The 57,421-nt window shown below is 60.4% G+C and carries 51 protein-coding genes, 1 tRNA gene and 3 pseudogenes (2 of these 55 only partly in view); 29 read left to right on the plus strand and 26 right to left on the minus strand.

Features of this window, described 5'->3' with window-relative positions:
- The 6 genes from P3T40_RS01600 to P3T40_RS01625 all read left to right on the plus strand — a co-directional run.
- Positions 1–57, plus strand: the end of a protein-coding gene (locus tag P3T40_RS01600; protein WP_429265922.1) for a hypothetical protein. Its footprint begins 387 nt before the window's first position; only the last 57 of its 444 coding nucleotides appear in the window; its start codon lies beyond the left edge, outside the window; its stop codon occupies positions 55–57.
- Positions 58–275: 218 nt separating this feature from the next.
- The gene (locus P3T40_RS01605) at positions 276–1,748 is read left to right on the plus strand and encodes an SH3 domain-containing protein (RefSeq protein WP_429266121.1); all 1,473 of its coding nucleotides are present in this window, start codon (positions 276–278) and stop codon (positions 1,746–1,748) included.
- A gap of 154 nt (positions 1,749–1,902) precedes the next feature.
- Positions 1,903–2,058: a DUF3309 family protein gene (locus P3T40_RS01610; RefSeq protein WP_429265923.1), complete on the plus strand. Its 156-nt coding sequence runs from the start codon at positions 1,903–1,905 to the stop codon at positions 2,056–2,058.
- Between the two features lie 313 nt (positions 2,059–2,371).
- Positions 2,372–2,752, plus strand: coding sequence for a hypothetical protein (locus tag P3T40_RS01615; protein WP_429265924.1), 381 nt, complete (start codon positions 2,372–2,374; stop codon positions 2,750–2,752).
- 133 nt (positions 2,753–2,885) lie between these two features.
- Positions 2,886–4,442 (plus strand): FAD-dependent oxidoreductase, encoded by a 1,557-nt coding sequence (locus P3T40_RS01620; RefSeq protein WP_429265925.1) that lies wholly within the window; start codon positions 2,886–2,888, stop codon positions 4,440–4,442.
- A gap of 118 nt (positions 4,443–4,560) precedes the next feature.
- Complete coding sequence (locus tag P3T40_RS01625; RefSeq protein WP_429265926.1) at positions 4,561–4,824, plus strand: hypothetical protein; 264 nt, start codon at positions 4,561–4,563, stop codon at positions 4,822–4,824.
- 61 nt (positions 4,825–4,885) lie between these two features.
- On the opposite strand, the gene P3T40_RS01630 is transcribed toward P3T40_RS01625, so the two are convergent.
- Positions 4,886–5,884 carry a glycosyltransferase family 9 protein gene (locus P3T40_RS01630; protein WP_429265927.1) on the minus strand — a complete coding sequence of 333 codons (999 nt, stop codon included), beginning with the start codon at positions 5,882–5,884 and terminating at the stop codon, positions 4,886–4,888.
- A gap of 429 nt (positions 5,885–6,313) precedes the next feature.
- Between P3T40_RS01630 and P3T40_RS01635 the strand changes: the two genes are divergently transcribed.
- On the plus strand, positions 6,314–7,129 hold the full coding sequence (locus P3T40_RS01635; RefSeq protein WP_429265928.1) for a hypothetical protein: 816 nt from the start codon (positions 6,314–6,316) through the stop codon (positions 7,127–7,129).
- Positions 7,130–7,185: 56 nt separating this feature from the next.
- Here P3T40_RS01635 and P3T40_RS01640 read toward each other — a convergent pair whose 3' ends face one another.
- Together P3T40_RS01640 and P3T40_RS01645 are read right to left on the minus strand one after the other, a co-directional pair.
- On the minus strand, positions 7,186–9,027 hold the full coding sequence (locus tag P3T40_RS01640) for an extracellular solute-binding protein (RefSeq protein WP_429265929.1): 1,842 nt from the start codon (positions 9,025–9,027) through the stop codon (positions 7,186–7,188).
- Between the two features lie 137 nt (positions 9,028–9,164).
- Positions 9,165–10,709, minus strand: coding sequence for a rhomboid family intramembrane serine protease (locus P3T40_RS01645; protein WP_429265930.1), 1,545 nt, complete (start codon positions 10,707–10,709; stop codon positions 9,165–9,167).
- A 316-nt stretch (positions 10,710–11,025) separates the two neighbouring features.
- Here P3T40_RS01645 and P3T40_RS01650 point away from each other — a divergent pair, with 316 nt between their 5' ends.
- Positions 11,026–11,442: a MarR family winged helix-turn-helix transcriptional regulator gene (locus P3T40_RS01650; RefSeq protein ID WP_429265931.1), complete on the plus strand. Its 417-nt coding sequence runs from the start codon at positions 11,026–11,028 to the stop codon at positions 11,440–11,442.
- Between the two features lie 68 nt (positions 11,443–11,510).
- Positions 11,511–11,795: a hypothetical protein gene (locus P3T40_RS01655; protein WP_429265932.1), complete on the plus strand. Its 285-nt coding sequence runs from the start codon at positions 11,511–11,513 to the stop codon at positions 11,793–11,795.
- An 11-nt stretch (positions 11,796–11,806) separates the two neighbouring features.
- On the opposite strand, the gene P3T40_RS01660 is transcribed toward P3T40_RS01655, so the two are convergent.
- A complete protein-coding gene (locus P3T40_RS01660) occupies positions 11,807–13,366 on the minus strand; it encodes an MFS transporter (RefSeq protein ID WP_429265933.1) in 1,560 nt (519 codons plus the stop codon).
- Positions 13,367–13,538: 172 nt separating this feature from the next.
- Between P3T40_RS01660 and P3T40_RS01665 the strand changes: the two genes are divergently transcribed.
- Complete coding sequence (locus P3T40_RS01665) at positions 13,539–14,444, plus strand: LysR family transcriptional regulator (protein WP_429265934.1); 906 nt, start codon at positions 13,539–13,541, stop codon at positions 14,442–14,444.
- 11 nt (positions 14,445–14,455) lie between these two features.
- On the opposite strand, the gene dhaL is transcribed toward P3T40_RS01665, so the two are convergent.
- Complete coding sequence (dhaL, locus tag P3T40_RS01670) at positions 14,456–16,156, minus strand: dihydroxyacetone kinase subunit DhaL (RefSeq protein ID WP_429265935.1); 1,701 nt, start codon at positions 16,154–16,156, stop codon at positions 14,456–14,458.
- Between the two features lie 326 nt (positions 16,157–16,482).
- Positions 16,483–16,559: transfer RNA gene (locus tag P3T40_RS01675), tRNA-Val, on the minus strand.
- A 151-nt stretch (positions 16,560–16,710) separates the two neighbouring features.
- On the opposite strand from P3T40_RS01675, the gene P3T40_RS01680 reads away from it, so the two are divergent.
- Entirely contained in the window at positions 16,711–17,439 is a 729-nt protein-coding gene (locus tag P3T40_RS01680; RefSeq protein WP_429265936.1) for a class I SAM-dependent methyltransferase, read from the plus strand.
- A 40-nt stretch (positions 17,440–17,479) separates the two neighbouring features.
- Here the strand turns inward: P3T40_RS01680 and P3T40_RS01685 are convergent, their stop codons facing one another.
- Positions 17,480–18,562 (minus strand): branched-chain amino acid ABC transporter substrate-binding protein, encoded by a 1,083-nt coding sequence (locus P3T40_RS01685; protein ID WP_429266122.1) that lies wholly within the window; start codon positions 18,560–18,562, stop codon positions 17,480–17,482.
- Positions 18,563–18,926: 364 nt separating this feature from the next.
- Between P3T40_RS01685 and P3T40_RS01690 the strand changes: the two genes are divergently transcribed.
- Positions 18,927–20,018: a GlxA family transcriptional regulator gene (locus tag P3T40_RS01690; protein ID WP_429265937.1), complete on the plus strand. Its 1,092-nt coding sequence runs from the start codon at positions 18,927–18,929 to the stop codon at positions 20,016–20,018.
- 194 nt (positions 20,019–20,212) lie between these two features.
- On the plus strand, positions 20,213–21,208 hold the full coding sequence (locus tag P3T40_RS01695) for an asparaginase (protein WP_429265938.1): 996 nt from the start codon (positions 20,213–20,215) through the stop codon (positions 21,206–21,208).
- A 12-nt stretch (positions 21,209–21,220) separates the two neighbouring features.
- Here the strand turns inward: P3T40_RS01695 and P3T40_RS01700 are convergent, their stop codons facing one another.
- A complete protein-coding gene (locus P3T40_RS01700) occupies positions 21,221–21,619 on the minus strand; it encodes an SRPBCC family protein (protein WP_429265939.1) in 399 nt (132 codons plus the stop codon).
- 167 nt (positions 21,620–21,786) lie between these two features.
- Here P3T40_RS01700 and P3T40_RS01705 point away from each other — a divergent pair, with 167 nt between their 5' ends.
- Positions 21,787–22,119: a nucleotide pyrophosphohydrolase gene (locus P3T40_RS01705; protein ID WP_429266123.1), complete on the plus strand. Its 333-nt coding sequence runs from the start codon at positions 21,787–21,789 to the stop codon at positions 22,117–22,119.
- Positions 22,120–22,196: 77 nt separating this feature from the next.
- Positions 22,197–22,298, plus strand: a pseudogene (locus P3T40_RS01710) (LysR family transcriptional regulator); the annotation flags it as partial.
- 83 nt (positions 22,299–22,381) lie between these two features.
- Here P3T40_RS01710 and P3T40_RS01715 read toward each other — a convergent pair.
- Both P3T40_RS01715 and P3T40_RS01720 read right to left on the minus strand, forming a co-directional pair.
- Entirely contained in the window at positions 22,382–22,573 is a 192-nt protein-coding gene (locus tag P3T40_RS01715; protein WP_429265940.1) for a BrnA antitoxin family protein, read from the minus strand.
- A gap of 2 nt (positions 22,574–22,575) precedes the next feature.
- The gene (locus tag P3T40_RS01720; RefSeq protein ID WP_429265941.1) at positions 22,576–22,824 is read right to left on the minus strand and encodes a DUF2442 domain-containing protein; all 249 of its coding nucleotides are present in this window, start codon (positions 22,822–22,824) and stop codon (positions 22,576–22,578) included.
- A 430-nt stretch (positions 22,825–23,254) separates the two neighbouring features.
- Between P3T40_RS01720 and P3T40_RS01725 the strand changes: the two genes are divergently transcribed.
- Entirely contained in the window at positions 23,255–24,406 is a 1,152-nt protein-coding gene (locus tag P3T40_RS01725) for an acyltransferase family protein (protein ID WP_429265942.1), read from the plus strand.
- A gap of 36 nt (positions 24,407–24,442) precedes the next feature.
- Here the strand turns inward: P3T40_RS01725 and P3T40_RS01730 are convergent, their stop codons facing one another.
- Positions 24,443–24,583 carry a hypothetical protein gene (locus tag P3T40_RS01730; RefSeq protein ID WP_429265943.1) on the minus strand — a complete coding sequence of 47 codons (141 nt, stop codon included), beginning with the start codon at positions 24,581–24,583 and terminating at the stop codon, positions 24,443–24,445.
- 236 nt (positions 24,584–24,819) lie between these two features.
- Here P3T40_RS01730 and P3T40_RS01735 point away from each other — a divergent pair, with 236 nt between their 5' ends.
- Positions 24,820–25,908 carry a GAF domain-containing sensor histidine kinase gene (locus P3T40_RS01735; RefSeq protein WP_429265944.1) on the plus strand — a complete coding sequence of 363 codons (1,089 nt, stop codon included), beginning with the start codon at positions 24,820–24,822 and terminating at the stop codon, positions 25,906–25,908.
- 65 nt (positions 25,909–25,973) lie between these two features.
- Here P3T40_RS01735 and P3T40_RS01740 read toward each other — a convergent pair whose 3' ends face one another.
- Positions 25,974–26,294: a pyrimidine/purine nucleoside phosphorylase gene (locus P3T40_RS01740; RefSeq protein ID WP_429265945.1), complete on the minus strand. Its 321-nt coding sequence runs from the start codon at positions 26,292–26,294 to the stop codon at positions 25,974–25,976.
- A 152-nt stretch (positions 26,295–26,446) separates the two neighbouring features.
- On the minus strand, positions 26,447–27,151 hold the full coding sequence (locus P3T40_RS01745) for a hypothetical protein (RefSeq protein WP_429266124.1): 705 nt from the start codon (positions 27,149–27,151) through the stop codon (positions 26,447–26,449).
- A 211-nt stretch (positions 27,152–27,362) separates the two neighbouring features.
- Between P3T40_RS01745 and P3T40_RS01750 the strand changes: the two genes are divergently transcribed.
- Entirely contained in the window at positions 27,363–27,617 is a 255-nt protein-coding gene (locus P3T40_RS01750) for a hypothetical protein (RefSeq protein WP_429265946.1), read from the plus strand.
- Between the two features lie 534 nt (positions 27,618–28,151).
- Here P3T40_RS01750 and P3T40_RS01755 read toward each other — a convergent pair.
- Positions 28,152–28,400: a hypothetical protein gene (locus P3T40_RS01755; protein WP_429265947.1), complete on the minus strand. Its 249-nt coding sequence runs from the start codon at positions 28,398–28,400 to the stop codon at positions 28,152–28,154.
- Positions 28,401–28,910: 510 nt separating this feature from the next.
- Between P3T40_RS01755 and P3T40_RS01760 the strand changes: the two genes are divergently transcribed.
- The 4 genes from P3T40_RS01760 to P3T40_RS01775 are packed head-to-tail and all read left to right on the plus strand — an operon-like array spanning position 28,911 to position 31,959.
- Positions 28,911–29,309: a VOC family protein gene (locus P3T40_RS01760; RefSeq protein WP_429265948.1), complete on the plus strand. Its 399-nt coding sequence runs from the start codon at positions 28,911–28,913 to the stop codon at positions 29,307–29,309.
- 46 nt (positions 29,310–29,355) lie between these two features.
- Complete coding sequence (locus tag P3T40_RS01765; RefSeq protein ID WP_429265949.1) at positions 29,356–29,988, plus strand: twin-arginine translocation signal domain-containing protein; 633 nt, start codon at positions 29,356–29,358, stop codon at positions 29,986–29,988.
- A 15-nt stretch (positions 29,989–30,003) separates the two neighbouring features.
- Complete coding sequence (locus P3T40_RS01770; RefSeq protein WP_429265950.1) at positions 30,004–31,590, plus strand: GMC family oxidoreductase; 1,587 nt, start codon at positions 30,004–30,006, stop codon at positions 31,588–31,590.
- A gap of 21 nt (positions 31,591–31,611) precedes the next feature.
- A complete protein-coding gene (locus P3T40_RS01775) occupies positions 31,612–31,959 on the plus strand; it encodes a ribbon-helix-helix domain-containing protein (protein WP_429265951.1) in 348 nt (115 codons plus the stop codon).
- A 70-nt stretch (positions 31,960–32,029) separates the two neighbouring features.
- On the opposite strand, the pseudogene P3T40_RS01780 reads toward P3T40_RS01775, so the two are convergent.
- Positions 32,030–32,950, minus strand: a pseudogene (locus P3T40_RS01780) (histidine kinase N-terminal 7TM domain-containing protein); the annotation flags it as partial.
- Between the two features lie 540 nt (positions 32,951–33,490).
- Here P3T40_RS01780 and P3T40_RS01785 point away from each other — a divergent pair.
- Positions 33,491–34,210, plus strand: a complete 720-nt coding sequence (locus tag P3T40_RS01785) for an autoinducer binding domain-containing protein (protein ID WP_429265952.1) — start codon at positions 33,491–33,493, stop codon at positions 34,208–34,210.
- Positions 34,211–34,262: 52 nt separating this feature from the next.
- Here P3T40_RS01785 and P3T40_RS01790 read toward each other — a convergent pair whose 3' ends face one another.
- From P3T40_RS01790 to P3T40_RS01835, 10 genes and pseudogenes are all read right to left on the minus strand, one after another.
- Positions 34,263–37,778, minus strand: a complete 3,516-nt coding sequence (locus tag P3T40_RS01790; protein ID WP_429265953.1) for a Dyp-type peroxidase — start codon at positions 37,776–37,778, stop codon at positions 34,263–34,265.
- A 177-nt stretch (positions 37,779–37,955) separates the two neighbouring features.
- A complete protein-coding gene (locus tag P3T40_RS01795) occupies positions 37,956–38,294 on the minus strand; it encodes a hypothetical protein (protein WP_429265954.1) in 339 nt (112 codons plus the stop codon).
- Positions 38,295–39,043: 749 nt separating this feature from the next.
- Positions 39,044–40,611, minus strand: a protein-coding gene (locus P3T40_RS01800; protein WP_429265955.1) for an IS3 family transposase whose coding sequence is annotated in 2 segments (ribosomal slippage) — positions 39,044–40,173 and positions 40,173–40,611 — 1,569 coding nt in all. Because the reading frame shifts where the segments join, the coding sequence is not laid out codon by codon here.
- A 105-nt stretch (positions 40,612–40,716) separates the two neighbouring features.
- Complete coding sequence (locus tag P3T40_RS01805; RefSeq protein ID WP_429265956.1) at positions 40,717–41,229, minus strand: N-acetyltransferase family protein; 513 nt, start codon at positions 41,227–41,229, stop codon at positions 40,717–40,719.
- Positions 41,230–41,352: 123 nt separating this feature from the next.
- The gene (locus tag P3T40_RS01810) at positions 41,353–41,571 is read right to left on the minus strand and encodes a DUF6434 domain-containing protein (RefSeq protein ID WP_429265957.1); all 219 of its coding nucleotides are present in this window, start codon (positions 41,569–41,571) and stop codon (positions 41,353–41,355) included.
- Between the two features lie 82 nt (positions 41,572–41,653).
- Positions 41,654–41,941: pseudogene (locus P3T40_RS01815) on the minus strand (GNAT family N-acetyltransferase); the annotation flags it as partial.
- Between the two features lie 137 nt (positions 41,942–42,078).
- Entirely contained in the window at positions 42,079–42,837 is a 759-nt protein-coding gene (locus tag P3T40_RS01820; RefSeq protein WP_429265958.1) for an SHOCT domain-containing protein, read from the minus strand.
- Positions 42,838–42,925: 88 nt separating this feature from the next.
- Complete coding sequence (locus tag P3T40_RS01825) at positions 42,926–44,197, minus strand: IS4 family transposase (RefSeq protein WP_429265959.1); 1,272 nt, start codon at positions 44,195–44,197, stop codon at positions 42,926–42,928.
- Positions 44,198–44,835: 638 nt separating this feature from the next.
- Entirely contained in the window at positions 44,836–45,009 is a 174-nt protein-coding gene (locus P3T40_RS01830; protein WP_429265960.1) for a hypothetical protein, read from the minus strand.
- Between the two features lie 1,144 nt (positions 45,010–46,153).
- The gene (locus P3T40_RS01835; RefSeq protein ID WP_429265961.1) at positions 46,154–46,846 is read right to left on the minus strand and encodes a M24 family metallopeptidase; all 693 of its coding nucleotides are present in this window, start codon (positions 46,844–46,846) and stop codon (positions 46,154–46,156) included.
- Positions 46,847–47,105: 259 nt separating this feature from the next.
- Between P3T40_RS01835 and P3T40_RS01840 the strand changes: the two genes are divergently transcribed.
- Positions 47,106–47,456 (plus strand): VOC family protein, encoded by a 351-nt coding sequence (locus tag P3T40_RS01840; RefSeq protein WP_429265962.1) that lies wholly within the window; start codon positions 47,106–47,108, stop codon positions 47,454–47,456.
- 418 nt (positions 47,457–47,874) lie between these two features.
- Here P3T40_RS01840 and P3T40_RS01845 read toward each other — a convergent pair whose 3' ends face one another.
- Entirely contained in the window at positions 47,875–48,888 is a 1,014-nt protein-coding gene (locus tag P3T40_RS01845; RefSeq protein WP_429266125.1) for an IS110 family transposase, read from the minus strand.
- Between the two features lie 1,945 nt (positions 48,889–50,833).
- Here P3T40_RS01845 and P3T40_RS01850 point away from each other — a divergent pair.
- From P3T40_RS01850 to P3T40_RS01870, 5 genes are all read left to right on the plus strand, one after another.
- On the plus strand, positions 50,834–52,186 hold the full coding sequence (locus P3T40_RS01850; RefSeq protein WP_429265963.1) for a TIR domain-containing protein: 1,353 nt from the start codon (positions 50,834–50,836) through the stop codon (positions 52,184–52,186).
- Positions 52,187–52,198: 12 nt separating this feature from the next.
- The gene (locus P3T40_RS01855) at positions 52,199–53,182 is read left to right on the plus strand and encodes an AAA family ATPase (RefSeq protein WP_429265964.1); all 984 of its coding nucleotides are present in this window, start codon (positions 52,199–52,201) and stop codon (positions 53,180–53,182) included.
- A 9-nt stretch (positions 53,183–53,191) separates the two neighbouring features.
- Positions 53,192–55,576: a hypothetical protein gene (locus tag P3T40_RS01860; protein WP_429265965.1), complete on the plus strand. Its 2,385-nt coding sequence runs from the start codon at positions 53,192–53,194 to the stop codon at positions 55,574–55,576.
- On the plus strand, positions 55,573–57,054 hold the full coding sequence (locus P3T40_RS01865; protein WP_429265966.1) for a WD40 repeat domain-containing protein: 1,482 nt from the start codon (positions 55,573–55,575) through the stop codon (positions 57,052–57,054). The genes P3T40_RS01860 and P3T40_RS01865 overlap by 4 nt, the downstream gene beginning before the upstream one ends.
- Before the next feature lie 237 nt (positions 57,055–57,291).
- Positions 57,292–57,421, plus strand: partial view of a DUF4231 domain-containing protein gene (locus P3T40_RS01870; protein WP_429265967.1) — the 5' portion only. It continues 299 nt past the right edge of the window; only the first 130 of its 429 coding nucleotides appear in the window; the start codon lies at positions 57,292–57,294; the stop codon falls past the right edge of the window.

Genomic DNA, 57,421 nt, shown 5'->3' on the forward strand with positions numbered 1-57,421 from the left:
CCGCACGGTGACCGGCCGGGTGGCGACACGCCAGCGACACAGATTCAGCCACAATAGTCGAGGCGCTCGAGGCGTTCGACGCGCGAGGTGCAGTTTGTCCGGCGGCACGCGGACCGTCGTATCATCTGCACCTTGGCCACCCACCGTCTAGCACCATGCCGTTTGCCGCGTCACCCCGTAGCGAAGCTCTTCCCGTTTTGCGCCGACCCGGCCAGCCGCTTTCCTGGCGCGCTCGCATCAGCGTCTTACCGCGTCTTTCCACCGCCGCACTATGCATCGCGCTTGCAGCATGCGCCACGCCGCCATCGTCACCCTCGTCGCCTGCGCAGCAGACGCGCATCGATCCGGTCAGCGTGTTCCCGATGGACGCCTACGACCAGAACGTCGATCACTGGATCGACCCGGCCGGCGCGGGCTACGACCAGCCGTTTCTGAGCGCCGCAGACCAGCACACCCATATTGAAGCGCTGCGTGCGCGCTACTTCGGCACCGGCGCGGACGATGCTTCGCCGTGGAACCGCGCCTACGTCGAGACGCGTGTGTACGGCGATGGCGGCGCCGATATCGCCGCGCTGCAGCGCCGCCGTCTGTCCTGGTTCGACAACACCGGCAAGTCCGCCGACGAGATCGGCTATGGCCAGAATTTCCGGCCCCACACACAGGCATGGATCGATGCCATCGCGCAGAACATGGACGTCGGCCAGTTCGAGCGCCCTCCCGGCTATTCCGCCGCGCACCGCGCCATTGCAACGGACAACGTACTGATCCGCGAACTGCCGACCATGGACCCGTCGTTCTACGACCGGCGCCTCGCCGGCCAGGGCTATCCGTTCGACAACCTGCAGGTCTCCGCAGCCCGCCCCGGCACGCCGCTCTATGTGCTGGGCAGCAGCGTCGACGGCGGCTGGTACTACGTGCAGACGCCCGACGTACAAGGCTGGGTACGCAGCGACAAGGTTGCGCTGGTGAGCACCGCGTTCGTCGACATCTGGCGCAGCGCGGCGCGCAATGGACTCGCCGCAGTGATCGTCGCCTCGGCGCCCGTGCGCGACAGCCAGGGCGCATTCCGTTTCGATGCGCCTGCGGGCACCTTGCTGCCGGTCGCGCCTGGAGATAGTGCGGCCCAGCGCGTCGTGATGGTCCCCGCCCGCGACGAAAATGGCAATGCGGTTGCCCGCATCGCGCAACTCGGCGACACGCAAATCGCCAATGCGCCGCTCGCCGCTACCCCGCGTCATCTGGCCATGCTGCTCAAGGCCCTGATCGGACGCCCCTATGGTTGGGGCAATACCGGCTTCTATAACGACTGTTCATCCGAAACGCAAAGCATCTTCGCTACATTCGGCGTATGGCTGCCGCGTCATTCGTCGACCCAGATGAGCGCCGGTCGCATGACCGACCTGTCTGCCGCGACGCCGGACGAGCGCCTCGATTACCTCACAAAACACGGCGTGCCGATGCGAACCCTGATCTATATCGGCGGCCACGTGATGCTGTATCTAGGCAACACCACGCGCGATCATCAGGTCGTGCCGCTGGTCTATCAGGACGTGTGGGGCTTGCGCCCGGCCGACAACAGCCGGCGCGCGGTGATCGGCGGCTCGGTGATTTTCCCGCTGCTCGCGCATATCCCCGAAGACCCGAGTCTGCAGTCGCTCGCGGGAACGCCCATTTTCCAGATCAGCATCATTGGCGCGCCGACTGAAGGCACACCAGTTCAATCCGACGACGACAATCCCGCCGGCTGAGCGCCCGGCTGTAGCGTCCGCGGGAGGCTCGCAGCGGCTTATCGGACTGCCTGACCACGCCGGCAGCCCAGCGGGCATGCGAATTGCAGCATACGTCTCCAAGCGAGGGGCTCCGGCCCCTGTGACTATCAATCACACCTACTCGGAGGCGTTTATGTTGGGAACCATTCTTCTGATCGTCCTGATCCTGCTACTTATCGGCGCCTTTCCTGCATGGCCACACAGCCGTGCCTGGGGCTACGCGCCGACGGGCACCATCGGTATTGTCGTCATCGTAGTGATCGTCCTCGTCGTCATGGGACAGATATAAGCTGAGTCCGCATCATCAAAGATCGCGGAACGCGGACCCGCCAGTTTGACTGTATGTTTTGTAAAACTGGCGGTCTGTTTAACCTTTTGCCGCCTCGCCCTCCCCGTCCCGCCAGCACCCGGCGTTCAGCCCGCACCAGCCACACGCCAGTTCGTCCGCCGGTCCGTCATCTCTGCGACATGTGACGCCACCCGTCTGCCGACACAGTTTGGCGGCGGGGCACGCCGTCGTGAGGCACGCTGCTTGCGGCCGGAATAAGTGAGCAGACGGACATCCGTTTGCATCAAAGACCTTACTTCTGGAGGATCGGAAAATGAACAGCACTACGAAGAAAATCCTGGCTTCTGCGCTCGTAATGGCACTGTCTGGCGGTGTCTACGCCCAAGCCGGTGGCGCGGGTGGAGGCGCGGGCGGCGCAGGCGGCAACGGCGGCGGTATCGGTGCCGGTGGCGGCAATGCTGGCGGGGCAGCGGGGACGGTGTCACCGGGCGTCGGCGGCACTGGCGGCATGAATCGCTCGGGCGATTCGAGCGGTTATGGCTCGCCCGGCACCACGGCCACGGGCGGTGGGATGGGCACAGGTACGGGCTCGACACCCAATTCGGCCACGATGAACCGCTCGAACACCAACAACATGCCTAACCAGATGCCTAACCAGATGGCGCCGAACGGCACGATGCAGAACGGTCAGTAACATGTTGGCGATGTCCGCGGTTGCGAGAGGTGGATGGAGCGGTGGCGTCAGCGCCGCCGCTCCTTTACTTACCGCGCTGCGTTGGAATATTTACAGCTGTATGGTTCACCTGTCCTAACCGCGGAGACCCCCCATGTCAGCAGTTGCCCGGCACGTCATCCAGTTGGCGCAATTACCCGAAGATCATGCGACGCGTGTCGAGGTTGACGGCGAGAAGATCCTGCTCGTCCGCAATGGCGACACGGTGCACGCGTACAGCGCGGACTGCCCGCATGCCGGCGGCCCGCTCGAGGAGGGGGCGCTCTGCAATGGCCATATCATCTGCCCGTGGCACAAAGGCACTTTTGACGCCACGACCGGCGAAGTCCTTGAACCGCCCGCCCTGATGAGCCTCGACCGTTATCCCGTCGAGGTGCGTGACGGCGAAGTGATGGTGACGCCGGAAAAGATCGAAGGGCCCAAGGCCGCGGCGTCGAACGATACGCCCAAATTTGTCGTGATCGGCGCGGGTGCCTCCGGCGCGGCGGCCTGTGCCGCACTGCGCGCGAATGGCTTTACCGGCCACGTCACCCTCATCGGAGAGGAATCCCAGGAACCGTATGATCGAACCGCGCTGAGCAAATTTGTCCCGTCGGGAGAAATGGCTCCCGACGCCGTGCCACCGCTATTGCCTCCGCACTGGCTAGAGCAGGAGCATATAGAACGCGTCCAAGGCACGATCGTCAGTTTAGATGTGCCGAAACGCCAGATTCGCTTCGACGACGGACGAACGCTCGGTTATGACGCCGCGCTGCTGGCGTCGGGAAGCAAACCTACGCTCCCTCCCCTGCCGGGCCGCGATCTCAAGTCCGTGTATCTGCTGCGCACCCTGCACGATGCCGTTGCCTTGTGTAGCGGATTGGAAAGCGCGCAGCGGGTGGTCATCGTCGGCAGCAGCTTTATTGGGCTGGAAGTCGCGTCTGCGCTACACGAACGCGGTGTTCAGATTACCGTGGCCTCGTCCGCACACGTGCCGTTCGAACGTCAGTTCGGGGCACGCATCGGCGCCCTGTTCCAGCGTCTGCACGAAAGCAATGGTGTCACCTTTAAATTGAACGAGAAGCTCGCCGAGTTTGCCGGCGACACGCATGTGCGTGAAGTCGTGCTCGAGAGCGGCGAACGCCTCCCCGCGGATGTCGTGCTCGTTGGCACGGGCGTCTCCCCGGCCACGGGCTTTATCGAAGGATTGCCCCTGCAGAAGGATGGCGGGGTGCTCGTCAACGCGGGCATGCAGGCGGCGCCGGGGCTCTACGCTGCCGGCGATATCGCAGCCTTTCCGTTATACGAGGACCAGGAGCCCGTGCGTATCGAACATTGGCGCCTTGCGCAGCAGCACGCGTTCGTCGCAGCACAGAACATGTGCGGCGCACGCAACCGCTACACGGGCGTGCCGTATTTCTGGACCTATCACTACGGGAAAACCTTCGAATACCTTGGCTACGCCAGCGGCTGGGACGACATCGTGATCGACGGCGACCTCGAGCAATACCGCTTTCTCGCCCTGTACGTGAAAGCCGGGGTAGTGGTTGCCGCATTGGCCTGCGAGCGCGGAGTCGCGGCCGCGCGGTTGGTCGAATCGATGCAGACGGGGCTGTCGCCTTCGGAAGCGCTGCGACTAGCCAGCGAACAGGAAGCCGCGAGCGCAAAGTAAGAACCGGACAGCGGCAGATGAGCGGTAGATAAGCGCCAAATTAGCGCCAGGTGAAAAGTAATAACGCACGGGGGACGCACTGCGCCCAATCGAATAACAAACCACCACGGGAGAAGCAATGAATCACCATGACGTGGAACAAGAACTCCAGCACCTCGAATACGTCTTCGCGCACCTCTCGCCAAAGAGCACCGTCCCGCCGCTTGGTTATTGGCGCGGCCGGCTCAATTCATTGCGTAAGATTCCCATCGTGCCGTCACAGCGAGAACGAATCAACCGGCTGGAGCAGTTGCTAGGCACGCTTGAACTCGCTGTAGCATCAGGCTCGGAATCCACGCCGAAGGAAACCCTCCCGCGTGCCGCGACACGCAGCCGGCGTTAGCTTCCGCGCGGATCCTCTGCGAGCCGCAGGCGATTTACCCGGTACCCTTCGAGCTTCGCCTTTAGCGCTCCAACATCTCGGCCGAGCCAATCTGCGCCGATTGCCCTGTCACACGCGAACGCAGCCCGCCAAACGCGCTCATGACGCGTGCGACCGTAATGCTCTCGCGCCACCAGCGCTCCTTGAAACCCGCCGTCGGCACCCACCATGACGGCAAAACAATGTCCCCAGTCGTGAAGCCAGGACGCCAACGCTCTGCAACACCGCGCCGGCGAAACAGTGTCAACGTGGGGATGCCGAGCGACGACGCCAGGTGTCCTACGCCCGAATCGTTACCAATAAACCAGCCGGATTCGTAAAGCCATTGCGCCAGCAGCGCCGATGACGCGAATGAACGCAGCGGCGGCAGCTCGCCGGACAGTTTCTCCCAGCGGGAACGCTCGCGCGCTTCCACCACGAATTCAACTTGCAGACCGCTTGCTTGCAGACGGAGGGACAGTTCGAGAAAACGCTCCGGCAGCCAGCGTTTGTCGGGTGTACTGGCCTCGGGGTGGATCGCCACGCGCGAAGCATGCTTGCGAAACCGCAAGCCGGCGGGAGGACGCATACCGTTCGATACCACGGCGTCGTAAAGCTCGAATCGCGCCGCAGCAAAGTCGGCGAAGCGCTTTGCCATGCAGTGGGGATTCTTTGCGTACTCCACGTCATGGAGGTCGATAAAACCGGCATGCCAGTCGCCGACTTGCGCGAGCGGTCGATCCCGATGCATCTGGATGACATACGGATAGCTCGTCAACACGCCGCGCGCGTCGTCCGGCGCCAGTGCGGGCGCAATACGCAGATGGGGAAACCAGTCGGCAAGGGCGTGGGCGTGAGCGCCGAACACGTCCACTCGCCAGCCCGCGAGCGAGAGATTGTGCGCAACGATCAGCAGATTCAGGGTATCGCCCAAGGCGGGCGACATGATGAATGCGGCGCTCCGTGGGCTGAGGTGAACGTCAGGTAATTCGCCCCCGAACGAATCGGTGCGATTCGCCTGTTGCGCCTGATCATTCGCCATACATTCAATCCAGCCGAAGTCGATTCGATCGCATGTTGCCACACAATCGATAGATTACGGATTTCGAAGTCTTGCCGCATATTTCTGTTTTCAGACGGGCGCGAGCGACCCGCGCTTACAGATTGCCTGGCAAGCTGGCCGGATTGATTTCGAAGCATTTCTTCGCGGCATCCCGAACGGCCCGTCGAGCCGGGCATGGCGCGTGCCGCAGCGCTAGCGCCCAAGCCACTCTGCCTCATGCGCCCCCTCGCCCGCCGGCTTTTTTCCTGGCGCGGCCTTGAAACTTTCGGTAAGAGTCGTGACAGCGCGTCCGGCCGCGCTTCATGCACTATGCCGAGCAAATTGACCCGATGGCGGACCGCCCCTTCAACCATGCAAGTCGTCGTGTGCCTGACCTCGTTCAATCGTATCGATTGCGCGCGCATCTCCATGGAGATCATCAAGCTGAATTGGGCCAACAAATGGCCCGTGGTCCACGCCTGTTCCGATACGGGCTATACGCGCTATATTGAAGACGTACTGGTGAAACGCGAACCTCGTCCGCTGACCGCCGGCGCCCTCGACCTGCTGGTTGCATCCGTCAACGCAGCGGTCGCCCGCTTCCAGGCGAAGTATGTGATTCATCTCGAAGCCGACACCTGGATCTTCAACCAGCAGGTCATCCAGCGATATCTGGAACAGCTCGCGGAGAATCCCGCTGCGGTCATCGCCGCTTCATCGTGGAGCACGGATTGCGTGCCGGCGTGGAAACGCTCGCCATTGCTGGGAAGGCGGCTACGCGCCAAGCTTGCAGGCGTCCTCAGGCCGTTCGGTTCGAGCTACGGCATTCGCGAGAAAAAGTCGCTCTCCACGCAGTTTTTCATCGCTAAGGCCACGCCCGAGTTTCTGGAGATGCTGTCCGGTATACGCGTGAAAGACGACGATTTTCTGGAGAAAGTCCTGTATGCCGCGGTGGTCGATCGCTTCGGGACGAAAGGCATCGTCAACATGCCCGAGCGCGAGCCGGTCCATCCTCGCTTTCGGCATGCGTGCGAGCCGCTTAGCCTCTTCTGTCAACATTGGCCTAGCGCCGAAGACGCGCCAACCGCCACAACACACCCGGATCTCACGCCGGCAGATCGGCTGCGGGGGAAAAAGGAATGCCTGCAGGCGGTTCCATTGATGCGGCATGGCCCCTACATGCAAAAACTGCTGACCAGCGACGATTTAGCCTATTACAACGGCAACGCTAAACGGTCTGGATAATCGGGGCTATCGCGTGCCGGTATTGGAAGCGGCTGCGAAATCAACGGTGGCCGCTGTCAACTGTGGCCCGCCGTTGCATCCGTATGCGGCTTGACGTACCAGTAATCGATGACCCAGTCGGCATCATGATAGGACTTCGGCAAGGTGGACGGATACGCGAGCGTCGCCTTGTAGGCGATGCGCGAATTCGGTGCGTAGAACTCCGGGACCAGGTAATACGAATTGACCAGGACGCGGTCCAACGCCCGGGTGGCCGCTTCGAGATCGTCGAGCGTATTCGCGGTTAGTGCGGCGTGAATCAGCGCGTCGACCACTTCGGAATGCACACCCACCGTGTTTTCCGATCCCACTTCCGAGGCGGCCGCACTGCCGAAGCGGCGCAGCAGTTCGACGCCTGGCACAGTGACTGGTGGATAGCCGCCAGTGGTCATGTCGAAGTCGAAGCTGTCGAGCCGTTGCTGGTACAACGCGCTGTCGACCTCGCGCAGATGCGCCTCGATGCCCAGTGTGTTGAGCGCCTGCATATACGGCAGCAGCAAGCGGTCCATGCCGGGTTGGTCGTCGAGCACCTCGATGCTCATTGCCGTACCGTTCGCGTCACGTAACGCACCGTCGCGGTAGTGCCAGCCCGCCTGGCCCAACAGGTCGCGCGCCTCGCGCAGATTGCCGCGTAGCGAGTCTGGCGGCAGCGTCGTCGGTTGTTTCAGCATCGGGCCGAACACTCCGGGCGGCAGGCTCGCCCGATACGGTTCGAGCAGCGCCAGCTCCTTCGCGCCAGGCATGCCGGTGGCGCCAAACGAATCCGGATCGAAATAGCTGTTCGACCGCCGGTACTGGTCGTAGAACATCATCCGGTTCATCCAGTCATAGTCGAACGCGAGTGTGAGCGCGTGGCGCACCCTTACGTCCTGAAACATCGGCCTGCGCAGATTCATGAGAAGGCCCCGCATATACGCAGGCCTGTTGGGAAACGTACCTTTCTGCAGCACTCCATTGCGAAAATTCGTGCCTACGTACCGGCGCGCCCATATCGTGGCACTGCCCTCGATGTTGGCGTCGAGATTGCCGGCCCTGAATGCTTCGAGCAGTCCGAAGTTGTCGAGAAAGAGCTGAAAGGAGATGCGCTCGAAGCGAAACATGCCGCGCCGCGAAGGCAGATTTGCGGCCCAATAGGCGGGATTGCGCCGGTACGTAATGTCTTTGTCGTTCTTGCGCCGTTCGATCAGATAGGGACCGCTCGCAATCGGCGGCACATTCGCGATCTGGTCGAATGGTGGACGCTTGCCGTCGGGCTCTTTGCCCCACTTCGGCGAGAACACCGGCAGATCGCCCGCGATCAAGGGCGCGTCGCGTTCCGGGCGTTTAAAGTCGAAACGGATCGTCGACGGATCGATCACGGTTGCCCTTTTGATGACCGAGAACTCAGAGTTAGAGAGCGGCGAGGCTTGCGGGCTCGTGAGTGTATCGAACGAATATTTGACGTCGGCTGCCGTGATACGGTCACCGTTGGAAAAGCGCGCCGCGGGATTGATGTGAAAGGTCGCTGAAGTGAGGTCCGGTTGTACTTCGACGTCGTCGGCGATCAGCGGGTATTCTGAAGCGAGCTCGTCCCAACTGCGTTGCATCAGCGTGTCGAACATCAGGTTGAGGATGTCCGGGGCCGGCGCGCCGCGCAGCAGGAAAGGATTCAGCGAATCGTAGCTTTGCAGTTCGCCGTAGTTGCCGAAGTTCAAGGTGCCGTCGGCGGGTGCGTCCGGGTTGGCATAGTCGAAATGTGTGAAATTGGCGGGGTAATGCGGCTCGCCGAATTGGGCGATCGACGGCGCAGCATGGGCCGTCATCGCGGATAGGGTCAGCACGACCACAGTGCTGTGGAGTACGGTTAGCAGTGAAGGCATGCGTGCGGACCACGGGCGAAGGCGGGTTCGGGGTCCGTCATGATATGCCTGATTGGCATGGGCTTCGTTTCTCTATGCCTGGAACTTGATTGGCAGGCGGGTGGCATGCTCGCATCGGAGAATCCAACACCGCCGGGTCACCCCCGCGCAGCCAATTTTGCCACCATCGCGCGCTGGACCTTCGCATCCGCCAGCAGAGCCTTGACCTTCTGATTCACAACCGGATTTGTATCTTCGCGCGATATACCTTCGTCTGCCAGATCGAGCGAGGCTTGCCTCAAGTCGTCGTAGTAGCGCAGTTGCGCAGCCCGTAGCGGCGCACGCCGTGAGCCTTGCGGCAACACCGTATTATTCAGCCCCTCGTAGAGCGCATTCCATTCGGGCCAAACCGTGGTGCGTATCTTTGCCACGATTGCAGCTCGCTGATTAGGATCATGAATCATTGGCAACATCGCGCCTGTGTCCTTGATCGCCTTTTGTTCTGCAACCGCCTCTTGTTGTTCGAAAGCAGCAAACGCCAGCTCTTGCCGGGCGTCAGGCGTCGAATTTGATCGCACGGCCTGAAAGAACAACGCGGCGATCACAAACGCCGCAAGCGACGTCGATAGCAGGACGGCGTCCCGCGGATCGAGCCGCGATTCGACAGGATCGATCGGCCGCGCGAGCAGCCATCCCATCAGGAAGCCCGAAACCAGACCGCCGAGATGCGCCGCATTGTCGATGCCCTGATGGGTCAGCCCATTAAACAGGCTATAAACGACGATAAACGCGGCAGAGCGAAACCGTTGTGCCTGAATCGTGCGCGGCATGCTGGAGCGATACCGGCTCACATAGGCCAGCAACGCGCCCAACACGCCGAAGATCGCGCCCGATGCACCGGCGCTGTTGAGAAGAGGATGCCAGCACAGGCTGGTGAGACTCGCGGTCAAGCCGGTAAAGAAATACAGCGCGGCAAATCGGGCGTTGCCGAAGAGGCGCTCGGCAATCCGTCCCATCTGCACGAGCACAATCATGTTGAAGGTGATATGCACCAGATTGAAGTGAATGAACATCGCGGCGAATAGCCGCCACCATTCACCATTGAGCGTGTCGGGGCCAAAATTGGACCCGAAAGCGAGCGCCGTCTGGCCACTCGTTTTGGGAAATCCACTGCCGCTGCTTACCATCGCCACGTAGACGAGCACGTTTAGCGCGACCAGCACCCACGTCACCCAGACATGCGGTGTACGCGATTCCATGCCGTCGAGGAAACGGTCCAGCCGTGTCGATTCAGCGGCAAACTCCGGGGTCATCGCCACGGGCAGTTGTGAAGCAATCGCGCGCGCATCGGATCGACTGCTCGCCCGGATCAGGATGGTTTGCAATGCACCGGGTTGAACGACAGCGTCAAAGCGGATCAGTGTGGCCGTCACGACAACGTTGTAGATGTCCCGGGTAGCGAGGCGCATATCCGTTTCGACATCGGCACCGAAAATCCGTTTGGCGCGCGCCTGAATGCGCACCTCGCCGTCTGCAAAGAGGATCGCGCCGTGGCTCTTGAACGACTTGGCGCGCCAAGTGCCGCCACCTTGACGGATACCCGAACCGTAAGCGATCTGAAACCGTTCGGTGATGGGCGGTGCTGCGGCCGTGCTCGCAACCTCGACGGCGTCGAATCCCCAATTCGGCTCTTCGCGATTCATCCCTTCCCCCGGTTGTGCCGGGCCCTGTTCGCGGACCTCGGCCTCTCTCTGATATTTAGCTCGTGGTCCATTGAACCGGACCTTAAGTCTTCCTTGATATATTACGGCGCCCAAAACGAAGCGGTGTGCGATTGCACACGAAGTTGTGCGGGATTTTCGCTGAATGCCTCGGCTTCGGCAATGCCGCGCCCAGCCAATCTGCTTGCCAGCAGCGAAACTGCGTATTCATTTTGCATATGGACGAACAACTACGGCGATCTGATGCTTCCCGGAATTAATAGTTGCCATGCTAATCATCTTGCGCTTTAATACGCCCATGTTCGATCATTGCCTTTATTTCAATTCCGTCGCGCTTGCCCGCCTGGTCGAGCGCGAATGGACCACCGTGTACGCCCGCTTTGGCCTGACACCGGCGCAAGGATTCGTGCTGCGCGTCGTGCTGGCCTCGCCGGGAAGTTTAAGCAGTCAGGTAGCCGATCTCCTCGGCATCGCCCGCCCCACCGCCACCCGTCTGATCGACAACCTTTGCGAAAAGGAATTGGTCGAACGCCGCCAGGGTGAGGCGGACGGCAGGGAATGGGGCGTCTATCCCACCCGCTCGGGCAAAGCGCTTGACCGGCCCATCAATGAGGCCAGTGCGGACATCGCCAAAGCGTTGCGCCGCAAAATTGGTCCTGATCTGTTCGAATCCACTGTCTCTGGCATGCATAACGTGAGGAAGGCGCTGGATTAAGGCGCCATTCGCTCACCGCTTTTAGCGCAGCACCAATGATTGTCTTGCTAATCAAATTCGGAGCCGAAATGGACAAGCTTGCGACAGAAGGTATGCATGCCTGCGAGGCGTCGCAACGGTATGCGTTCAGGGCAACCGAAAAACGGCACTGGGCGGTCGGCATCGTTATTACGCTGGTGGTCCTTGGACTGTTTGCAATCGCAGCCAAATTTGCGACCTCCAGCGTCCGTGCCAACACGACCCTTTGCCTTAAGCAAGCCGCAAACGACGAGCACGTTAGCCTCGAAGCGTTCTTTCAGAATCCAGCGGAACAGGGCACGTTCGTAGCGGCGATCACCGCTTGCTCACGCTAAGCGGCGTGCGGTTAGCCGACATAGTTCGCCGCCGCGCTTTGCCGCGCGCCAGGTCCGAACGTCAAAACGCTAAGCAAGGCTAAAACCCACGCACCCACACCGCCATAGAGCATTACGAGCCCGAACCCATGCACAAGCGCGGCATGCGCGATCATCCCTTGTGGATCCATTGCGGCAAGCGCTACGTTCCCCGCTGTATTCCCTTGGCTCAGCAAAGCCATATCGCCAGCAGCGACCTTTTCGGCGAGCAGGCGCAATTGCCCGCGATCCGCAGAAGCCGGCAAGACACGCGTCAGGTAAAACAGCACGCCTTCAAGAAGAATGAACCCCATCATGGCGATGTTGATGGCAAGCGTGATCAGCCTTGCACTCATATCGATCCCCGAGGCCATCCCCGCCCGGTCCGGCGAGACCGATCCGGTCGCCGTATTCGTCACCGGTGTATTGGTCAAACCCAGTCCGATGCCGCACAGGAGGCAGCCCGGCAACATGGTGAGCCAATCGGCGTGCTCCGCGCCGCTGCCGAACTTCATCAGGATGAAGCCGAGCCCGATCGTGAACATGCCAAGCGGGATCACCCTGCGGGCTTCGATACGAAGTACGAGCCTTTCGGCCAGCGGCGGAATGACCAGAGTAGGCAATGTATACGCAAGCAACGACAACCCCGCGCTCACGTTTCCATAACCGAGTGCGCCATGAAAATAGATCGGCAGATAGATCATGAACGGCCAAAAGCTGAAATTCATTCCTATCGATCCAAACAACGCACCTGAGAAACTGCGGATTCGCAGCACTGAAAAGTCGAACATCGGCCGGATGCTGCGTTTTTCGATAATCAGGAATGCGATAAAACTCAACACTGTCACCGCCATGATGCTCATTGCGGCAAGACTGTCGAAGCCGAGATCGGGGCCCTGCGTGATGTAGTAAACAAGGCCGAAGCATGCGACGGAAAGCGTGACGACGCCGGGGACATCGAGATGCTGCGCGTGCGGATCGCGCGACTCCTGCACGCCGGCAAAGACCAAAGCCAACGCAACGACCGAGACGAGAATGTGGATCAGGAAAACCCATTGCCAGTTCGAGACCGCGACGATCACGCCGCCAATGATCGGTCCGAATCCCAGCCCGATACCAAAGATGATGCCCCATGCAGCAAACGCCCTGCTGCGTTCGCGACCTTCCTGGAACTGGTGCGAAAGCACGGCCACCTGGCAGATCAGCATCGCGCCACCGCCGATGCCTTGCAGGAAGCGGCTCACGATCAGCACCGACACGCTTTGCGCGAGTCCGCAGAGCAGCGACGTAATCGCAAACAGCACGATGCTGCCGACATACATGCGCTTGCGTCCGAAGCGATCCGCGAGCGCGCCAGTTGCCATCAGAACGGTTGTGCACGCAATCGTGTACGCGTTCATGATCCATTGCATGGCTTTGAAATCGCCCTGCAACACAGTCTGAAGGGTGGGGAGAATCGTCGGCACACTCGAAATTTCAAGGCCGAACATCAATGAGGTCAGGCACACGGCCGCAAGCGCGAGCGCGTTTTTCGGAGAACGGGAGAGCGTCATGGATATCGCCGTTAGGTGGATAAAGTCCGATCGCGCGTAGATAGGTCCATTGCGCGCCGTCCTTCAAATGCGGGGCTACTCGATCCGCGCGACTTCGAGGATTAATATATCGGGAATATGATTCCCCATTGACGAGACTTTTTCCCGTTAATTATTCCTGCATGGACCCAATATGACGGACCGGCTCGATGGCGTGACGACCTTTGTCCAGGTCGTCGACGCGGGCAGTTTCACGCTTGCTGCTGAACGCATGCATCTCACGCGTTCGGCAGTCGGCAAAGTGATTACGCGTCTGGAGGCGCGTCTTGGGGTGCGTCTCCTGCATCGCACGACGCGTAGCCAGACGCTGACCGAGGCGGGTCAAGCCTATTACGACCGTTGCGTGCGGGCGCTCGCCGAACTGGAAGCCGCGGAAGCCGATCTGGAAAGCGAGCGCACCGAGCCGCGTGGCCGCCTACGCGTGAGCGTGCCGATCGCTTTCGGACATCACTGCGTCGCGCCCGTTCTGTTCGAACTCGCACGCAAGCACCCGCAACTGCAGATCGATATCTCCTTCACGGACCGGGCGGTGGATCTCATCGAAGAAGGCTTTGACCTCGCGGTGCGGATCGGCGATCTGCAGGACAGCACAAGTCTCGCCGCGCGCCGCCTTGGCGTGCAGCATATGAGCATTGGTGCTGCGCCATCGTATCTGGCGAAATACGGTATGCCTGTCGACCTCGACAACCTCCGCGGGCATGCAGGTATCGCCTATTCACGCGGCGGTGTGCTGACGCCCTGGCGCGTGCAGGACGGCGAAGGCCAGCCGCAGGAATTGCGCATCGCACCGCAACTGAGTCTCGACGACGTCCAGGCCATCGCGGGCGCCGGCATTGCCGGTTTCGGATTGGTGCAGTTGCCCTGCTGGCTGCTAACACGCTACGCGCAGACGGGAGAACTCGCGTTCGTGAGGGAACGCTGCGGCGTGGGGGCCCAGGACATCCACGCCGTGTGGCCGAAGACGCGCTATCTGCCGCTCAAGACGCGTTGCGCGATCGATGCCCTTGTTGCAGCGATTCCGGACATGATTCGCGCTTGAGGTTCGTGTTTTTAAGGCAACGCCTCGCGAATCGCCGCGAGCCACAGTCCGACTGCGTGCGCACCGGGATCAGCGAAGCCGAGCGCGCGCTTGCCGACATAGCTGGACCGGCCGAGTTTAGGGCTCATCGATGCCGTCTGTGCAGCGCCCGATGCCGCTGCGTCGACCGCGGCCTGCAACGCCGCGTCAGTATCAGCGGATTGCGCAAGCGCGGATTGCAATGCATCGACTGCCGGCAACAGCGCATCGACCATGGTGCGATCGCCGGGATGCGCGCCGCCTAGCTCCATCAGGGCCGCGACACCCGAGCCGAACGCCTCCGCCCAACGCTTCTCAGCAGGCCCGCTGGATTGATCTAGCACGCTGCCTGCGCGCAGCAACATCACAGCATAAAGCGGCCCTGAGGTGCCGCCCACCACACGGCGTACGGTCGCGGACACGGCACGCAACACGGCACCCGGTGTTGTCTCGGCCGGATAGGTGTCGATTTCATGCAGGACGCCCCGTGCGCCGCGGGCGAGGCTAATGCCGAGATCGCCATCACCCACGCGCTGATCCATCTCGGTCAACACCGGTTCCGCTTCGATCAGGCACCCGCAAACCGCTTCAATCACGTGGCGCAACCTGGATTCGCGAGCGAGTCGCGCACCGTCCGTGTCGTCTGGAGCGACCGGCACCTCCTTGACATAAGCCTGTGCCACACGGCCGCTCAATGCGGGCCACGCGGACGTGTGCGCGGCCGCATCGAGCCACGCAAGCCGCTGATCGTCGAGGCGCAATAAGGTCAGCGAAACACCCGCCATTTCGAGCGCACTCAGGAAGGTGCCGGCCCATGCGCGTTCCACGTTGATGCTGCGCGCCGCAAGATAGCGCAGCGCCGAAGCGGCGACGGTATTTAATTCGCTCTGGGGCGTGCCGCCCAGGTTGTTCACTAGCAAGGCGACGCGCGCGTCCGCTGGCAACGCGAGGTCGTTGAGGATCTTCGTCAGCAGGCGCGCGACGATGGCATCCGCCGGCTCCAGTGCGCCGCGCTCGACGCCGGGCTCGCCATGAATCCCGAGGCCCCACTCGATCTCGCCGTCAGCCAGCTCGAAGCCCGCTTTGCCTGCCGCCGGCACCGTACACGGCGTGAGCGCGACGCCCATCGTGCCGAGCATGGCTGCCGCTTCGCGTGCGGCCTGCGCCACTTCGTTTAACGGCCGTCCTTCGGCGGCAGCGGCGCCCGCAATCTTGTGAACCAGCACCGTGCCCGCCAGGCCTCGACGGCCGGCGTGCTCGCCACTCGCCGACAGTGCGACATCGTCCGCCACGATCACCATCTCCACCGCAACGCCTTCGGCGCGGGCGATCTCGGCGGCGAGGCCAAAGTTGAAGCGGTCGCCGGTGTAGTTTTTGACGATGAGCAGCACGCCCGCAGGACCGGCTACCGCGCGGATCGCGTCGAGCACGGCATCCGTTGAGGGCGACGTGAACACTTCTCCCGCCACCGCTGCGCTCAGCATGCCCGGACCCACATAGCCCGCATGGGCCGGTTCGTGACCGGAGCCGCCACCGGAGATCAGCGCGACTTCACCGCGCCGGGCTGCGGCTTCGCCGTCGGCACGCACGATGATCGTGCCGCCCTGCAGCAACGAAAGACCGGGATTGAGCGCGGCGAGTCCGTCCAGCATCTCGGGGACGACCGCGGAAACATCGTTGATGAGCTTCTTCATGTGCGTCAGCTTCCTTGTATGCCGCGCTCTTGTGCATCATGAGCCTGTGGCGGCTGGGGTTGCGAGACTGCTACGGGGATGGCCAAGGGACGGCCGCAAACGCGCCGCCGAAAACCTGACTTTACCGCGCCTTGGCGTGCAGCGTCGCATCGCGTTGCGAGGTCCGGGAAAGCGGGAGGGGAATATGCGGAAAGGTCGCGCAATCAGCGCGCAAGGAAGAACGAACCAACGAATGCAGCGAAGAACGAAACAAGACACGACAGTAGACAGAAACTGAAGCCATTGAAGCCTCAATGGTGCAGCTTCCGTCTGCGTCGATTGTGCGTTGGTAGGCTCGATTGGATTCGAACCAACGACCCCCACCATGTCAAGGTGGTGCTCTAACCAACTGAGCTACGAGCCTTTAGAGGCGCGAATTATAGAGACTCTCGTTGCGCAGCACAAGCCCCTGACGCGAGTGGATTTCGCTGGGAAATTGCGCCGCGTATGCATGGATGGTGTAATGGGCGCAACGCGCCCGAAGCCCCGGCGCAATCCACTGGAGCAGCGCTAAAGTGACTCAGAATATCTATGACGATCCGGGCTTTTTCGCGGGATACAGCCAGCTCGGCCGATCGATGAAAGGCCTGGACGGCGCGGAGGAATGGCCCGCGCTGCGAGCGCTGCTACCGCGATTGGACGGCATGAACGTGATCGATCTCGGCTGCGGCTACGGCTGGTTTTGTCGATGGGCACGCGAGCAAGGCGCCGCGACCGTGCTCGGTCTCGACGTCTCCGAAAAGATGCTGGCGCAGGCGCAAGCAAGCTCGGCAGACCCCGCGATTACCTACGCCAAAGCGGACCTCGAAGAACTCGCTTTGCCAGAGGCCAACTTCGATCTGGCCTATAGCTCGCTGGCGTTTCACTACATCGTGGACCTCGCCGGTCTGCTCAAGCAGATCCACCGCGCGCTGCGGCCCGGTTCGAGCCTCATCTTCTCCATCGAACATCCGATCTACATGGCCTCGCAACATCCGGCATGGGTCACGGATGCCGCCGGGCGTAAAACCTGGCCCGTCGACAGCTATCAGCAAGAAGGTCCGCGCATCACGAACTGGCTGGCTAACGGCGTGATCAAACAGCACCGCACAATCGGCACCCTGCTCAATCTCCTGATCTCTACGGGCTTCGCCATTGCACATGTCGAGGAATGGGGGCCCACCGATGAGCAGGTCGCCGCGTGTCCCGAACTCGCCGAGGAACGCGAGCGGCCGATGATGTTGCTGGTGTCGGCGCACCGCTAAGCGACGCGCCATACGCACATCAACCAGCCAAGGCTGGCGATCACATCTTCACCACGGTGAGCAGCGTCTGCTTGCCGCTCTTGTAGTCATACAACGAGATTGCGCCCTGCTTCAGATCGCCACGCGCATCGAACTGGGTGCGTCCCAGCACACCGACGAAATCGGAAGCGGGCATCGCCGCGAGAATGTCCGCGGCTCGGGTCGAATGCGCGCGCTTCATTGCATCGGCGATGATATACACGGCGTCATACGCGAACGGCGCGTTGAGCTGCACATGTTGATGAAAGCGTGCTTCGTAGCGTTGCTCGAAAGCGGGACCGTCGGGCATCTTTTCGAGCGGCATGCCGGCTATCGAGCACACGACGTTATCCGCGGCGTCGCCCGCGAGTTTGGCGAGCGAATCGGCGCACAAGCCGTCGCCGCCGAGCACGCGTGCACTGATGGCCAACGCACGTGCCTGCTTCGCAAACGGACCGCCGGTGGCATCCATCCCGCCGTACATGATGATGTCCGGATGCTCGCCCTTGATCTTCGTCAGAATCGAGCGGAAGTCCACCGCCTTGTCGTTCGTCGCGTCGTGCGATAGCACGGTCAGCCCGTCTGTCTTGGCCTGTTTTTCGAACTCGTTGGCAAGACCCTGACCATAGGCGGTTGCGTCGTCAACGATCGCCACGGTCTTCGCCTTCAGATCCTTCTGCGCGTAGTTCGCCAGCGCGGGCCCCTGCTGCGCGTCCGTCGCCACCACCCGGTACGCGGTTTTGAAGCCCTGTTGCGTGTAAACCGGATTGGTTGCGGAGGGCGACACTTCGACAATGCCCGCGTCGCTGTAAATCTTCGAGGCCGGAATGGTGGTGCCCGAGTTCATATGACCGACCACCGCGACGACGTGGTCGTCGACCAGCTTCTGCGCCACCTGAGTGCCTTGGCGCGGATCCGATGCGTCATCCTGCGCATCCAGTGCAAGAGTCACCTTCTGCCCGTCAATCACGAGCCCTTTCGCATTGATTTCCTCCACCGCGAGACGCGCGCCGTTTTCCGTGTCCTTGCCCCATTCGGCGTTCGGCCCGGTCAAGGGAGCGACGTGACCAATCTTGACCAACTCGTCCGCCTGGGCGTACCCCATGCCCGCCGCGGCCAGCCCACCCAGAATGCCGATCGTCGTCAAACGACGAACCTCTACGAACATGCTCATGCCGCACCCGCCATAGTGTTGGATCAACCAGGAACGCGCTATCCGCAGAGGACAGCGCGTTCGCCTACCCTGACGTATCTGCGCGTTCATCCACGTCCTTGAGAGATGGATTGGCAACGGCGATATCGTGCAAGGGTTGGAGCGAATGTAGTCAGGACGAAAAAATCGGCATTGAAGCGAACGGCCCGAAAATAGAAGAAATGCGCCAGCCCGCGCTGCACCGCCGGTACGGGCTGGCGCCCTTATACTGGCCGTATTCAACTGATGCATCCGTTTCGTCGATCAGGAAGCAGCCATGCGCAATACTGAACATGCAGTTCGCGGCGAAGAAGCGCCTGCGGGCCGCGAGCTGGTTGAACGTCTCGACCACGCCGCCGCCATGCCGGACCAGCGGAGCGGGCGCTCGAGCGCCGAACTCAACGTGGGCTTCCTGCTGTGGCCACGTTTTCCGCTGCTCTCGCTCGCAGGGTTATGCGATGCGTTGCGGCACGCCGCCGATCTCGGCGATCAAAGCCGGCCCTTGCGCTGTTCATGGAAAATCATCGGCGAACAGGATGAAGTGGTCGAAGCGAGTTGCGGTGTCACCGTGACCGTGCAAGCGGCCTTCCCCGAGGTGGAGCAATTCGATTACATCGTCGCGATTGGCGGGCTTCTGCCGCATCTCGAACATGTCAGCCCACGCTACTGGGATTATCTGCGCCAGGCGGATCAAGCTGGCATCCCGCTGATCGGCATGTGCACAGGCAGCTTCGTGCTGGCACGTGCCGGGCTGATGGGGGGGCACGTGGCCTGCGTGCACAGTTTCCACCTGGAAGACTATCAGCAGATGTTTCCGGCGCTGCGCGTCATCACGAACAGCGATTACCTGATCGACGGCAAGCGCATCACCTGCGCAGGCGGCATCTCGGTGATCGAACTCGCGGCCCGCCTGATCAGCCTGCACTGCGGGCCGGACCGCGCATCGAAGGTGATTCATCAGATGACCGTCAGCCGCCACAGCGGTGCCTCGTTTATCGAACGGCGCCGCGCGCTCGGCTACCTTTCCGTCGAAGACGTGACGGTGCGGCACGCCATCATCCTGATGGAAGAAAATCTCGAAGCGCCCCTGAACATCGCCGTGATCGCCAAAATGAGCGGCACCAGCGTGCGGCAACTCGAGCGTGCCTTCATGGCAGCGATGAACACGTCGCCCAACGAGTTCTATCGCCAGATGCGACTGCGTTACGCGCGCTGGATGCTGCTGAATACCGCCAGGCGGGTCACCGATATCGCCTATGAATGTGGCTTCGCCGACTCCGCGCACTTTATTCGCGTGTTCAAGGAAACGTATGGCGTGACGCCGGGCAAGTTGCGTACCTCGCTGGGCGCGCCGGCAACGGACGAATGACGTCGGCCTGCGCCGCCCTGGCGCTTTTCTTCTATTTTTTTGCACATCGGTGCAATTCCATCGGCTCGCTTTAAAAGTACATTCACATTCGCCACGGCGTGGCGCGATCCTTCACGCCCTGTGAATTACAGATGGAGGGCGCCTTGCGCACGTCGTGCGCGCCGGCCCTTCCAACTCCTATGAGCGAAAGACCCATGAAAGAGAAGGCCCACATCGTCGTGATCGGCACTGGCGGCACGATTGCCGGCCGCGGGGCATCGTCCGTCAACACGTCCGCTTATGCGTGCTCGGTCCTGTCCATCGACGAAGTCCTGTCCGGCATTCCGGAAGTGGCCGCCGTTTCACGCGTGAGCGCCGAGCAACTGATGCAGATCGGCTCCGAAAACTTTACGACCGAACACCTGCTGCAACTCGGCAAGCGCATCGACACGCTGCTCAGGCGGGACGACGTGGATGGCATCGTGGTGACACATGGCACCGACACGATCGACGAGACCGCCTACTTTCTGCACCTGACGCTCAAGAGTCCTAAGCCCGTCGTAGTGGTCGGATCGATGCGGCCGCCCTCTTCGCTCAGCGCGGATGGCCCGCTCAATCTGTACAACGCAATTCTTGTCGCCAGCAGCCCGGCGTCCCACGCCAAGGGCACACTCGTGGTGTCCAACGATGAAATCCATAGCGCACGCGATGTCGTCAAGACCAGCACGTTCAAGCTGGAATCGTTTCGCTCTCCCTATGGACCGTTGGGATACATCGTCGAAGGCAACCCACGCTACTACCGCGTTCCTGCACGACGCCATACGACAGAGACGCAATGGTCGGTCGACGAGATCTATCAGTTGCCGGAAGTCGGCATTGTCTATGCCCATGCCGGCATCGACGCTGCTGTCATCGAGGCCACTGCGCAATCGGGTATCCGCGGACTGATTTACGCGGCCACCGGCAACGGCAATGTCGCCGGGCATGTCGTCGGTGCGCTGCTGCGGGCAAGGCGTCGCGGCGTACAGATTGTGCGGGCCTCGCGCACCGGTAGCGGCATCGTAACCCGCAACGGCGCGCAGCCCGACGACGAATACGACTGGCTCGTCGTCGACGACCAGGTGCCGCAGAAAGCGCGGCTCCTGCTCATGCTATCTCTGAGCGACGGGCAACACAGCACTGAATTGCAGGACGTGTTTTACCGTTACTGAGGGGTACGCACGCTATCCGGCAGGAGCTCCGAGACTACGCTTCAGCGCGGCGCATCCCGCGTCCACCAGTGGCTCTATGGCCGTCTGCAATGCATCGGGCAGGAAGTCACTAATCCACACGAACTGACACCGTCCGTGGCTGTCTGGCACGATCTGCATTGACGCATGATGATGCTCGAAGTGTCCGCCCATGGCGGCATACGCGATCCGCATCCGCTCATCATCGATCGCGACGATACGCTCTCGCACCACGTTGCCGTTCGCAAACGTGACCGTGCGCACGTCGCCATCGAGCGTCACCTCGACCAGTACACCAGCGAAGACATCCGCGAGATTGCGTGAGTCGCGCAACGTTGGCCACGCGTCCAGAGGCGCGGCTTCGAGTTCGATTTCGCGGTAGATAGAGGTCATTGCACGCTTCCTTTGCCAGATCCGGAAACGCCACGATATGACGCCCGAGGGCGCGCGTCCTGGGGAAAATTGCGCTTATCATCTAGACCAATCACTCCCGACCTCTAACAGGAAGCCACGTGAACAAACCTGAATTGCAAAATGACCTGGCGGAAATTCGCGAAATCATGCGTCAGTTCGTGAGCGAGCGCGATTGGGACCAATTCCACACGCCGAAGAATCTGGCCACTGCGCTGAGTGTCGAGGCAAGCGAGCTGCTCGAACCTTTCCAATGGCTTGTCTCCGGCGACAAAAGCGAACTCGACGAAGCGAAGCTCACCGCCATTCGACACGAGATGGCCGACGTCCTCGTCTACCTCGTTCGCCTCGCCGATAAACTGGACGTCGATCTCTTTCAGGCCGTGCAGGAAAAGATGGTGCTCAACCGGGCCAAGTATCCGGCCGACCAGGTGCGCGGCGACTCGCGCAAGTACACCGAGTACAAGGATAAAAGCCGCTAAGGCCGGGCGTACACGGGTGCATTCGGCGGCATTCGCGAGCGCTAAAAAAGCACATCGACGCAACGATTGGAGACAACGTGAAATTCGACACGACAACCGTCCAGCTGGTTTTGGCTATCGCGGAGGATGGCAGCATTTCCCGGGCAGCCGACAAACTGAGCCTGGCAGTGGCGGCCGCTCCGCTAACCGACGAAAACTGGAGTTATACAAAGCGAATTATTTCTGCTCGCCGCGCCTTCAATTCTCATCGAGCCAGCCGCGGTCATTGCGCGTCGAGCGGATGCTCTTGCAGGTAGGTGCGTAGAGCGTCGTTCATGCGCGTCTGCCAACCGTCGCCGGTCGATCGGAAAGTGTCGACGATATCGGCGTCGTACCGCATCGTCACCTTCACCTTCGGGTTTTCAAGAGGCGGACGGCCCATGCGCTTCGGGGCGGACGTTTGCATATCGCTCATGGTCAGGCAGCGCGAGCAGGGCGATGCGTCATGTCGCCGCGACCGGCGAGCAGACCTTCAACCGAAATGTCTTCGTCAAGCGCGTCCCAATGCAAGCCGCCCGCGCTGATCTCGAAGTGCATCCGCTGCTCGGGCGTTGCGTGCAACAGCCGCGGGAACCACGCAAGCGGCACCCCTAGCGTGCGGCCGTCCTGAAGTTCGACCCACATCGTGTAGTCGTCGAACCGAACTTCCTTAGCCGAAGCACTCATTCCATGTCCTTTCGATCAATTCCCGGTTGGATTCAACTACTTCCGTCAGCAGCGCCTGTTCCTTCGCCGTGAAGCCATCGCACTTATTGTACCGTCAATAAGTCGGTACGCAAAGGATCCTCTTCCTGATGGCTTCCCGCTCAGGCTGCCCCGCTTCCTGATGAGGTCGTGCTGCGCGGCCGTGATCCAGTCGAACTCCACCCTGTGGTGCTTATCAAGGCGCTGCCGGTACTCGGCAGCGGCCGAGGGCGTCCCTGTGCGAGCAGCCGCTATCGACATCTGCCGGCACTGTGAACGGCGCCCCGCAAACGAATTTTTATTCAATTTTGATTGAATATTTTTCGAGGAAACTTATCGCTGCACATTCACGCTGATTCCCACCGCGTTGTGCGCCAGGCTGGACCACTAACAATCCAGGCGGGAACAGGCCATGAAACATCGTGTGCAAGAGCTAACGGGGCTGCGTGCTATCGCAGTGACGATGGTCGTCGTGGGTCATGCGCAGCGTTTGCTCGCCGGGGGCTACACCGGCCTTCTGAGGCCGCTACGGCTAGTGTCCGATGGCCGCCTGGGGGTGCTGGTCTTTTTCGTCCTGAGCGGGTTTCTGATTACCAGTATCCTGCAGGCCGAATTGAAGAGTACTGGCCGAATCAGACTCTTTCCCTTCTATGTGAAGCGGGCATTGCGCATATGGCCGGCGTTTTATACGTACCTCGCGACCATCGTCGTTCTGTCGATGATGGGATGGACCGATGTCGACCGTCGCCAGGTCATGGTCGCAGCGCTGCACCTGTGGAACTACTCCGGTTTAGGCGGCATGTCCGCCGACAACGCGCTGCATGCCGACGGCGCCTGGTACCTCGGCCATTTCTGGACCCTCGCGCTGGAAGAGCAGTTCTATTGGCTGTGGCCGCCGCTACTCTTTTATATCTGGCGGCGCGATAGCCAACGCGTCCTCCTGTTTCTGATCTTCGTGGTGCCATTGATCAGAGTGGGCACCTATTTCGCTGCACCGCAATTGCGCGGACAACTAAGCATGATGTTCCATACGGGCATCGATCCAATTCTGATTGGCTGTTTCGTCGCGCTCAACAAGGACCGCCTCGACGCCTGGGTTCGCTCATGGCCCGGCGGAACGCTTGTTCCCACTGTGATGGTTCTTGTGCTGTTTGTTCTCATGCCGATTGCCGAATCGAGGCTCGGCGGATTCTGGAGTGCCACTTACGGGACCACGCTCGAAGCTGCTTTGGTCGGGTTGGTGATCGTAGTCCTCTACTTCCAGAGCGATTTCTGGTGCTCCCGCCTATTGCGGACACCGCCGTTCGTTTTCATTGGCACAATCTCGTTCAGCCTGTACCTCTGGCAGCAACTCTTTGCGAACGCGAACCTGCCAATCGCCCATGCATTCCCGCTTGGCATTCTGGAGGCCGTGGCGGTGGCAACCGCCAGCTACTATTTCATCGAAGCACCCTTCCTGCGCCTCAAAGACCGCGTCGCGAACCGGTTGAGGCGCCTGCCTGTAAGCGACCCGGTTCTGCTGACTCCTACGTCTGACGGCATCGGGCCAAAGGCGGTGGAATAGGAACGACAACCGGCGTCCACGCACTGCGTTTTTTATTTACCAACGCGCAGGCATATGAAACTTGCCTTGCCTGCCGGATTTTTCCACCGCAGCGATCAATTCCTGTGCGGCGGCAGAGGTCGTATTGGCGAACGCATAGAACTGCACATTGGGCAGGGCCGGCACGCGCTCGATCATGGGTTTCTGCGAGCGGGGTTTTTAATAGCGTAAGCTGCAAGGTGTCCGATCTGAAAGGAACGCACCCTTGCGCCCTCTAAAATCAGGCAAAATGAGGAAAAACTCCGAGGCGTGTCAAGGTGCTAAATCGATCGTTATCCGCGGACTCCCAGGAATCGCTTTCCCGCGATATCGGCGTAGTCGCCCGTATAGGGGCGGTCCCGTCCATTCTGCAGATGATTTGCGACGAGACAGGAATGGGGTTCGCGGCCGTGGCCCGGGTCACCGATGAGACCTGGATGGCCTGCGCCGTCCAGGACAACATTTCGTTCGGGTTGAAGCCTGGCGGCAAACTGGACTTGCGCACCACCCTGTGCTTCGAATCACGCGCGGCGCGTTTGCCCATCGTGATCGATCGTTTTACCCAGGACGCGACCTATTGCAACCATCACACCCCCGCGATATACGGACTGGAAAGCTACATTTCGGTGCCGATCATCCTGCCCAACGGTGACTACTTCGGCAACCTGTGTGCAATTGATCCCCGTCCGGCAAAAGTCTCCGAAACCCGCATTGTGCGGATGTTCGAGGTGTTCGCGCAACTGATCGCCATGCAGATAGACAACGAGCAGCGCCAGTGGTCGACCGAGGCGCAACTCATGGACGAACGTGAGACGGCAAGTCTTCGGGAGCAGTTCATCGCTGTGCTGGGCCACGATCTGCGCAATCCGCTGGCTGCCGTCGATGCCACGGCTGAGCTGCTCACTCGTAATCCGAGCGGGCTCGACCTGGTCGCCGTGGGAATGCGCCTGAAAAGAACCTCTGCCCGCATGGCGAGGTTGATCGACGACGTGATGGACTTCGCGCGCGGGCGGCTTGGAAAAGGCATCCCGGCAGCGATCGGACCCGCCGACGACCTCGCATCAGTTCTTCGCGCGGCCATCGGCGAGCTGTGCGATTCGAATCCGTCACGCGTCGTGCGCAGCGAGATTGCGATTCAAGGCACGGTGCAGTGCGACACCGTTCGTCTACAGCAACTGATCTCCAATCTGGTCGGCAATGCGCTTGCGCATGGTTCGCCGGATGTCCCGGTTGTCGTGGACGCGAGGACCGAAGCTGGACAACTCGTGGTGTCGGTCACCAATGGTGGCTCACCGATCGAGCCACACCTTCTACCGAAGGTTTTCGAACCGTACTGGCGCCCGCCCTCAAGCACGCCCGGCGGCGGCTTGGGACTTGGCCTGTATATCTGCAAGAAAATCGTCGAAGCGCATGGCGGAACCCTAGAGGTGTGCTCGAGCGCCGAACTGGGTACCTGCTTCACGGCTCGTCTACCGGTCGGCTAAGGCGCGCCAGCGACCGACGCCTATCCTCCCAAAAGACTCGTCGCTCGCCTTGCGTCTGTGCGTCTTTACAGATAGCTGCAGACGTAGTCGAGCGTGTCGATCACGTCGATATCGAAGCGGCTCTTGCCGGGCACCGAGAACGACTCACCTGCGCCATACGTCTTCCACTCGTCGCTGCCTTCGAGGCGGATACGGCATTGGCCGGCCTGCACTTCCATCAGTTCCGGCGCGTCAGTGCCGACGTTGAGCGTGCCAGGCAGGATCACGCCGAGCGTCTTGCGCGAGCCGTCGGCGAAGAGAACGGTATGCGAGACACACTTGCCGTCGAAGTAGACGTTGGCGCGTTTGATAACGGAAACCTGATCGAATTGCGTTGCGGCCGTCATGGCGGTCTTCCTATGGGTCAACGTGAATGGATGCGTTGGCGCCGCCTCGCAGCAGCGAGAGATGAGCGATTCGAGCGAACCGCACACGCAGGCTTTCGGGTAGGCGCCAGCCCGCCATCATACAGGCAGCCAAAGGCGCCACTCGCTGACGATCAGTCAACCGGGCACCAACGACCCGACTCCGGGCACACCATTGCAGGCTCGCCGTTCATCCGGACTTGCTCTTCATCCAGTTGCAGAGCCTCTGCAGGGGCGACGTCGAAGGCAACCTTTAGTGCGTTCGCAACGTGGGCATCTTCGATGGGAAGCTCCCAGGTCAAAAACATCTGGACGCAATCCTTGTCTGGCGCGAACTCGGCCACGTTAAAACCACTGCTGCCGCGCTGAATGACGCCATGAGGCTGGCCGGTATCGAATATCAACACCGTTCCCCGGGTCAACCGAATGCGCTTGCCCAAAGAGGGAAAATGCACGTCCAGCCCCTTGTCCTCGCTTAAGAAAAGATTGCAGAAGGCCGCACCGCCATATTGCGCACCGTCATGGTGATACCTCGCGCCGCGGCAGGCCATGAGGGCTACGTCGCTTGAGGCCAGCACCCCGGGCAGCCCAAGCGCGCCAGTCCAATCGGACACCGCCTGCACACAGCGCGTGTACTCCGGCCAGCGCGCCCGCGCTCGCGCCAGAGGCATGACCTCGACGTCACCGGGCTCGAGATCCATGCGCGTCGCGATCTCCCTGTCCCAATCAGCAAGCAGACGTGCAGAGGGCATTGGGACGTCGACGGTGCCCGACAGCACGATGTCGCTCACGCGTCGACTGCGGATCGCGTCGCCGCTCCAGAAATATGAGGTCAGCATGTCTCGCACTTGATGCGGTTGAGGGGGGCGGAGCTGCGCCGCAAATATTAAGGATTTCTTCACCTGACGTCCATTGGCGTCCCAACGCCACAGTCGCAGCATGTGTTCACGCGCCTGCATCACGCGCCAAGCCGGTTTGCGGTCACAGCGCCGGAATACTGCCCCTTTGCCCCTTATCGGCAATTACGAACCTTCTCCGGAGTCACGCAAAATGAAAACCCTTCGAATCCTCGCGATCAACGCCATTGCTCTCTTCTGCGTTCAGGCTTTCGCGCAAGAGGCCTCCACGCCAGCGCAATCCTCTCAGGACGCCGCGGCGCTCTCGGTGGGCGGCTCGATTGCGCCCCAGACCGAAATGGGGGCGCCGACCGGAAAAAGCCGGGAACAGGTCTATCGCGAACTCGTTCAGTCACAAACGGACGGCGAGGCCGCAGCCATGCGAGACGTATTCAAAGGCGGGCGCTGATTGCCTGCTGCGGGCGCTTCCCAGTGGCTTTACAGAACCGCTGGGAAGACAGTCGCGCTCAATAGCCGATGCGCTTTTCGATGGTGCGAAACTGCCCCGATCAGCGCCGACACCGCGCCCGCGCGCTCCGGAAAAATGCCTAACGCACCGGCAATCTAGTTGGCCACGATGAAACCGGTCGCAGAGATAAACAGAAACCGCAGAGATAAACAGAAACAGCGGTATCACGAGACCCATCAGGCCGCCCCAGTCAGTGCGTGCATCGACGGCAAGCAGCATGCCAGCGAGCGCGGCACTGACGGTTCCGATCCGCATGAGGCGGTCGCTGCCGAGTCGTCTCACCAGCCCCGAGTTGAGCAGATTCGTGATCATGATGCCGACAATGCCCGCACCGAACAGCAGGCCGTAAAACTGCGGCCGCTGGCGGCCATCGCCAGTCCGATGTTTCCGGAGTTCACCTTTCGGCCCCGCCGGCAAAGCTGGCCACCGTCACGTATATATTGCAGGGCGAATTTACGGGTTTTGCGCTTGCCGCTACTGCGGCGTTTGAGGCTGCGCCTGCTGATTCTGAGCTTGGGCGGTGTTCTCCTTCGCCTTCTTGCTGGCCATGTGATGGCCGACAGCGCAGCCCCCTGCGGCGCCAGCCACTGCGTGACCCTTGCCGACAAAGTGTCCGGCTACTCCACCGGCAGCCGCACCCTTCATACATCCTGCCGCGTTTGCTTCGCCCGCAATTGCCAGTGACACGATGCATGCAAGCAGCCCGATAGCTTTGGATTTCATTTCGCTTCCTCGTTCGTTGGATCGATGTTGATCTCGGTGTTAAAACCCGCAAGTTCCGTTCCAACCAGGAACAAGGTCGACACGTTCGACTCGCTCATCGAGTCAACACAACCGAACGGGCGCGCCGATTTTTGGCGAATTGCAATCAGCGGACATCGCGACTATCGTGAAAGCGTCTCCTCTCCATATCTCATCCAGATGTGGACTTACCCGCCGCAAGGCGGGTATTTTTTGAGCCCCCGCACAAGCGCCCTTCCACACTAGCGAGTGACGATCGAGTGACGGTCGCCACCGTGCCGCTTCCCTACCGGCGCCAAAACCACCTCGCGTGCTGCACCGCACGCCGCATTGCGACGGCATCCCGGTGCGTTCTTGATGCAACGCCACACGCATCTCCCCGCATGCTGCCGCGCCTGATGCCTGGGGCAAGTCCCTAGCGCCGTTTAGCCGGGCATTACCCCTCTGCCGATTGCTCCACCTAAACTTGAATCACAAGGAGGGGACACGGTAATGGCCAAATTAATCCATACGATGATCCGTGTGCAGGATCTCGATCGTTCGCTGCAGTTCTACCGTCAGGCGTTCAATCTCGAGGTGTCGCATCGACTCGACTTTCCGGAATTTACCCTCGCCTATCTGCGCAACGCTGAGGCCGAGGCGGAAATCGAACTGACCTGGAACAAGGGGCGCCCCGAGCCCTATACGCACGGCGACGGCTACGGCCATGTCGCGTTCTGCGTCGACGATGCCAAGTCCGAGCGCCAGCGTCTGGTCGATCTCGGCTTGACCCCAAACGACATGCGCGAATTTCGCAACGACAGCGGCGAATTGCTAGCCCGCTACTTCTTTATTCAGGATCCAGACGGCTACAAGATTGAAGTCCTGGAGCGACACGGCCACTACCAATAAAGCAATCGCCGCGAGCTCCAATTCGAATCACACCAAGGAGACAGAGATGAATACAAGGGTGATCCCCATCACGTCCGACCCCACGGACCACACCGCACATGCAGGACACGCGGTATCGGCTGCATTGAAAATCCCCCTCACCCGCCGCGAGTTGCTGAAGGGGACGGGCGTCATCACAGGCACGCTAGCGTTCTCGTCCATCTTCGCAGCACTCGCGCCCAGTCGTGTCTGGGCCGTCGAACTGCAGGGACTCGACAGCCATCAGGGCGAGGTGATTCTCGCCTTCACGCGCCAGGTCTATCCGCATCCAACGCTCGATGACGCGGTGTATGCGCTCGTCGTCAAGGATCTGGATGCAAAGGCACGCAAAGACCCGGCCGTCCAGCAGCAACTCGCGAGCGGCGTCCAGCAACTGGATGCGCTCGGCGGTTCGAACTGGGCCAAACGCGACCCTGCCGCTCAGGCGCGCGATGTCGAATCGATGGCGGGGACGCCATTTTTCAGCACCGTGCGCAGCACCGCTGTGGTTTCGCTGTATAGCAATACGCTCGCCTACACGCATTTCGGCTATGGGGCGTCCGAGGGTGACGGGGGTTATCTGTACAAGGGGTTCAACAGTCTGTCATGGCTGCCCAACCCACCCGCTGCAGACAGCGGCCCGATTCCTTCGGATAGCTAACTTGGGAGACAAGTCATGGCTCAAGACAACAACAAGGTGCGGTTTTCCCACAATGACGACCGTGTCGTCGTGATCATCGGTTCGGGCGCTGGCGGCGGCACGCTTGCGAACGAGCTCGCGCAGAAAGGGGTCAACATCGTCGTGCTGGAAGCCGGCGGATTGCATACTCAAAGCGATTTCGTCACGGACGAATGGGGCTCCTTCCAGATGCTGTCATGGCTGGACAAGCGCACCACCTCCGGCACCTGGCGCGTCGCCAAAGACTTTCCGAATCTGCCCGCCTGGATCTGCAAGACCGTGGGCGGCACAACGACACACTGGGCCGGTGCGAGTCTGCGCATCCGTCCATACGAATTCAAGGCAAAAACCACGTATGGCGACATCAAGGACGCCAGCCTGCTCGACTGGCCGCTAACGCGCGAAGAGCTCGACCCGTACTACGACCGCGCCGAGAAGAAGATGGGCGTGACGCGCACCAACGGCTTGCCCGGTTTGCCGGGCAATAACAACTTCAAGGTGATGTCGGCTGGGGCGATGAAGGTCGGCTACAAGGAGTGCAATACCGGGCACATGGCGATCAACAGCATCGTGCGTGACGACCGGAGTCACTGCTTCCAGCGCGGTTTCTGCTTTCAGGGCTGCCGCACCGGCGCTAAATGGTCGACCCTGTACACCGAATTGCCGCGCGCGCAGGCCACCGGTCATATGGAGTTGCGCACGCAAGCTCAAGTGGTTCGCATCGAGCACGACGCACGCGGCAGAGCGAAAGAAGTGGTGTACTACGACAGTGACGGCAAACTGCAGCGCCAGAAGGCTCGCATTGTTGCGGTAGCGGGCAATTCGATCGAAACGCCGCGCCTGTTGCTCAATTCGCATTCGGGACGGTTTGCCGACGGACTCGCCAACTCGTCCGGCCAGGTGGGACGAAACTACATGCGTCACACGACGGGTTCGGTGTATGCGGTGTTCGACGAGAAGGTCGACATGTTCAAAGGCACCACGATGGCCGGCATCATCGAGGACGAAGCGGTGTTCGATCCAAAGCGCGGCTTTGCGGGCGGCTACCATATGGAAACCATCTCGCTGGGTTTGCCGTTCTATGCAGCGTTCCTCGATCCGGGTGCGTGGGGTCCAAAGTTCACGCAGGCCATGGACCAGTATGCTTATACCGCTGGCATGTGGATTGTCGGCGAAGACATGCCGCGCGCAACGAACCGCATCACGCTGAATAGCGACGTCAAGGATCAGTATGGCCAGCCGGTTGCCAACGTGCACTTCGACGACCATCCGAATGACGAGGCAATGCGCGAACACGCCTTTACGCAGGGCTCAGCGGTGTATGCGGCGGCTGGCGCGAAAACGGTGTACCGCGTGCCACCCTATCCTTCGACGCATAACCTCGGCACTGCGCGTATGAGTAGCCGGCCCGAAGACGGCGTATGCAACAGCTATGGGCAAACGCACGACGTCTCTAATCTGTTCGTCTCCGATGGCAGTCAGTTCACGACCGGTGCCGCCGAGAACCCTACCCTGACGATCGTGACGCTGGCGATCCGGCAGGCCGATTACATCACCGGGCAGATGAGCAAACGTTCGATCTGAGTCTTCAAGAGGAAAAGTGCCATGTGTGGGATCTACATTAACGCCGATCCGATTCTGTACGAGTCGCGTACGCGGTCGCTCCGGATCCACGGCGTCATCACGACGGTGCGGCTGGAAAATCTGTTCTGGGACGTGCTTCACGAGATCGCGGGGCGCGAGAGCATGACCACCAGCCAGTTCGCGGTGAAGCTGTACGATGAACTGATCGCGCTGCGCGGCGAGATGCCGACCAACTTCGCGTCGTTTCTGCGCGTCTGCTGTCTGCGTTATCTGTCCATGCGCGCGGCCGGCGGCACGAGTACGGCTGAGGTCTCACCCGAGCCTGCCACAGCAAACGAGATCAGGCCGCGTATCCTCAAGACGGTCTGACTTCAATCTTTCACGCAGGAATGCGCCCTCTGCGACCTGGGCAACGTGCCAGTCAGGAATCGCCATCGGGGTCCAGCTTGTCAGGGCTCAACGATCCCGGTGACATCTCAGCCACCGCGCTGGTAGTGTCAACTGGACGCCGGATCGCAGAGGCAGGCCTCGCCAACCGTTCAGATTGACCGGGATACCGGCCTTCTGTGAACAGCCGGTGCTGCACGGCCGAATGGTAGCCGCGCAGCTGTTCCGGGAGGACCGTGTCGGTTTCCTCCGCGGACATGCCGGTGGCAGCAAGGGGCGTGGCAACGTCGTGCGCCATGGTGGCCGCGAGAAGGAATGGGCGCATCAGACCGTGGCGAGCGATCGTGAAGCCAAGGATGCCCAGCCCTGCCGCGATGAAGATAACGCCCGGTGGATAGAACGTGTAGCCATAATTCACGGCATAGTCCACAGCCGCGAGCGAATACAAGCACAGGCTAAGCAGGCACAGGTCGAGAAGCTCGCGCCTCGCCTTGCCGCGGACCTCGCGCCGCGCCGTCACCAGCAACCAGCCGCTTCGCCACGCGAGGAAGATAGTCTGCAGGACGTGGACGGGATGCAGAGGGCCAGCCTTGGGATAGGGCCCAAAAAAATACATCCTGAAGCCGGCCACCACCTCGTCGCCCGTGAGCAACAGAATGGCCAGCAACGCGCATAGGCCGTAAGAAACGAGCAAAAGACGGTGCTCGCCTCGTCGCCCAGCCACTTCGGTGACGAAGTGATAAAAGGTCGTCGGCAAAAACAGAATGAACAGGTAGCCCACTTTGACAAGTACACCGGCGACGTCGGCACTGGTGGTCTGAAACAGGACCGCCCACGTGCCCTGCCAGAAACAGGTGGAGATGCACATCAGCGCGAAGGGCGTGGACAGACGGGTCACGCCCCCGGTGACCAGCACGTATAGCCCGAACCCCAAAAATAATACGGACACGAAAGCAGGCAATATCGAGTACATGGCGCTCTATTGGCGTGTTCGCTTTTTATTGGTCGTGGTCGTTCAAAGGCAGCCACCACGACAAATCAAACCTGGTCCGTCATGGGCCGCGGCACAGATCGTATCACCCGGGTCGTTATAATCGACCGCAAAACCCGCCGCCTACCCCAGCCAGGCATTTACAGCAGCGTATTACAGTCACGTGGTGGAAAGGTAACTGTCAATATTGACAGGCAATGACAAGGCGAGCGGTTTTTACGTCATTCGCCGCCATTCTGAACGGAGATTGAAAACCGGCGCGATTTTGTTTATAAGTGAACTCTGGCGTGGTTTATATCAAAAAGCGCAGCAAACTACGGGTCCGGCCGCCAGTCTCGTGTTCTACGGTCATTTACACGTGAATCAGCAGCAACCCGTTAAGCACATGCCCGGAAACAACTACAGAGCCAATAGGCAAGAACGGATGAAGGTGTTTTGGCGAGGGTTTTATAGTGGAACTGCACCTGTTCGCTGGATCGGCAGCGACCCACTGCAACTCGACGTCGCTACGGGGAGGTGATGATGGACCCACGCTTTCATGATGCTTACCAGCGCTTTCTCGCTGCGAAAGACGAAGATCAGCTGTTCCAGCAGATCGCGTCGTTCGCGGCACAGCTCGGGTTCGAATACTGTTGCTATGGAATCCGGATGGCGGTGCCTGTATCGAAACCGGTGGTCGCCATCTTTGATACCTACCCGGAAGGGTGGATGGAGCACTATCAGCAGAGCAGCTTTCTAGACATTGACCCCACGGTCCGTGCAGGCATGCGCGGTTCGGAACTGATTGTCTGGCCGGAATCCCCGGACGGCGACGCGAAACGGCTGTGGGCCGACGCCCACGATTTCGGACTGAAAGTGGGCGCCGCCCAATCGAGCTGGGCCGCGCAGGGAGCGTTCGGCCTTCTGACACTGTCCCGCCCCGCTGATGGATTGAAGGAAACCGAGGTCGATTCGTTGACGCTTCCGATGAGCTGGCTCGCGAACGTATCGCATACGCTCATGAGCCGCTTCCTGATGCCTGTCCTCGCGCCCGAAAGTGCCGCGACACTGACCCTGCGTGAACGCGAGGTGCTGTGCTGGACAGGCGAAGGAAAGACCTCGTACGAGATCGGGCAGATCCTGAATATCTCCGAACGCACCGTCAATTTTCACGTCAACAACGTGCTGCTGAAACTGGCTGCGACCAACAAGACACAAGCGGTCGTCAAGGCGATCGCAATGGGGTTGATCTATACCACTTGAGCGACCTGAGGCGCTTGCGAGCACCGCCTGAGAGCGGTGCTCGCCGCTGCTATCACGGCGTAAAGTATTGCCGCCGTTGATGCTGGTCCTGATGCGCCGGGAACATGGTGGCGTAGAACTCAGTCCAGCCGCCCATCCGCACCCGCACGAGATCGTAGCGCTCCGGATCCTGCACCGCGGCCTCGTAGGTCGAAAGGTCAGCGCAAGTCAGCGTGATGAGGTTGGAGCCTACCTCACCGCGCGCATAGGCCTTGATGAAGCGCCGTAGATCCTCTAGCGGAAAGGACTCCTCGATATTCATGTCCACCGGCGAGGCGTTGGACAGACCGTATTCGACGCTCTCCGATTGCCAGCTCTTCATGGCCTGATAAATATTGCGGAACGCAGGCGATGGCGGAAGGTCCTGAGCAGCAGGCGAAGGCGACAGGTCCGAGGCGATGGGCATGCCGTTGCGCCGGCCATCGGCCGAAGCGCCACACGCGGCGCCATCTCCCACATAGCCCTCGAAGGTGCCAATACCTGGCGTCACCACAAACTCGAAGCCACCGTAGTTCTGGGCGATGGCATCCAGCGTGGGTTTAAGCGCCGGCGATGGCTGGCGAATCGCGTCGACGCACAGGCTCACCAGGTGTTCGAGCAACCAGTCGCCGAGTGCATTGACTTCGGCGTTGCCGCTACCCCACTTCGGCAACGACAACGCAGCCTGGCGGAGTTCCTGATAACGCCGGCCGCGTTCAGCGGAATCTGCCGGCCCCAGAAGCTGGTTCTGGTACGGCTCGATCATCGTATAGCCCCAGTCGTTGATCAGACAGTCGACCAGTTCGGGCAACGTAGTCAAAGCGCTGGCCGGATCGAATACGAGCTTTTGAATCGCGTAGAGCGAGTCGATCGTGTTCGATACGCTGACGCACAACGGCGCGATGATATGAAAGCGCGCGCCGCCGTTGGTCAGATCGCGTCCCTTCTCAACGCAGCCGTCTATCAGGACGGAAAGCAGCGGACTCGGGCAGATGTCGGCGAGGTTGCCATACGCGCCCAGGATCACGTTGTAGCTCTGAACGACGAGCCACTCCAGTTGCTGCAAAAAGATTGACTGCAACTGCTCAAAACTTTTGATTTCCGCGGCCGGCGGCGAGCGAAACGTCTGTTTCAGACCGCGCAGATACTCCGGCCCCGCAGCGCTATAGGTGGCGCCCTGGTTGATCGTCTGCTCGAGCGCGAGCAGTGGCGTGACGTTGTTGAAAGCAAACTCGGACGCACCGGCCAGCATCGGTTCGTAGCAGCCGTCCGCGGCGTAGTTGCGCGACCAGCCGCGGCTCACTTCCTTGCCTGAACGGAACAGCGCTTCGCACAACTTGTCGTCGTTATAGAGGATCGGTTGGGCACCGCCGGCGAGAATCGCCTTCGCGGCTTCGTCCAGCAGTTCATCCGGCATGTCCTTATAGACGCGCAGCGACAGCGTCGGCGCATTGACCGGAATCCGTCGCGCCGCTTTCAGACACAGCAAAGTCACCGGATTGGCGCCGCCCTCGGGCTGCTCACTATCGTTAGGCAGATAGCCGCCCACTGTGATCTGCTGCACCCATTGATTGATCCCGCCGCCTTGCGGAAAATTACCACCGAGTCCGCAGACTGCCGTGGTGCCGTAGCTGACGTAGTCATAGATGAACGCGCGATTCACGAATGCATTTTCGCCGATCTTGATGAACAGGCAATCGACGATCTCCTGGGCCCGAACCGGGTCCGGCGACTCGCGCTGAAGCAGCGGCCAGAGAATCTGATCGAGACGGCCGAGCGAGGTCAATTCACCGACGAGATGCAGACAGCAGTGGTAAGAGAAGATCAGTTGGACGGCATCATGGAAGGTGTTGGGCGCTTCGTCCACGAGGCGCCGCAGGCGAGCGGCGACCTCGCGCATGTTGGCCGCGTCAGCTGGGTTTGCGGCTTTAGTAGCAGCGGCGTCTGCGAGCTGCGCCCAGTTGCGCAGATAGTCCTGCACGCCGAGCAGCGACCACAGGGCCGATTCGTAGAAATCCCCCTCCGCACTTTGCTGCTGGGCACGCGCTGACGACAACTTGTCCTGCAACTGCGCGACGAGCCGCCCGAGCCCCTGTTCGACGAGGCGCTGATAGTCCGGCACCACGTGCCCCATGGCCGACCATTCGTTGAGCTCACCCTTTAGCCACGCGGCAAGGGTTTCATCCTTGCTCAGATACGGGACGACCTCCTTGCCACGGCCCAAGGTGAAATCGGGGATGACGCCAACGATCAGTTCTCGCGCGTCGATCCGCAGCAGGTCGTTATCGCGTGCGATGGCCGACTCCGATGACGACAGTAGATGAGCCAGCGTCTTGCGGTTGGCGAGTCCTTTGCGCAGCGGGACAGCGGCGCGTAGCACGGCGCTTTCGCTGTAGTCGACCAGATGGTCCAGATGAGGCAGGCGCGGGAAATCCCGCCGATCCACCCAGCCGTCGCGCCAGTGCGAAAAGGTTCGCCCCATCAGGCTGAGCAGACGCTCGCTGGGCGGGTCGCCGCCGATGTAGCGACCCGTTGCCATCTGATGCAGGTAGTCCTGCGAGTTGTAGAACAGATAGCCGTTCGCGCTGCGGACCTGCCAGTGCGGATCTTCGTAGACATCGTCAGGGCCGCTGACGTGCGGCACTTCCAGTTCGGCCGCCGCAGGGATGTACCAGTACGTGCCCCCTACTCCCTGGACCACGCTCATCAGGCGATCTACCGGACGGTCGGGACAGTCGCCCAGCAGATGGGCGAGAATTTTCTCGAACCGCTCCTGCTCGTTGCAGAATGCGACGAACATCAAGCCCTCCTCCCGTCCCGCGTGACCTGCCGATGCGCCGAAGGGAAGCGCCTGGCGCAGCAGCTTGCGGTTGTCGCCGTTGCTGTCGAGGACGTGGGCCCGATGGATATGCGAATGCGTGGCGTATTCCGGCAGCACGGTGCCGTCGGGATTGCGGCCGATCATCTCATCCTGGGTGTCGGGGGCTTGCGAGGCGATGGATGTCCAGTCGAACAGAAACTTCTGCGTGAACCCGAAACAGGCACCGCGATACGGACCGTCGATCAGGATGTCTTCGGTCAGGCTGACGGGATCGTTCGGGTTGGTGATGCCATCGAGATAGCGTCCACCCATCACGCGCCCATCGGGACGCTTGCCCGCGACGACGACGTCTATCTTCTCGGCGAGCGCCTCCAGCCTGGGCATAACCGGAGCGAGGAGCCGTGCCGCCGTTTGGTGGTCGGGCGCCTTCACGTACAGCAACACGTCACCGCCGGTGTTGCGAAACTTGACGCCGTGGTCGAGCACGGCGGTGTGGATGGGGATGTGCCGCTCGTTCCACTCGCCCCAAAGCGCCGGCGCGAAGGCGGCGACAAGACCGCTGCCGTTGCCACGAGCATCGATTGCGGCACTGAGATCTCGGATCAGACCGAGTACGGCCTCGCGAGAAGCCGGGTCGCGGCTCTTGAGATAGATCGTCAATATTTGCCCGAACACGGCGCGCATCGGCAAACCGCGTTGTGCGCTTTCTAGTGTTGCGTCAATCGTCATTGCAAAGTCCCCGTGTGTTTGTACGCCGGTCGTGCGGATTATTTATGTCGCAACAAAACCATCGCCCGTCACGCTAAAGCGATGTCAGAAAAACTGGATGTGGGAGGGTGTTCTACGAATTGCGTCAGATGACATCGAATGACTTCGCTCCGGGCGCGTCATTCGGGGCCGAGTGCGTTATCTGCAGCGGTCGCGCGCCAGCAAGGCAAGCCGCGACCGGGCGACCAGTTCCTGGTCATAGTTGGACAGGCAACCATTAAGGTTGCGCGTGACGGGGAACGTCGCCACCCCGCGGACGCCCGTGCCTCCCGACTGCAGCGAATCGGGCAGCTCACGTGAGAAGTGGATGACCCGCGAGTTCGTGCGCGTGATTTGCAACTCCCCCTCGTCGACCAACGCGCGCAGCATCCCCAGAACGGTTACGCGCGAAACGGAAAACAATTGGGCCAGTTGCGTCGCCGTGTATTTGTGCCCGCATTGCATGCGGTTTAGTAGCGCGATCTTGGTCAGTGTCATGGAGCCTCGAATCCGTTTGGTATCGATACGGGCGTGTTTTTACAAAACACCAACAGCGGCGCGATGTGCGCATTCCATGTTGCGGCAGGCCCGTCGTGACGTTTGTCGCGCGGGCCTGCTCGTCTTTTTTGTGCTCTCAGGTTCCAGCAGCCTTTGGTAAGGCTTAAAACTTTTCTTTGCGCCGTGCGGGCACGGCGCGGGTTCGTGGGCGGTTGGTGGGTTTGGTGGCGTTCCTCGCCCGCCTACCGATTCACGAAGTCCGATTATGCGTGACGACTATTTGGGAGATAACTGTCAGAAATGACAGTATCGGTGGCGGGGTGGAAATGGTGTGGGGTGGGTCTGGGGTGGTGAGGGTGAGTTGCGGTGGGTGGCTTTTCCGCACTCGTCAACTGTCAAGCTTTCCGGTTGCTTTCTTGTGGTCGCTGCTGTTCGTGCGCGATACTGGCCGGTCCGACGAGCGATCGCAACGGTCGAAAGATGGTCTTCCGTGACTTATTTGGCAGCGGCAGGTTATCGGCCTGAGCCGCCGTTCAGGCGACGATGTGGGTAAGGCATCTGTAGATCAGTCTCCTGCCGTTCAAACATCGATGGCGGCCAATGTCAGGTCCCAATCTCAGCGAACGCGTGCTGCCGCCCCTTCTCGGCCACTCGCGTTTCTCCGAAGCGGACACTCCGGAAGCTACATAGGTCGCGTTGGTGGTCGTGTACCTAGCAATCGGCGCGCGTCAAGGTGGTTGTCGCCTCGGTTAAGCAGCACGAGGCTGTTTATCTGCCATGTGCGAGTTCATCGCGACGACTGATTCGCGTTCAGGGTTGAGCGTCACAGCACCGACTGGCGTCCAGTTGCGCGTATGGCGCGACCAGCGTGCCGGATTGCGTTCGCGCGCCGTCTCGTACAGTGCGTGACGCGCCGCGAGGATGACGTGATCGTCGCCGGCATGGCGCTGCGCCGGACTCACGTAGCGGATGCCGCTGTGACGATGCTCGAAGTTGTACCAGTGCACGAACGCGGAAGCCCAGGTACGGGCTGCGCTCAAATCATCGAAACCCGTGGCCGGGAACTCCGGCCGGTACTTCGCGGTGCGGAACAGCGCCTCGGCGTAGGCGTTGTCGTCGCTGACCCGGGGTCGCGAGTACGAGGGTTTGATGCCCAGCCAGTGGAGCATCGCCAACACCGTGGTGGCCTTGAGCGTGGCACCGTTATCACCGTGCAGCACCGGTCTGGCCTCAAGGGCTGCAATGTCTTCAGCGAGTGCCGTGCGACGCACCAGGTGAGCAGCATGTTCGGCAGCGTCGCTGTCGTGCACCTCCCAGCCCACGATCTTGCGGCTGTACAGGTCCAGGATCAGATACAGGTGGAACCATCGACCGGTTACGGTTGCAGGTAGATAGGTCATGTCCCAACACCAGACCTGGCGCGGCGCCGTGGCGATATGTGTGGTCGGCGGCCTGGTGGTCGCAGGAGCCCTGGCCCTGCCGCGACGGCTCATTTGCCCATGCTCGCGCAGCACGCGTGCAAAGGTCGATTCGCTTGCGATGTACACGCCTTCGTCAGCCAGCATCGGCACGATACGCGCCGGCGGCATATCGGCAAAGCGCGGCTCGTTGGCCACGCGCAGCACTTCAGCACGCTCGGCCAGGTTCAGCGCATGCGACGGAAGCGGGCGCCTCGCCCCGGGCCTGGCGTCGCCTGTAACGAGCCCCTGCTGGGCTTTCCAGCGCTGCAGGGTACGCACATCGATCCCGGCCGCCTCGCAGGCCAGACGCAACCGTGCGCCAGCCAGATTTGCCGAATCGATTTCCCGGGCCAGCCGCTGGCGATCTTCGAGGCCGATCATTCGTCCTCGCCCTTGTCCGTGTTGAAGATCGCCCCGAGTTTTTTTGACAGTACCAGCAATGCTGCTGCCTCGGCCAGCGCCTTCTCCTTGCGCCGCAGTTCGCGTTCGAGCTCCTTGATGCGGCGCTGGTCCTGCTTAGTCTGCTGTGGACTGGCACGGGCCTCTTCGGGCTCGGCCAGCGCCTGCGTGGCCGCCGCCCGCCACTGAGCCAGCTCCTGTGGATACACGCCATGCTCACGGCACCACGCACTCCTGGCTGTCTGGTCCATTGCGGCCGTACTCAACACCGCGTCGAACCGGGCCGCCGCTGTCCATGCCCGCTCGCGAGCGGGCATGGACAGCGCATCGCTACGCCAACGTTCCAGCGTCTGAACGCCTACGCCCATCTCCCGCGCAATGTCCTCAACTGCTGCGCTTTCCGGCGGCAGCAATCGCGCCACAGCCCTATCCCTGAATGCTTGTCCGTATCGTGCCAACTCGTTCTCTCATCATCGCCCCCTGTTCATAGATTCTATCCGGGCGACAACTATTCTGACGCGGGGGGCAATGTTCAACAGCACAGAACGACTGCGGGACACGCATCAATCCCTTGCGACCATCACCTTGTTCTCATGTTTGGTGCCGCCAAGCTCAAAGTACGCTATCCCGTCCTGTGTCATTCCGCGAGAACGATAAAAAGAAATCGCCTTCTCATTTTGGGAGTTAACGATTAGCCAGATTGCTCGATCTCCGGTCCTAGCCATTGCAATACTTCTGGCGTGAGTCAGCAATGCCGATCCGATGCCACGGCCAGCAAACGAGTCCTGGATGTAGAGTGTTTCAATCTCGATGGGAACATCGGCATGGTACGAATCGAAGCGCATGACAATGTAGCCGGCAAGATTGGCTTCTACCTCGGCAACCAATAGAACGACGCCCGGATCGGCCATTAGAGCCAGGATATTTTCTGGCGTAAATGTCGTCAGGACATACTGCGCGATAACCTTGGACACGCCCGCCGCTGCATAAGTGTGCACCCACACATGTGCGCCAAGTACCGCGATGCACGCTGCGTCTTCCGGTCTGGCTGTTCTTATCGAATGCGTAGCTTTCATCTTGTTCTTTTTCAGAGTCTGTTGGTAAAGGTGGGTTCGACGTGCCGGCGGGCGCCCAACGACCACATGTGGCAAAACCCCGCCCTCAACGGGGCACTACGCCCGTTGGAGGGAATGCCTCGCTCAGCTGAGCCTGTCCCGTCCCCGCCGCGACCATTCATCGGCAACATCGCCCATATTCTTGGGTGTCCCGTTTCGAATCCATGCCATGAAATCGCGATCGAATTTGAAGTCAGGCCCGCACTCACGGGTTAGAAAGCGACGCACATTCTGAGTATTTCTGTAAGCTTGGTCGACCGGTGTCGTCCGCGTGATATGACCACCGTGCCAGTCGAAGTCCATCGCCATTCTCCATTGTGGTGGTTGGCAGCGCGCGCGCCGTGCTCGGGGACAATTTCTCTGAAGCGCTCTCCCCGGTGGTCAACTAGGGGGCAGGAGATCGGTACGTCACAAAGTGCTCATCTTTTGTCACGACGCTGAAGCCGAGCTTCTGATAGAAGCGCATCGCCCCTTGATTGCACAAAAAACATGAATGCGTCAATGGCCGGTCGGACTCGGACGCACGCGACAGCAACGTTTGCATCACCCGCCGACCGATCCCTCGACTGCGATATTCTGGTTGCAGAAGCAACAGCGACAAGTGAACTTCCTCGATCTCATTCTTTAGCGCAATATATCCCACCGTTACCGATCCTAGCGTTACCAAAATAAAATCCGGATCGCGATAGGACGTGTTGAATCGCTCTTGCTAGAAGTTCTCGTCCCAACCAAATGTCTGAGCGATAACCATGTCGCGTTTTGCGGCTCGATATTTTTTTTGGACCTCTCGCCACAAAACGCCGACCGCGTTCAAAAGCGACTCAGGATTTCCTTCTTTTTCTGATCGTAGTCGGCCTGGGTAATCAACCCTTTCTGCAGCATTCCTTTAAGTTTGTCGAGCCGTGCCGTGGTGTCATCCTGCGCGTCCTTAGCATCGTTGGGTGCAACCGGCGAAGCATAGGAGGTGGGACCGAAAACAGCGGAAACGTACCTTTGTTCCAGTAATGCGTGTTGCATTTTATTCAACGCATCTTCCATAGCGCAACGGCCCGCTATTCCGAAGTCACCTTTAAAGTCAGAGAAACCAGTTGCCTGACCGTTCCCAATCACTCTCGGGTTCGCCAGGACCTTTCCGTTCGTGTCCCGCACAACCGTTGTCATATCAACAGTAAAATTCGTAGGCGGCCAGGTGAAAAAGCCTGTCGATCCCGAGTCTGTGATCACCTCCGGAGTCACGGTAAAGCTGATGCCGTTTCTCGACAAACTTGCGCTATCCGATGAGGTCACCGTGACGACGTTTTCAAAGACGTTGGACAGCATTTTTTCGTATCCGGCCTCCATATCCCTGTAGGGGAAGTATCGAACGTTATCTCCCCCTCCTCCAGGCGTCGTCACTTCCAGACTATTGAGCGTGGCAGGCATCACCATGCCGACGGTAGCGCTAATCTTCGGTGCATCGCTTGGTGTCCGGTATATGTTTGCCGAGTTTGGAGCAATCTGTATCGGATGGGCGCAACCCGACAGGGCAAAAACTGCAATGAGAAAAGCGACGTTTCTGATTTTTTTCAATTGATTCCCCGATTTTTGTTCGTAACATCTGGTCGGCGGCACACGCCCCTGCGCGGCCAATCCACCCAAGTTAAGAAATGGAGATCTTTCAGCAAGGTTTTTGCGTCATGGATTTGTGGGGTTTCGAGCGGGGTCTCCGTTGCTTTGAGATTCCTGGTCGATGACGGAAGGTATGGCGAGCGATGAGGGCCAAGGCGTCCGCCAGCAAGGTCGCCGCGGCGATGCCGAGCAACAGGGATGGCAGTAGAGGCTTGAGCACGGAGTGCACGTAAGCGCGGTTGATGCGTCGGTCGGGCGGCAATTCATGGCAGGTGTGGGCCGTCAAGGTGGTCAAAGCCTGCAGGTTGTCGCACAGCACCCTGGCGGCGAGATTTTGTACGACAGCCCGTTGTGACAGTCCCGAAACATGCTCGAGGTTTAACCGGTGCTTGAGGCGCTTGAATGCTTCTTCTATTCGCCAGCGCTGATGGTAGAGATCGCCAAATTGACTGGCCGGATAGCGCGCGCTGTCGAGTAAATTCGTCATCAGGACCCGCACCTTGCCAGGGGATGCCACGTGACGCACCAGGCGCACGGTTAGCGCCATGGCAGGACATTCGTAATCGACTGCGTCGCGATGGTCCGGGGCGCGCAGAGTGACGATTTGCTCGTCCAGTTCGGAGCGGAGAAACTGACGTACGCAGGCAAAGCCGCCATTGCCGGATTGCTCGACGCGCATGCAAAAAGGGATGCCGCGCTGATTCAGGACGGCAGGCAGCCACCGGCAGGGATAGCCCCGATCGAGCAGCAGGAGATCGTCGCTGGAGAGGCGATCCAGGTGCTCGAACAGCATTTGACGCTCGCTCTCATGCACGCTATGCAGGGAGGCGGCCAGCATCAGTTCAGCGCCAGGCAGGAAGAGTCCGAACACAAGTTGGTCGGGCAGCGCGGCACGCTTGACATGGCTGGCACGCAGGCCGAAACGGACGGTGGAGGCATCGGCGGCGACCAGCCTCAAGCCGTTCCAGCGCGGCACATAACCATGGCGCCCGGCTTGCTCGAGCAGCCAGTCATTGAGCGCCGGAATGGCGGTCGTGGAGAGTTTGGCGCGCGCTTGCGCGAACGCTTGCCCGGATACCTTGCGCAGCAATTGCGCCTGTTGCTGCAGGTGTCCGAAGAACGCGTCCAGTTCGGTCTGGACGCTCTTGCGCATGCCGGTGAGCATCAATGCGATCAGTGCCGGCAAGGGCAATTTGCGACGACGTTGGAACGCCGTGGGATGCTCGGGATCGCAAGCAAGCTGACGAAACTGGTCAGTCTGCATATGGGCTGCGAGATCGGCGAGCAGAGTGGAAAGAGACATGGGGCCAACGAAGATCAAAAAGATCCTCATTGGCCACCGCCCTATTGGCGTCTAAAAAGACGCCAATAGGGCGGTGGCCGCGCGAAGTTGGCTTCACGTCAAGTGTTTTTTCAACTCGATTGAGTTTCGGCGCGGCAGACGAGCTTAAATTGGGTGGATTGCTGCGCGGCCGGACGAAGTCCCCGATGAAACGCGTACAGCGAAGGGATCACCAGGCGACGCGCAATAATATACCTGGCGGTTGTCGACAATGTAGGTGTCGGCGTCGAACGGCCAAAATTGGTCGCGCCACGCCAATCACGAACCAAAAAGCCACGACCGGCTCTACGCGAATGCAACGCAAGGGGGCAGTCTTCTCGTCATTAACGAGCCTGATGCTTCCGGCTGGTAGCCTGTCGTAACATGTAACCTCCTTTCCGGAAGCGACAATGACAAAGACTACCTTTCCGGCTTTATTGTTTGTCCTTGCGGGATGCACGACCGCGGCCGTGCCGGTTTCCAGTACGACGCCTGGCGCGGCGAAACAACCCGCTACATCAACTGTTCCTGCATCCGATCAAGCAGATCAGGGGCATCCCGAGGTTCCTCACAGGAACCCGAAAATGGATGGGCCACCAGGTTATTGATGAAATCGCCATTCCGTGGGTGCATGCCTGCTATTCATAGAGCGATCTCGTCGAGCGCCAGGCCCAGTAGCGCGCGAGGGCGATCGCAACAATTTCCATCGCGCCAGCGATGATAGCGAACACCCTATCAACGCCGAATTCACGCAGGAAGAACGCGATGAAGAAGCCAACGAAGATCGACGACAGCCGGCCCCACTGATACACGATACACACCGATCGGTGCGCATGCGACAGGTGGTAACGGGCTGGCTTCGACCCATTGCAGCGGTTTTCCGGCAACCGTTCGCCAGCCGGGACTTGCAACGGGCGCACGGGAAACCGAGCCTCGCCGCGGCATCGAGCGGTGCCTTTCTGGGGTGTAGGTCAGTTAGACGGTTGAATTTATCGACTGTCGACGACCTAAGGGCGCGGCTCGAGTGTCTCAAACTGGCCGACCAGCGCCCTACGGCGGAGCGCGGCGATCACCTCGGGCGCCGCCTCATGCAGAAGGCATAAATCGACCCGTAAGGGACCTTCGCGCCAACCAACAACGGTCATTCGTGAAGCGAGCGCGAGGCTGCACTGCTAAAAACGGGTACTATCTGGAGAGGGTCCACCTGTGCGCTTTTTCAAAGGCGCTCGGCGGAATTACATAATATGCGAAACAAATTATGCTTTCATTAAGCCGAATGCGGAGAAATATTTTGGCACTCTTTATAATATTCGGACTATGGGTGCATATATAGTTTTCCGCCCAATTCTATTTTTAAAAAATTTTAATCATGACCCTGCCGCCCAAGCTACCGATCAGCAAATTCAATGCATTTTTTGTGATAGTCAATTCGATTGTCATTCTTTGTTCTGCGGCAGAAATTATTATCTCAAGGAATCATAATTCGTACGCGGCTGGCGAATTGATGTCGGCTATATTGGTCTCGTCAATTTTAATTTTTCTCGCTTGCATTCAGTATGATTCATTCAGGAGCGGCGAGATTCGGCTAGGACGAGTTAGTGCATATTTAATAATTAGACGAAAAAATAGTCCTATCATTTTTTGGTTCATGTTCTTATTTCTCACTGGTATCTGGATGGTATTGCTTGCCGTTGATTGCAGAATATTTTCGGAATTTACAATAAAATTGACTTTGAACTAAACTAGATGGGCGCATGGGGTGTAAATAGCCCTTATTTAATAAGGGCGATGCTAAATATAAATGGCCGCGAGTGTGGGAATTGTCGACGATCCCGAGGTGATTGTTGAAAGTCCGTTTATGGCCGACCACGGTCCGACACGCTTCTCGCTCAACCGACCGCGATTGCTCGGAACGCCATCAGAAATAATTTGACGACCGATTCAACGGCGAGCCTATTAGAGTTCCATCACAGCGCCTGAATTATCGAAGTAGTAGATGTTTTCGTGCTTGAAACCCCAGCGCCCGCCTTGCAGGCTTATGTGAGGTTCAAAGGTGAAGCATGCTACCTCGCCGAGACGGCGATGATTCCCAGCTTCGATATACTGCCGGTCGTCTCTGCGTTGGCAAATGCTGTGGCCAACGTTTCCGAGAAAGTCGAGGTTTTCGAATCCTTCATCGCGGATCTGTGCATTGGCGAACTCATACAGATCGTGGAAAGAAGTATCGGGGCGAACAAACTCACGCATCTTCTGATGCAGACGGCTCTCCATCTCATATCCGGATACGAACTCTGGGGTGGTCGGTTCTATGCGTGCGACGCCTTCTTCGATGTAGAAAGACCGCGCACAGTCACCCCAGATATCCCCACTTCGCGGACTAAGATCGACCGTCACAAGGTTTCTCAAGCCGACGGGTTCCGTGCTGGGCTCGTACACCCGCCCCGACAACGAAGCCTTACTACGAGAACCCAATAAAACAAACGCCGGACAGTTGTAGTACCACGTGTCTGGATAACCGCGTTCAGCAAGCATAGCCGCCGCTGCTGTTGCAATCGAAGTCTCTGTGGACTCGGGTGTTATATGTCCAACCAACCGCTGCAATACATCTTTGGCCGCGGCTTGAACGGGTTTATTCAATGGGATCGGCAATACAAGCTCCGTGGTTTCGAGGTACGAATTTGCGCAGGATCACCATCGATTGTCTGCGATCTAAGCCTCCGTGTCGAAGTCCGTTCCCGGCCGGTCACAGCCCTATGCGAGTGGCCTGTCTCGACCACCGCGAACAAATGGCGCCGACAAAGCGCTTGCTCGGTTCAACGACTAGGCCGTCCACTTTGCCAAATCAGATTTTTCCGCCAATATCGCGATCTTCCTCACCTCGCCCAGCGACGACACAGGAGAGACCCGCATGAACTCGCAAATATGTGCAGTGCTTGTGTATGTGCCAGATGTACCGGCCGCATTAGACTGGTACCAGTCAGCTTTTCGAGGCGCTGAGAGGCGCTTTCTTGACGAGTTCAATCTGACCTACCTCGAATTCAATGGCATCAGACTCGAAATTGTTCCCGCTGACGCAAAATTATCGGCGGGATCGGCAGGCACAGTTGTCTACTGGACCGTCGACGACTTCGAAGAAGCACTAAAGCACTTCCTGCGCATAGGTGCCACGCTTTATCGTGGGCCAGGCCAGGTGGAAGCCGGCAAGCAGATGTGCATGCTGCGCGACCCTTGGGAAAATTGCATTGGGCTCTACGGTTAAGCGAAAATCGTCGACCATTAGCGGACCCGGTGTCAAGTGAGCAAACAATACCCTCGGCTGCGTGAGCAGCCGATTCTTGTTCTACCCGACCGAATGCAGTAGCAGAGCGCACCCGATTCTTCGATTCATGGCTGCGACGGATCGCGCCAGACACCCATCAGGCTCAAGCGATTGGCGCACATCGGTTGCCTGTCGCCCTGGTGGCTTTGCCACCCCAGAAGAACTTTGGTGCCGCAACGTGTCCATCAGGTTCGCACAATACTCGTGGTTACCAAACCTCCGGCACCAATCCAGGTCTGGCTCGCGTTGCGGGCGATCCGCTTTGCTGCACATCGGGGACGGCGGCACGACATCCCATTCAATCGCGGTGGTTTCTCGCCAGTCGACGATCAGGGCTTGCCGGTCGCCGTCGTAAGGCTTAAGCGAAGCAGCGGGTCACATCAAATGGCTTTCGCTCCTTCAGCATGTGGAAGCACGCACGCGCCAGTTTGTGTGCCAGTGCCTTGCGGGCGATCACCGGATTAGTCTTCGCTTTCTTGCGCTCATAGAACTGCCGGGCTTCGGCGCTAAAGCGCATCGCGAAGTTGGCCGCCTCGATGAACGCCCAGCACAGGTATGGATTTCCGTTCCTGGTATTGCCCTCACCCTTCTTCTTGCCGTTGCTCATGCGCTGGCTGTCCACACACCGCGCGTAAGAGGCGAAGTTGCCAGCGCTTGCGAAACGCTCGATAGTTCCGGTTTCCAGCACGATCACGGTGGCAAGGGCTTGGCCAATGCCGGGCACCGTGGTCAGCAGGGCGTAGTCTGCGTGTGTCGTGACTTTTTCCTGAAGACGCTTTTCCACGATGGCAATCTGTGCCGACAGGGTCGTGATGACCGCGACGTTCGCGCGGACCGCGAGTGCCACGTCCTCCGGGAGGTGCAGTTGGTCGACAGCGGCCTCGTCCAGTTGCTTGACCTGATTGCTCGTGATTCGCGTGCCGCACTGACGCGCGGTTATGTTCTCGACGGCGAGGATGTGGGTGGTGCGGCTGCGCACCAATTGCATGCGCTTGCGCGCCAGGTCGCGCACCTCCCGGTGCTTCGCGGGCAGGATGGTGTCGGTAGGAAGGATGCCCAGGCGCAGTAAATGGGCCAGATAACGCGCGTCGGTCTCGTCACCACTGTGCTTGAGCCCATCGTATTTTTTGATCGCCGTGGTGTTGGCCAGATGTACCACGAAGCCGGCCGCTTGCAGGCCGTCGACAAGCCAGTACCAGTTGTATGTGGATTCGACCACGATGCCTGCCAGCTCAGCTCGCCACGGGGCAAGGAACGCCAGAATCCTTACCAGATCGTTCGGTAATCGCTTTTCGGCGACCACGCGGTCCGTTTCGTCAATCACACTCACCACGCTGTTGTTCGAATGCAGGTCAATGCCGCTATAGTTCATGATGACGTGCGACACGTAACGCTGTCCGCCGGACGTAAATCGGCAACGTAGTTGACGGCGAAGCTCTTTCTTGTCTTGTCACATTCGAGATCTTTCGAAATGTGACCTGCTGTACGACCAGCAGTTGCCTATCCGGACGTGCGCGATTGGCAACGATCGGGTTCGAAGCTTCGGAGACAACGTACTCTTCAGCAGACGGTTCACCGTGGCGACACGGCAGGAATCGACACTGCAAAGCCGTGCGGTGTGGGGGCAAGGCAAGTTCCGCAAGCGTAACGTATGTGAACCGCCGTACAAACCTCGTAAGAACTGATGAGCCAAAGCTGCTGCGAGGCTCGAACCAAAAGGTAGGTAGCCGGTTGCCTCTTTGTCATTTGGGGGCACGTCGTCGCGAGTGCTACCGGGGTAGAGGCGGACGCTAAACGGACAGGCGCAAATGTATCTTTGTTGCGTCGGCAAGACTGGGAACGTGGTAAGCCCGACTCATCGCCAACCCCACAGAGCATCGTCAGGTGGCAGGCAAACCGCAAGGAGCGCTGTTGGTGGAGCGGGTAAGAGAATGCGGAGAAAGCAAACGGCAAGCTGTAACGGCTTGCATAGGGGTTCGAGCTTTGCCCTGACCCGAAAGGGTGCAGACTTCCGTGCGGTGCAGCTGTCGCAGGCCCGTGTTCGAGTTTCGTCGATAGAGGGCAGCTTGAGAGAGGCCGGCAAACGCCGGTTCAGCGTCCTTGTTCCGGTAACGGAATGGATTACGATGCGATGCTTGCGAAGGGCTTGTTGAGTTCGGCAAGGCCGGCGTTAGCGCGACGCTTAATGCTGTGCGCGAGCCTTGTGCGGTGAAAGTCGCTCGCAGGGTTCTTCGGGGGCCGGGTTCCCGAGAAGGAATGCGGCCACCCTCTCTCCTACCGGTTAAAGCGGTTTTGGCAAACTCACTTTAACCCCGTCGCCCGGCAGGGCGGCGGCAGGAGGTCCGCTAGATGATTTTCAATCTACGCAGCCATATCGACAGTCTGCTCGTGGCCGATAGCACCAGTTCGATGAAGATGCCGCCGCGAGGATGTTGGAATTCTCAATGGAAGCTTTCAGGCGGTTCGTGAGAACGCGTACTTCCGGCCATGAACGGACTTTCGTCGGGCGCGTCGTCTGGACATTCAGAAAGCGGCCCTGCTCAGCAAGCGGTCATTCGATCGCGGTAAACTGGCGTCGCATCATCGATCAGTCGTACATCGCTTGGTCCAAGGCGAGTCCCGGGTCGGTGACTCGGGTGAGTTCGAGCCCCTCTTATCCATCTGTGAGCGAGCTGGTGAGTGACGCCGTAGGCGGCCTTGGCGCTGGCTTGGACGGCGAGATGCGCAATTTCATCGATTCGCGATTTGGCTACGATTTCAGTGCGTTGCCGGAGTTGCTTTGAAGTCGAACCCCTTTCTTCACGGGCGTGTCCTTTCGCCTTCCTATTTACTGCGGCTAATTGAGAGGAAACGCGGTTCCTACTCGATTGCATGCCCTAATTTGTCGGCGGCTGGTGTGACCCGCGCCCCGCGCGTGCTCAGGATAACTGACCGTGTGGAAGTGTCTTTTCTTCCTGGTTTTTCTTCGAGGCAGTCGCTTAATCAATCAGTTCGAACCGTCGCGCAGCGCGAGGGCCCTGTAGCTAGACAGGAACAGAAGATCGGTTTGCAGTATGGGTTGAGAACGCCTCATCTGCCCGAGCCAGCACGACCGGGACATCCCGGCAGACATTCCCGTTAAAGTCAACGTCCACGCGCGGGCTCGTGCGGGCGGCAGACGACTCGCACGTGGCGGATAGGCACGACATCCATTACTATCAAGGGACTTGGCGGTCACTAAACTTGTTCCATAATGCGGCATGCCGATGTCCAGGCGGCTAGGTATCAACGTGCGACGCACGCTGACGTGCGGGGTCGGATCGAACCCAGGACTGAGCATGCCGGTCGAAATATTCATCAGCTATCGCCGCAGCGACACGGCAGGCCACGCGCGCGGACTACATCGTGCGCTTGAGGCGTTCTTCGAGCCGGACCGGATGTTCTTCGACCGCGCGTCGATCGAGCCAGGCAGCAAGTTTCCTGAACTCATCAGCCGGAGCGTGCGCGAATGTCATGTATTGCTCGCGCTTATTGCCCCCGACTGGCTGAAGGCCGAGCGGGGCGGCGTACGCCGGCTAGACGATCCGGACGACTACGTGCGTCAAGAGATCGCGCTCGCGCTCGAACTGGGAAAAACAATCATCCCGGTACTGTTCGACGACACGCAAATACTCCGTCGCGGCGACTTGCCGGCCGCTCTGCAGGCGCTCGCCGAGTGCGACGTCCTGCGCCTCGATGGCAAGAACTACGAATACGAAACGCAATTACGCGAACTGGTGCACCTCGTGGCTGTGGTGCCAGGCGTGTCGCGGCCTCGCCCGAAAGCGTTGCGCGCGCGTGGCGCGGTCATTGCCGAACCGCGCAAGCTTGCCTGCCTGTGCGACCGTAGCGACCAGGAAAGCACGATAGGCGAGACGATCCGCCAGCAACTTTCAATTGATCGAGGCCGCCGGCCGTTCGTCGTCGTGGTGCACGGGCGGGTCGAGGAACTGCACCATGCGTTCGTCGAACGCATCGAGGAGTTTTCGTTGCCGCGCTTTTTGAGAGGCGCGAGCGCGGCGCCGGGGATCCGGATAGTCGATATCTTCGAACCGCTGCCTCTCGATGCCGGCCAGCCGTCATTCGAGCAACGTCTTCGCGAAAAGATAGCGCAGGAATTGGACACCAGCGTTTTCGAAGACGACCGCGCGATTGTGGATCTCCTCCCCGCGCAGAAGCTCGCGGCGCTGATCGTGGTGGTGCGGTGGCGCTCGTCCGAGGTAGCCGGCGATCCACAGGCGCCCCTCAGGCGACTCTTCGACTACTGGTCAGGCTTTCCGGATATCGGCGGACACGCGCTCGTCGGATGCATCGTCTGCATGAAGTACGATACGCAGGACGTGGGCGGGAGCTGGTTCAGGCGAATGTTCGTGTGGGGACCCGATCACGCCGCTGCGCTGCGCTGCGCCGTGAACGACACGCCATCCATGTTCGGTCACGACGCCCGCACCGTGTGGCGCGTACTCCCCGAGTTGCCGTCGATCACGGTGGGTGATCTCGGCCGCTGGGTTGAGGAAGTGGAGCGGATTATCGGCCGCAGCATCCGCATTTCCGAAGACAGGCTGCGCGCCATCATCGGCGACCGTCCGCAGCCGATGGAAAGGGTGTTGCCCGCGCTGGAGGATCTGATCCCACCTGCATGGATAACATAGAGGAGATGTACCATGCGCTTTCCATACATCGATGGCACGGCCACGACGCCGCCCCAGCAGCCCCTCGAACTGCCCGTGCCCGAGCGCCAAAAACAGGCCGATCCGGCGGGGTATCTGCTCGACAAGAGACTCGTAGATGCGATCAACGTCGCCCTCGTGCTGAGCCAGCCGCTCTTGCTCACCGGCGAACCGGGCACCGGTAAGACGCAACTCGCGCACCGGCTCGCGTGGGAGCTCGGCTATGGCGAGCCGCTGGTATTCAACACCAAATCCACGAGCACGGCCCGCGACCTCTTCTATACGTTCGACGCGATGAGCCGCTTCCATGCCGCGCACACGTTGGAGCGCAACACCACGAACATCGAGTACATCGCGTACAACGCACTCGGGATCGCCATTTTGTTGTCCAACCTGCATAGCGGCGTCGAGCACCTCCTGCCGCATGGCTTCGAGCATGATGGTCCGCGCCGGTCTGTCGTGCTGATCGACGAGATCGACAAGGCATCGCGCGATTTTCCTAACGACCTCTTGCACGAAGTCGATGCAATGTCGTTTCGCATTCCAGAACTTGGCAATGTAGAAGTCACCGCGAGCCGGGCAATGCGGCCGATCCTCGTGCTGACGAGCAATTCGGAGAAGAACCTGCCTGATGCTTTCCTGCGCCGCTGCATCTTCTTCAACATCCCGTTTCCCGATCGCGGCCGTCTGGCGGATATCGTCCAGTCGCGGTTGCCCGCGTTCCGGGACGGCACACGGGCGCTGCTCGATACGAGCATCGACTTCTTCCTCGAATTACGCAAGCAGAACCTGCGCAAGCCGGCGTCCACCGCGGAGCTGATCAACTGGCTGCAGATCATGGTCGCGCACGGCGCGCGGCCGGACCGGCCGCTCAAGGCGTCGCCCGACGCGCTGGAGCGCGCGATGAGCGCGCTCGCCAAGACTCGCGAGGATGCCGAGGACCTCGCGAGCTTCGTGAAGTCGTACTTTCGCGGCTAGCCGAACCACATGCTCGGGCCGGACGATCTGGTCGATCTCGGCGCGAGCCTTCGGGCAGCGGGCTTCCGGGTCGCCACTCAACAATTCATGGCCGCGCAGCAACTGCTGCTGCGACTGGCCGCAGACGGCGCGTTGCCGCCGACGCGCGACGCACTCGAACCGCTTCTCGCGCCGATCTTCTGCACGAGCGCGCCGGAACAACGTGGATTCGAGCTACTCTACCGTGACTGGTTGCAACGCCGGTTTCCTGAGGAGACCGGGCCGCAACCGCCGGTCCCGCCCCCGCTCCCTCCTACGCAGCGTCGAACGTGGAAGAGCTTTGCGCTCGCCGCGCTGGCCGTGGTCGTCATCGGCGCGGCATGGTTCGCCTGGAGGCGGCCTCCGGTAGACGTTGTGCAATCGGAACCCTCTGCAACTGCGCGGCCACAGTCCGCCCTGGCATCCCAGGTCTCTCGGCGATCGTCCGTTGAGTCGTTGCCGCCGTTGCAACGCATCGTCCGTTTCGATGCCGCCGATGCGCTGCCAACGCCAACGTTGCGGCAGCGCATCGTGTGGCGCAACGTGTTGTTCGTCACCCTTCCGCTTTTGCTGTTTCTCGCGTGGCAGACGTGGCGGCTCCAGTTGCGCCCGTCGCTGCGGCGGATGCCGACGCGCACGCCGCCGCAACTGCAGGACGTTCATCTTTCCGGCGGCGTGCGCTCGCTACTTCCCGGCTTCCCGGTTCGCAGGCTTGCGCAGGAATTGCGGCGGCGCTTACCGGTCGAATCCCGCGAGCTTCAGGTCGAGCCGACGATCGCCGCAACGATGCAGATGGGTGGACTGTTCACCGCCGTGCGCGGTTCGCGCGTCGAGCCGGAATACTTCGCGCTCGTAGATCGCGCGAGCGTGTCGGACCATCAGGCTCTGCTTGCGAACGATATCGTTGCGGAGCTCGCGCGAAGCGACGTTCTCATCGAGCGCTATGAATTCGACCGCGACGCCACGGTCTGCCGTCCGCGCAGCGCGCACGCCCGCGCGCGGTTTCAGCCGACGCGCGCGCCGGGACACCAGGCGCATGCGGCGGTCGTCGAGTTGTCGGAGTTGCGCGAGCGCCATCCGGGACACCGCGTGCTCATGTTCAGCGACGGCATCCGCGCGTTCGACGGCTTCACCGGCGAGCCCGCGCCGTGGCTCGCGACGCTGCTGCAGTGGCCGTTGCCGGTGCTTCTCACGCCGCTACCGCTGAAGCGCTGGGGACGCCGGGAATGGGCGCTCCAACAGATGGGCGTGACCGTGCTGCCGCTCTCCCGGGAAGGTTGTCTCGCGCTAATGAGCGTGCTCAGCGGCGTGCCGGTCGACGAGACCAGCGAATCGGCGACTCGCGCAACGTCCGGCCTGCACGAGCACAATGTGCGGCGCTGGCTCGAACGCGACCCGCCGCCGCAAGATACGGTCGAGCGGCTCTGCCGAGATCTCGCGGAAGACCTCGGCGTGCAAGGCTTCAACTGGCTGGCCGCCTGCGCCGCTTATCCCGAGATTCACTGGGGCATCACCCTGCGTCTGGGCTTCAGCCTGCTGCCCAACGCGGGCGAAGTGGAGAAAGTACTTCTGCGACTCGCGTGGCTCGTCTGGTTTCGTGAGGCCTACATGCCGGACTGGCTGCGACAGGCGCTGCTCGATCGGCTCGCTCCCGATGTCGAACGACGCACCCGAGAAATCCTCGTGGCGATGATGGAGGCGGTATCGTCGGGTAGCACGGGAGAGATTCCGCTGCCCATCGCCATCGACGAACCCTCCGATGGTCTGCCGCTCTGGCGGTTGATCTGGAATGCGTTGCGGCGGCGTGGCCTGCGGGAAAGATCCCGCGACATGCTGCGCAAGGCGCCGGCCGACAGCCCGATGCATGATTACGTGCTTCTGCGATTTCTCTGCGAGCAAGCTTCCAATAAGCTCGATCTCACGGTGTCTGGCGCTCTGCCGCGCGTCTTGCGCGCGCTGCCGTCGACCATATCCGGGCGAACCGCGGCCCTGGCCGTGGCGATGGCCGCGCTTATCGCATGGCGGATGCCGCCGCTGCTGCCGCGGCAGGCGTTCACATATGTCACTGGCGCAGTGGGACTCGCCGACGAAGGCAAGCGTGGCGCATTCCCAGTGTACGCCGTGCCGGTCGTCAACGTACCCGCAAGCGGCTTTCCGATGGCGCTGATGCAGGTAGACGGGCGAACGGGGCAGTGGACGTGGCGATCGACTGTCATCGCCGGCGAGTGGATGGCGGTCAGCGCCAACGGCAATCGCATCGTCATACGACGCGGACAATCGGCTTACGTGGGCACCGTCGATGCTCCGGGCACACTCCTTCCGCTCAAGGACTCGGCGGACACAATCGGTGCGCAATTCGCCCGGGGGGCGTCTTGAGCGATGACGGGAACTGGTTCGCATCGGTCTTCAGCGATGGCTCGATCGGCGTGTGGCAAACGCAGACCGGGACGCTGTTTGCAAAGATCGGCCAGCCTCCGGGCGGAGAGCCTTTGAGCTTTACTCTGAGCGCCGACGGCCGGCTGGTGGCCGCCGCCTCGAAGGCGGGCGTCGTGCTGTGGAACCTTTCGTCTGGCCAGAGCCTGCAAAGCTGGAGTTCCCCGTTGACGGAGTCGGCCGGCGTCACCCGTGTCCGTTTCGATGTCAACGGTCACTTGCTCGCAGGCTGGGTCTGGAACTCCGCGCCTTCGGTGAGTCTATGGGACACATCCACGGGGCAGCAGCGTACATCATTGCTGGGACAGGTGCCTATCAGCGACGTTGCGTTCGCGCCCGACGGCGTGCAAATCGCGACGATCGACGCGAATGGAAGCGTTCGGATCTGGCGCGCCGACAATTCGCAAGTTGTCAGCGATGCGACGCAATTGGCGTCGTCTGACAACACATCGAACCAACTGACATTTTCGGAGGATGGTCGAACCCTCGCTGCCTCTGCCGGCAGGATGGTTTACTTGTGGAAAGTGGATACGTTAGTGCCGCCCCCTCTGACCGCCAGTGCAGCGCCGGTCGGTACGACATCGGCACCGGTGGATGCCGTATCGAACGGGGCCGTTGTCGCGTCGATGCCAAAAGTCACGGATGCACAGCCGGTCGCGGCGCCATCGAAGGCGGAAGTCACGGCATCTGCCCTCGTTGGCAAGGCTGGGAAGCTGGGCGTCGCCGCATCGAATACGGACTCCACAGCGACGTCAGTCGACGCACGGACCTCGCCCAACCTGCAGAATTCTGCCGAACTACCAGGCGACTCATCGATTTTGCCCAACGTACCGAATTCAGGCGTAGCGTCTAAGTCGGCCAACGTAGCGAACTCAGCGGAGGTAACGAACCCGGTCAACACCCCGGATTCAACCGAGGCATCGAACGCGGTCAACATACCGAATACGCCCGAGATTCAAAACGGACGCGTAGCCGCATCAGACGCGGCTGCCGAAACATCAAGCGCGGCAGCATCGAGTCCGGCAATAGACCGCCTGCCGCCTGATGTCGTCGTCCTCTACCTGGACGATGCGCAGAAGGCTTCGGCTTCGCGGATCGGCGAGTATCTGCAGACAAGCCGTGATTCCGAAGTGACCGTGAGGCACTTTGACCATGTAACGTGGAAGTTCTCCAGCCCCGTTGAGCTTCATTACTTCCATGCCGATGATCAGCCGGAAGCCCATAGAATCGTGAGCGACTTGCGGCGCAACAATGTCGCTGTGACAGCGCGTTATATGCCCGTCTCAGATGAAATTCCGGAGAACTATTTCGAAGTCTGGCTACGACCGAGCGCGTCTGATGCGAACGACAACCCGCCCGACCTTTCTCCGGAAATCCAAGGCGGAAAGGTTCTTGAGCCGCAAACGCGATTCCTTAAGTGACCAGACACCGCGGCGACATGGTCTACGCTCGGCCACCCCATAAGGCGCATGGCCAGGGTCAAGTCATGCAATCAGCTGTGCTGCGCCCGTTCCACCTTGTCTGGTGTTATATGCGGAGCCTTCATGATCCGCCGGGGAGTGGAACGCTCGACGTTCCTGAAATAAGTTCAGATGAACGACGGGCTCTAAGTCACGGGGGCGGCCAAATTCCGATTCAGTCAAATTATGGGGTAGGCGATGGATAAGGAACGCAATACGACCTTAGAACGCTTGGACGATCAGATCGACTGGTATGACACGCGAAGCGCGCGCGCGCGGAGTGCATACAAGTTATTGAAGTTTGCACAGATCGTCACGGCAGCCTTGA

It is taken from the genome of Paraburkholderia sp. EB58 (assembly GCF_050436665.1).
Taxonomy (GTDB): Bacteria; Pseudomonadota; Gammaproteobacteria; order Burkholderiales; family Burkholderiaceae; genus Paraburkholderia.

What these genes read in the sequence shown, in the direction of transcription:
- P3T40_RS01790 (WP_429265953.1), bottom strand. Translation starts at nt 37,778, where the DNA reads ATGACGATTGACGCAACACTAGAAAGCGCACAACGCGGTTTGCCGATG.
- P3T40_RS01630 (WP_429265927.1), bottom strand. Translation starts at nt 5,884, where the DNA reads ATGGCGAATGATCAGGCGCAACAGGCGAATCGCACCGATTCGTTCGGG.
- P3T40_RS01615 (WP_429265924.1), top strand. Translation starts at nt 2,372, where the DNA reads ATGAACAGCACTACGAAGAAAATCCTGGCTTCTGCGCTCGTAATGGCA.
- P3T40_RS01690 (WP_429265937.1), top strand. Translation starts at nt 18,927, where the DNA reads ATGCGCAATACTGAACATGCAGTTCGCGGCGAAGAAGCGCCTGCGGGC.
- P3T40_RS01750 (WP_429265946.1), top strand. Translation starts at nt 27,363, where the DNA reads ATGAAAACCCTTCGAATCCTCGCGATCAACGCCATTGCTCTCTTCTGC.
- P3T40_RS01850 (WP_429265963.1), top strand. Translation starts at nt 50,834, where the DNA reads ATGCCGGTCGAAATATTCATCAGCTATCGCCGCAGCGACACGGCAGGC.
- P3T40_RS01625 (WP_429265926.1), top strand. Translation starts at nt 4,561, where the DNA reads ATGAATCACCATGACGTGGAACAAGAACTCCAGCACCTCGAATACGTC.
- P3T40_RS01700 (WP_429265939.1), bottom strand. Translation starts at nt 21,619, where the DNA reads ATGACCTCTATCTACCGCGAAATCGAACTCGAAGCCGCGCCTCTGGAC.
- dhaL (WP_429265935.1), bottom strand. Translation starts at nt 16,156, where the DNA reads ATGAAGAAGCTCATCAACGATGTTTCCGCGGTCGTCCCCGAGATGCTG.
- P3T40_RS01785 (WP_429265952.1), top strand. Translation starts at nt 33,491, where the DNA reads ATGGACCCACGCTTTCATGATGCTTACCAGCGCTTTCTCGCTGCGAAA.
- P3T40_RS01795 (WP_429265954.1), bottom strand. Translation starts at nt 38,294, where the DNA reads ATGACACTGACCAAGATCGCGCTACTAAACCGCATGCAATGCGGGCAC.
- P3T40_RS01770 (WP_429265950.1), top strand. Translation starts at nt 30,004, where the DNA reads ATGGCTCAAGACAACAACAAGGTGCGGTTTTCCCACAATGACGACCGT.
- P3T40_RS01635 (WP_429265928.1), top strand. Translation starts at nt 6,314, where the DNA reads ATGGAGATCATCAAGCTGAATTGGGCCAACAAATGGCCCGTGGTCCAC.
- P3T40_RS01740 (WP_429265945.1), bottom strand. Translation starts at nt 26,294, where the DNA reads ATGACGGCCGCAACGCAATTCGATCAGGTTTCCGTTATCAAACGCGCC.
- P3T40_RS01765 (WP_429265949.1), top strand. Translation starts at nt 29,356, where the DNA reads ATGAATACAAGGGTGATCCCCATCACGTCCGACCCCACGGACCACACC.
- P3T40_RS01715 (WP_429265940.1), bottom strand. Translation starts at nt 22,573, where the DNA reads ATGAGCGATATGCAAACGTCCGCCCCGAAGCGCATGGGCCGTCCGCCT.
- P3T40_RS01620 (WP_429265925.1), top strand. Translation starts at nt 2,886, where the DNA reads ATGTCAGCAGTTGCCCGGCACGTCATCCAGTTGGCGCAATTACCCGAA.
- P3T40_RS01735 (WP_429265944.1), top strand. Translation starts at nt 24,820, where the DNA reads ATGGGGTTCGCGGCCGTGGCCCGGGTCACCGATGAGACCTGGATGGCC.
- P3T40_RS01720 (WP_429265941.1), bottom strand. Translation starts at nt 22,824, where the DNA reads ATGAGTGCTTCGGCTAAGGAAGTTCGGTTCGACGACTACACGATGTGG.
- P3T40_RS01645 (WP_429265930.1), bottom strand. Translation starts at nt 10,709, where the DNA reads ATGAATCGCGAAGAGCCGAATTGGGGATTCGACGCCGTCGAGGTTGCG.
- P3T40_RS01845 (WP_429266125.1), bottom strand. Translation starts at nt 48,888, where the DNA reads ATGAACTATAGCGGCATTGACCTGCATTCGAACAACAGCGTGGTGAGT.
- P3T40_RS01725 (WP_429265942.1), top strand. Translation starts at nt 23,255, where the DNA reads ATGAAACATCGTGTGCAAGAGCTAACGGGGCTGCGTGCTATCGCAGTG.
- P3T40_RS01755 (WP_429265947.1), bottom strand. Translation starts at nt 28,400, where the DNA reads ATGAAATCCAAAGCTATCGGGCTGCTTGCATGCATCGTGTCACTGGCA.
- P3T40_RS01705 (WP_429266123.1), top strand. Translation starts at nt 21,787, where the DNA reads ATGCGTCAGTTCGTGAGCGAGCGCGATTGGGACCAATTCCACACGCCG.
- P3T40_RS01640 (WP_429265929.1), bottom strand. Translation starts at nt 9,027, where the DNA reads ATGCCTTCACTGCTAACCGTACTCCACAGCACTGTGGTCGTGCTGACC.
- P3T40_RS01655 (WP_429265932.1), top strand. Translation starts at nt 11,511, where the DNA reads ATGGACAAGCTTGCGACAGAAGGTATGCATGCCTGCGAGGCGTCGCAA.
- P3T40_RS01775 (WP_429265951.1), top strand. Translation starts at nt 31,612, where the DNA reads ATGTGTGGGATCTACATTAACGCCGATCCGATTCTGTACGAGTCGCGT.
- P3T40_RS01730 (WP_429265943.1), bottom strand. Translation starts at nt 24,583, where the DNA reads ATGATCGAGCGCGTGCCGGCCCTGCCCAATGTGCAGTTCTATGCGTTC.
- P3T40_RS01610 (WP_429265923.1), top strand. Translation starts at nt 1,903, where the DNA reads ATGTTGGGAACCATTCTTCTGATCGTCCTGATCCTGCTACTTATCGGC.
- P3T40_RS01810 (WP_429265957.1), bottom strand. Translation starts at nt 41,571, where the DNA reads ATGGACTTCGACTGGCACGGTGGTCATATCACGCGGACGACACCGGTC.
- P3T40_RS01760 (WP_429265948.1), top strand. Translation starts at nt 28,911, where the DNA reads ATGGCCAAATTAATCCATACGATGATCCGTGTGCAGGATCTCGATCGT.
- P3T40_RS01855 (WP_429265964.1), top strand. Translation starts at nt 52,199, where the DNA reads ATGCGCTTTCCATACATCGATGGCACGGCCACGACGCCGCCCCAGCAG.
- P3T40_RS01745 (WP_429266124.1), bottom strand. Translation starts at nt 27,151, where the DNA reads ATGCTGACCTCATATTTCTGGAGCGGCGACGCGATCCGCAGTCGACGC.
- P3T40_RS01665 (WP_429265934.1), top strand. Translation starts at nt 13,539, where the DNA reads ATGACGGACCGGCTCGATGGCGTGACGACCTTTGTCCAGGTCGTCGAC.
- P3T40_RS01650 (WP_429265931.1), top strand. Translation starts at nt 11,026, where the DNA reads ATGTTCGATCATTGCCTTTATTTCAATTCCGTCGCGCTTGCCCGCCTG.
- P3T40_RS01660 (WP_429265933.1), bottom strand. Translation starts at nt 13,366, where the DNA reads ATGACGCTCTCCCGTTCTCCGAAAAACGCGCTCGCGCTTGCGGCCGTG.
- P3T40_RS01685 (WP_429266122.1), bottom strand. Translation starts at nt 18,562, where the DNA reads ATGGGGTACGCCCAGGCGGACGAGTTGGTCAAGATTGGTCACGTCGCT.
- P3T40_RS01695 (WP_429265938.1), top strand. Translation starts at nt 20,213, where the DNA reads ATGAAAGAGAAGGCCCACATCGTCGTGATCGGCACTGGCGGCACGATT.
- P3T40_RS01860 (WP_429265965.1), top strand. Translation starts at nt 53,192, where the DNA reads ATGCTCGGGCCGGACGATCTGGTCGATCTCGGCGCGAGCCTTCGGGCA.
- P3T40_RS01840 (WP_429265962.1), top strand. Translation starts at nt 47,106, where the DNA reads ATGAACTCGCAAATATGTGCAGTGCTTGTGTATGTGCCAGATGTACCG.
- P3T40_RS01805 (WP_429265956.1), bottom strand. Translation starts at nt 41,229, where the DNA reads ATGAAAGCTACGCATTCGATAAGAACAGCCAGACCGGAAGACGCAGCG.